This is a genomic window from Curtobacterium phyllosphaerae, from assembly GCF_049341865.1.
Classification (GTDB): Bacteria; Actinomycetota; Actinomycetes; order Actinomycetales; family Microbacteriaceae; genus Curtobacterium; species Curtobacterium phyllosphaerae.
Genome location: NZ_JBMPIU010000001.1, coordinates 513,233 through 568,516 on the forward strand (window position 1 = coordinate 513,233; position 55,284 = coordinate 568,516).

Annotated in this window: 56 protein-coding genes, 1 pseudogene and 1 riboswitch (2 of these 58 only partly in view); of the genes and pseudogenes, 33 read left to right on the forward strand and 24 right to left on the reverse strand. The window is 72.1% G+C overall.

Annotated features, from left to right (window positions below; translation table 11 throughout):
- From ACO0E0_RS02335 to ACO0E0_RS02350, 4 genes are all read right to left on the reverse strand, one after another.
- On the reverse strand, positions 1 to 984 hold the 5' portion of the coding sequence (locus ACO0E0_RS02335; protein ID WP_422869788.1) for an FAD-binding protein. The gene continues 360 nt to the left of window position 1, outside the view; only the first 984 of its 1,344 coding nucleotides appear in the window; the start codon lies at positions 982 to 984; its stop codon lies beyond the left edge, outside the window.
- A gap of 124 nt (positions 985 to 1,108) precedes the next feature.
- Entirely contained in the window at positions 1,109 to 2,623 is a 1,515-nt protein-coding gene (locus ACO0E0_RS02340; RefSeq protein WP_422869789.1) for an MDR family MFS transporter, read from the reverse strand.
- 102 nt (positions 2,624 to 2,725) lie between these two features.
- A complete protein-coding gene (locus tag ACO0E0_RS02345; protein ID WP_422869790.1) occupies positions 2,726 to 3,916 on the reverse strand; it encodes an MFS transporter in 1,191 nt (396 codons plus the stop codon).
- Between the two features lie 196 nt (positions 3,917 to 4,112).
- Positions 4,113 to 4,394, reverse strand: a complete 282-nt coding sequence (locus tag ACO0E0_RS02350) for an acylphosphatase (RefSeq protein ID WP_422869791.1) — start codon at positions 4,392 to 4,394, stop codon at positions 4,113 to 4,115.
- A gap of 227 nt (positions 4,395 to 4,621) precedes the next feature.
- Here ACO0E0_RS02350 and ACO0E0_RS02355 point away from each other — a divergent pair, with 227 nt between their 5' ends.
- From ACO0E0_RS02355 to ACO0E0_RS02385, 7 genes are all read left to right on the forward strand, one after another.
- Positions 4,622 to 5,437 (forward strand): NUDIX hydrolase, encoded by an 816-nt coding sequence (locus ACO0E0_RS02355; RefSeq protein ID WP_422869792.1) that lies wholly within the window; start codon positions 4,622 to 4,624, stop codon positions 5,435 to 5,437.
- Between the two features lie 11 nt (positions 5,438 to 5,448).
- Positions 5,449 to 6,756, forward strand: a complete 1,308-nt coding sequence (gene nadA / locus ACO0E0_RS02360) for a quinolinate synthase NadA (protein ID WP_422869939.1) — start codon at positions 5,449 to 5,451, stop codon at positions 6,754 to 6,756.
- The gene (locus tag ACO0E0_RS02365) at positions 6,756 to 8,552 is read left to right on the forward strand and encodes an L-aspartate oxidase (RefSeq protein WP_422869793.1); all 1,797 of its coding nucleotides are present in this window, start codon (positions 6,756 to 6,758) and stop codon (positions 8,550 to 8,552) included. The genes nadA and ACO0E0_RS02365 overlap by 1 nt, the downstream gene beginning before the upstream one ends.
- Positions 8,549 to 9,451: a carboxylating nicotinate-nucleotide diphosphorylase gene (gene nadC, locus ACO0E0_RS02370; protein ID WP_422869794.1), complete on the forward strand. Its 903-nt coding sequence runs from the start codon at positions 8,549 to 8,551 to the stop codon at positions 9,449 to 9,451. Before ACO0E0_RS02365 ends, nadC begins: the two co-directional genes overlap by 4 nt.
- Before the next feature lie 7 nt (positions 9,452 to 9,458).
- Positions 9,459 to 10,637 carry a cysteine desulfurase family protein gene (locus ACO0E0_RS02375; protein WP_422869795.1) on the forward strand — a complete coding sequence of 393 codons (1,179 nt, stop codon included), beginning with the start codon at positions 9,459 to 9,461 and terminating at the stop codon, positions 10,635 to 10,637.
- Between the two features lie 160 nt (positions 10,638 to 10,797).
- On the forward strand, positions 10,798 to 11,019 hold the full coding sequence (locus tag ACO0E0_RS02380; protein WP_422869796.1) for a hypothetical protein: 222 nt from the start codon (positions 10,798 to 10,800) through the stop codon (positions 11,017 to 11,019).
- Positions 11,020 to 11,267: 248 nt separating this feature from the next.
- Entirely contained in the window at positions 11,268 to 11,558 is a 291-nt protein-coding gene (locus ACO0E0_RS02385; protein WP_422869797.1) for a hypothetical protein, read from the forward strand.
- A gap of 8 nt (positions 11,559 to 11,566) precedes the next feature.
- Here the strand turns inward: ACO0E0_RS02385 and ACO0E0_RS02390 are convergent, their stop codons facing one another.
- Positions 11,567 to 12,367: an alpha/beta hydrolase gene (locus ACO0E0_RS02390; protein WP_422869798.1), complete on the reverse strand. Its 801-nt coding sequence runs from the start codon at positions 12,365 to 12,367 to the stop codon at positions 11,567 to 11,569.
- A 9-nt stretch (positions 12,368 to 12,376) separates the two neighbouring features.
- Positions 12,377 to 12,847, reverse strand: a complete 471-nt coding sequence (locus ACO0E0_RS02395; protein WP_422869799.1) for an MSMEG_6728 family protein — start codon at positions 12,845 to 12,847, stop codon at positions 12,377 to 12,379.
- A gap of 159 nt (positions 12,848 to 13,006) precedes the next feature.
- On the opposite strand from ACO0E0_RS02395, the gene ACO0E0_RS02400 reads away from it, so the two are divergent.
- Complete coding sequence (locus ACO0E0_RS02400) at positions 13,007 to 13,633, forward strand: NAD(P)H-dependent oxidoreductase (RefSeq protein WP_422869800.1); 627 nt, start codon at positions 13,007 to 13,009, stop codon at positions 13,631 to 13,633.
- Positions 13,634 to 13,706: 73 nt separating this feature from the next.
- Here the strand turns inward: ACO0E0_RS02400 and aroQ are convergent, their stop codons facing one another.
- On the reverse strand, positions 13,707 to 14,150 hold the full coding sequence (aroQ, locus tag ACO0E0_RS02405) for a type II 3-dehydroquinate dehydratase (protein ID WP_422869801.1): 444 nt from the start codon (positions 14,148 to 14,150) through the stop codon (positions 13,707 to 13,709).
- A gap of 249 nt (positions 14,151 to 14,399) precedes the next feature.
- Between aroQ and ACO0E0_RS02410 the strand changes: the two genes are divergently transcribed.
- Complete coding sequence (locus tag ACO0E0_RS02410; protein WP_422869802.1) at positions 14,400 to 15,023, forward strand: DNA-3-methyladenine glycosylase I; 624 nt, start codon at positions 14,400 to 14,402, stop codon at positions 15,021 to 15,023.
- A 569-nt stretch (positions 15,024 to 15,592) separates the two neighbouring features.
- On the opposite strand, the gene ACO0E0_RS02415 is transcribed toward ACO0E0_RS02410, so the two are convergent.
- Complete coding sequence (locus ACO0E0_RS02415; RefSeq protein WP_422869803.1) at positions 15,593 to 16,390, reverse strand: LysR family transcriptional regulator substrate-binding protein; 798 nt, start codon at positions 16,388 to 16,390, stop codon at positions 15,593 to 15,595.
- Positions 16,391 to 16,453: 63 nt separating this feature from the next.
- On the opposite strand from ACO0E0_RS02415, the gene ACO0E0_RS02420 reads away from it, so the two are divergent.
- Together ACO0E0_RS02420 and ACO0E0_RS02425 are read left to right on the forward strand one after the other, a co-directional pair.
- Positions 16,454 to 16,837, forward strand: coding sequence for a DUF5997 family protein (locus ACO0E0_RS02420; protein WP_422869804.1), 384 nt, complete (start codon positions 16,454 to 16,456; stop codon positions 16,835 to 16,837).
- 12 nt (positions 16,838 to 16,849) lie between these two features.
- Entirely contained in the window at positions 16,850 to 17,374 is a 525-nt protein-coding gene (locus tag ACO0E0_RS02425; RefSeq protein ID WP_422869805.1) for a hypothetical protein, read from the forward strand.
- A gap of 50 nt (positions 17,375 to 17,424) precedes the next feature.
- On the opposite strand, the gene ACO0E0_RS02430 is transcribed toward ACO0E0_RS02425, so the two are convergent.
- Positions 17,425 to 17,961 (reverse strand): Lrp/AsnC family transcriptional regulator, encoded by a 537-nt coding sequence (locus tag ACO0E0_RS02430; RefSeq protein ID WP_422869806.1) that lies wholly within the window; start codon positions 17,959 to 17,961, stop codon positions 17,425 to 17,427.
- Positions 17,962 to 18,028: 67 nt separating this feature from the next.
- On the reverse strand, positions 18,029 to 18,460 hold the full coding sequence (locus ACO0E0_RS02435) for a GNAT family N-acetyltransferase (protein WP_422869807.1): 432 nt from the start codon (positions 18,458 to 18,460) through the stop codon (positions 18,029 to 18,031).
- Positions 18,461 to 18,887: 427 nt separating this feature from the next.
- Here ACO0E0_RS02435 and ACO0E0_RS02440 point away from each other — a divergent pair, with 427 nt between their 5' ends.
- The 5 genes and pseudogenes from ACO0E0_RS02440 (at position 18,888) to ribH (ending at position 24,943) form a co-directional block, all read left to right on the forward strand.
- Positions 18,888 to 20,237, forward strand: coding sequence for an alpha/beta hydrolase (locus ACO0E0_RS02440; RefSeq protein WP_422869808.1), 1,350 nt, complete (start codon positions 18,888 to 18,890; stop codon positions 20,235 to 20,237).
- The gene (locus ACO0E0_RS02445; protein WP_422869809.1) at positions 20,234 to 22,741 is read left to right on the forward strand and encodes a bifunctional lysylphosphatidylglycerol flippase/synthetase MprF; all 2,508 of its coding nucleotides are present in this window, start codon (positions 20,234 to 20,236) and stop codon (positions 22,739 to 22,741) included. The genes ACO0E0_RS02440 and ACO0E0_RS02445 overlap by 4 nt, the downstream gene beginning before the upstream one ends.
- 49 nt (positions 22,742 to 22,790) lie before the next feature.
- Positions 22,791 to 22,924: riboswitch (FMN riboswitch) on the forward strand.
- Between the two features lie 89 nt (positions 22,925 to 23,013).
- Positions 23,014 to 23,739: a riboflavin synthase gene (locus tag ACO0E0_RS02450; protein ID WP_422869810.1), complete on the forward strand. Its 726-nt coding sequence runs from the start codon at positions 23,014 to 23,016 to the stop codon at positions 23,737 to 23,739.
- 62 nt (positions 23,740 to 23,801) lie between these two features.
- Positions 23,802 to 24,443: pseudogene (gene ribB, locus ACO0E0_RS02455) on the forward strand (3,4-dihydroxy-2-butanone-4-phosphate synthase); the annotation flags it as partial.
- A gap of 20 nt (positions 24,444 to 24,463) precedes the next feature.
- On the forward strand, positions 24,464 to 24,943 hold the full coding sequence (ribH, locus tag ACO0E0_RS02460; protein WP_422869811.1) for a 6,7-dimethyl-8-ribityllumazine synthase: 480 nt from the start codon (positions 24,464 to 24,466) through the stop codon (positions 24,941 to 24,943).
- Between the two features lie 944 nt (positions 24,944 to 25,887).
- Here ribH and ACO0E0_RS02465 read toward each other — a convergent pair.
- Complete coding sequence (locus ACO0E0_RS02465) at positions 25,888 to 26,061, reverse strand: hypothetical protein (protein WP_422869812.1); 174 nt, start codon at positions 26,059 to 26,061, stop codon at positions 25,888 to 25,890.
- A 121-nt stretch (positions 26,062 to 26,182) separates the two neighbouring features.
- Positions 26,183 to 26,743: a TetR/AcrR family transcriptional regulator gene (locus ACO0E0_RS02470; RefSeq protein WP_422869813.1), complete on the reverse strand. Its 561-nt coding sequence runs from the start codon at positions 26,741 to 26,743 to the stop codon at positions 26,183 to 26,185.
- A 140-nt stretch (positions 26,744 to 26,883) separates the two neighbouring features.
- Here ACO0E0_RS02470 and ACO0E0_RS02475 point away from each other — a divergent pair, with 140 nt between their 5' ends.
- The 3 genes from ACO0E0_RS02475 (at position 26,884) to ACO0E0_RS02485 (ending at position 29,892) form a co-directional block, all read left to right on the forward strand.
- Positions 26,884 to 28,410, forward strand: coding sequence for an MFS transporter (locus ACO0E0_RS02475; RefSeq protein WP_422869814.1), 1,527 nt, complete (start codon positions 26,884 to 26,886; stop codon positions 28,408 to 28,410).
- 249 nt (positions 28,411 to 28,659) lie between these two features.
- Positions 28,660 to 29,229 (forward strand): flavin reductase family protein, encoded by a 570-nt coding sequence (locus tag ACO0E0_RS02480; protein WP_422869815.1) that lies wholly within the window; start codon positions 28,660 to 28,662, stop codon positions 29,227 to 29,229.
- Positions 29,230 to 29,277: 48 nt separating this feature from the next.
- Positions 29,278 to 29,892, forward strand: a complete 615-nt coding sequence (locus ACO0E0_RS02485) for a superoxide dismutase (RefSeq protein WP_422869816.1) — start codon at positions 29,278 to 29,280, stop codon at positions 29,890 to 29,892.
- A gap of 118 nt (positions 29,893 to 30,010) precedes the next feature.
- On the opposite strand, the gene ACO0E0_RS02490 is transcribed toward ACO0E0_RS02485, so the two are convergent.
- The gene (locus ACO0E0_RS02490; protein ID WP_422869817.1) at positions 30,011 to 30,586 is read right to left on the reverse strand and encodes a TetR/AcrR family transcriptional regulator; all 576 of its coding nucleotides are present in this window, start codon (positions 30,584 to 30,586) and stop codon (positions 30,011 to 30,013) included.
- A 170-nt stretch (positions 30,587 to 30,756) separates the two neighbouring features.
- Here ACO0E0_RS02490 and ACO0E0_RS02495 point away from each other — a divergent pair, with 170 nt between their 5' ends.
- Positions 30,757 to 31,725: a carbohydrate kinase family protein gene (locus tag ACO0E0_RS02495; RefSeq protein ID WP_422869818.1), complete on the forward strand. Its 969-nt coding sequence runs from the start codon at positions 30,757 to 30,759 to the stop codon at positions 31,723 to 31,725.
- A gap of 84 nt (positions 31,726 to 31,809) precedes the next feature.
- On the opposite strand, the gene ACO0E0_RS02500 is transcribed toward ACO0E0_RS02495, so the two are convergent.
- The 5 genes from ACO0E0_RS02500 to upp form a co-directional block, all read right to left on the reverse strand.
- Positions 31,810 to 33,273, reverse strand: a complete 1,464-nt coding sequence (locus tag ACO0E0_RS02500) for a serine hydrolase domain-containing protein (protein ID WP_422869819.1) — start codon at positions 33,271 to 33,273, stop codon at positions 31,810 to 31,812.
- Complete coding sequence (locus ACO0E0_RS02505) at positions 33,270 to 34,625, reverse strand: cryptochrome/photolyase family protein (RefSeq protein WP_422869940.1); 1,356 nt, start codon at positions 34,623 to 34,625, stop codon at positions 33,270 to 33,272. Before ACO0E0_RS02505 ends, ACO0E0_RS02500 begins: the two co-directional genes overlap by 4 nt.
- Complete coding sequence (locus ACO0E0_RS02510; protein ID WP_422869820.1) at positions 34,619 to 35,158, reverse strand: MarR family winged helix-turn-helix transcriptional regulator; 540 nt, start codon at positions 35,156 to 35,158, stop codon at positions 34,619 to 34,621. The genes ACO0E0_RS02505 and ACO0E0_RS02510 overlap by 7 nt, the downstream gene beginning before the upstream one ends.
- 399 nt (positions 35,159 to 35,557) lie before the next feature.
- A complete protein-coding gene (locus ACO0E0_RS02515; protein ID WP_422869821.1) occupies positions 35,558 to 36,391 on the reverse strand; it encodes a winged helix-turn-helix domain-containing protein in 834 nt (277 codons plus the stop codon).
- Between the two features lie 553 nt (positions 36,392 to 36,944).
- Positions 36,945 to 37,580, reverse strand: coding sequence for a uracil phosphoribosyltransferase (gene upp, locus ACO0E0_RS02520; RefSeq protein ID WP_422869822.1), 636 nt, complete (start codon positions 37,578 to 37,580; stop codon positions 36,945 to 36,947).
- Between the two features lie 259 nt (positions 37,581 to 37,839).
- Between upp and ACO0E0_RS02525 the strand changes: the two genes are divergently transcribed.
- Complete coding sequence (locus ACO0E0_RS02525) at positions 37,840 to 38,274, forward strand: nucleoside deaminase (RefSeq protein WP_422869941.1); 435 nt, start codon at positions 37,840 to 37,842, stop codon at positions 38,272 to 38,274.
- A gap of 986 nt (positions 38,275 to 39,260) precedes the next feature.
- Here ACO0E0_RS02525 and ACO0E0_RS02530 read toward each other — a convergent pair.
- Positions 39,261 to 40,217, reverse strand: a complete 957-nt coding sequence (locus ACO0E0_RS02530; protein WP_422869823.1) for a cation diffusion facilitator family transporter — start codon at positions 40,215 to 40,217, stop codon at positions 39,261 to 39,263.
- Positions 40,218 to 40,314: 97 nt separating this feature from the next.
- On the opposite strand from ACO0E0_RS02530, the gene proC reads away from it, so the two are divergent.
- Positions 40,315 to 41,145: a pyrroline-5-carboxylate reductase gene (proC, locus tag ACO0E0_RS02535; protein ID WP_422869824.1), complete on the forward strand. Its 831-nt coding sequence runs from the start codon at positions 40,315 to 40,317 to the stop codon at positions 41,143 to 41,145.
- A gap of 1,125 nt (positions 41,146 to 42,270) precedes the next feature.
- Here the strand turns inward: proC and ACO0E0_RS02540 are convergent.
- Positions 42,271 to 42,972, reverse strand: coding sequence for a potassium channel family protein (locus ACO0E0_RS02540; RefSeq protein ID WP_422869825.1), 702 nt, complete (start codon positions 42,970 to 42,972; stop codon positions 42,271 to 42,273).
- Entirely contained in the window at positions 42,965 to 44,419 is a 1,455-nt protein-coding gene (locus ACO0E0_RS02545; protein WP_422869826.1) for a TrkH family potassium uptake protein, read from the reverse strand. Before ACO0E0_RS02545 ends, ACO0E0_RS02540 begins: the two co-directional genes overlap by 8 nt.
- Before the next feature lie 83 nt (positions 44,420 to 44,502).
- Here ACO0E0_RS02545 and ACO0E0_RS02550 point away from each other — a divergent pair, with 83 nt between their 5' ends.
- From ACO0E0_RS02550 to ACO0E0_RS02570, 5 genes are all read left to right on the forward strand, one after another.
- Positions 44,503 to 45,024 carry an ArsR/SmtB family transcription factor gene (locus ACO0E0_RS02550; RefSeq protein ID WP_422869827.1) on the forward strand — a complete coding sequence of 174 codons (522 nt, stop codon included), beginning with the start codon at positions 44,503 to 44,505 and terminating at the stop codon, positions 45,022 to 45,024.
- A gap of 165 nt (positions 45,025 to 45,189) precedes the next feature.
- A complete protein-coding gene (locus ACO0E0_RS02555; protein ID WP_422869828.1) occupies positions 45,190 to 45,384 on the forward strand; it encodes a helix-turn-helix domain-containing protein in 195 nt (64 codons plus the stop codon).
- Positions 45,385 to 45,494: 110 nt separating this feature from the next.
- Complete coding sequence (locus tag ACO0E0_RS02560) at positions 45,495 to 45,593, forward strand: 30S ribosomal protein bS22 (protein ID WP_003792170.1); 99 nt, start codon at positions 45,495 to 45,497, stop codon at positions 45,591 to 45,593.
- 97 nt (positions 45,594 to 45,690) lie between these two features.
- Positions 45,691 to 45,957 (forward strand): glutaredoxin family protein, encoded by a 267-nt coding sequence (locus ACO0E0_RS02565; RefSeq protein WP_422869829.1) that lies wholly within the window; start codon positions 45,691 to 45,693, stop codon positions 45,955 to 45,957.
- A complete protein-coding gene (locus ACO0E0_RS02570; protein WP_422869830.1) occupies positions 45,954 to 46,247 on the forward strand; it encodes a Dabb family protein in 294 nt (97 codons plus the stop codon). The genes ACO0E0_RS02565 and ACO0E0_RS02570 overlap by 4 nt, the downstream gene beginning before the upstream one ends.
- Before the next feature lie 140 nt (positions 46,248 to 46,387).
- On the opposite strand, the gene aspS is transcribed toward ACO0E0_RS02570, so the two are convergent.
- Together aspS and ACO0E0_RS02580 are read right to left on the reverse strand one after the other, a co-directional pair.
- Positions 46,388 to 47,728, reverse strand: coding sequence for an aspartate--tRNA(Asn) ligase (gene aspS / locus ACO0E0_RS02575; protein ID WP_422869831.1), 1,341 nt, complete (start codon positions 47,726 to 47,728; stop codon positions 46,388 to 46,390).
- Positions 47,729 to 47,844: 116 nt separating this feature from the next.
- Positions 47,845 to 48,342: a MerR family transcriptional regulator gene (locus ACO0E0_RS02580; protein WP_422869832.1), complete on the reverse strand. Its 498-nt coding sequence runs from the start codon at positions 48,340 to 48,342 to the stop codon at positions 47,845 to 47,847.
- 43 nt (positions 48,343 to 48,385) lie between these two features.
- Here ACO0E0_RS02580 and ACO0E0_RS02585 point away from each other — a divergent pair, with 43 nt between their 5' ends.
- From ACO0E0_RS02585 to ccsB, 6 genes are all read left to right on the forward strand, one after another.
- Positions 48,386 to 49,927 carry a SulP family inorganic anion transporter gene (locus tag ACO0E0_RS02585; protein ID WP_422869833.1) on the forward strand — a complete coding sequence of 514 codons (1,542 nt, stop codon included), beginning with the start codon at positions 48,386 to 48,388 and terminating at the stop codon, positions 49,925 to 49,927.
- An 80-nt stretch (positions 49,928 to 50,007) separates the two neighbouring features.
- A complete protein-coding gene (locus ACO0E0_RS02590; RefSeq protein WP_422869834.1) occupies positions 50,008 to 50,652 on the forward strand; it encodes a histidine phosphatase family protein in 645 nt (214 codons plus the stop codon).
- Positions 50,649 to 51,281, forward strand: a complete 633-nt coding sequence (locus ACO0E0_RS02595; protein WP_422869835.1) for a TlpA family protein disulfide reductase — start codon at positions 50,649 to 50,651, stop codon at positions 51,279 to 51,281. The genes ACO0E0_RS02590 and ACO0E0_RS02595 overlap by 4 nt, the downstream gene beginning before the upstream one ends.
- A gap of 47 nt (positions 51,282 to 51,328) precedes the next feature.
- Positions 51,329 to 52,027 (forward strand): cytochrome c biogenesis CcdA family protein, encoded by a 699-nt coding sequence (locus tag ACO0E0_RS02600; protein WP_422869942.1) that lies wholly within the window; start codon positions 51,329 to 51,331, stop codon positions 52,025 to 52,027.
- A gap of 109 nt (positions 52,028 to 52,136) precedes the next feature.
- Complete coding sequence (gene resB / locus ACO0E0_RS02605) at positions 52,137 to 53,834, forward strand: cytochrome c biogenesis protein ResB (RefSeq protein ID WP_422869943.1); 1,698 nt, start codon at positions 52,137 to 52,139, stop codon at positions 53,832 to 53,834.
- A gap of 5 nt (positions 53,835 to 53,839) precedes the next feature.
- Positions 53,840 to 54,832, forward strand: coding sequence for a c-type cytochrome biogenesis protein CcsB (ccsB, locus tag ACO0E0_RS02610; RefSeq protein ID WP_422869944.1), 993 nt, complete (start codon positions 53,840 to 53,842; stop codon positions 54,830 to 54,832).
- Between the two features lie 51 nt (positions 54,833 to 54,883).
- On the opposite strand, the gene ACO0E0_RS02615 is transcribed toward ccsB, so the two are convergent.
- Positions 54,884 to 55,284, reverse strand: partial view of an o-succinylbenzoate synthase gene (locus ACO0E0_RS02615; protein ID WP_422869945.1) — the 3' end only. 640 nt of this gene lie beyond the right edge of the window; 401 of the gene's 1,041 nt are visible here — the last part of the coding sequence; its start codon lies off the right edge, out of view; the stop codon is at positions 54,884 to 54,886.

Below are 55,284 nucleotides of genomic sequence, written 5' to 3' on the forward strand. Positions count from 1 at the left end.
GGCAGCGTTCCGGAGCGGGACGAAGTGCTCGGACTGCACCTCGGAGCCGACCGACGGGACCGAGTCGATCGTGAAGTGGGGAAGCCGGTCCCACCACGGCCCGGAACTGCCGTCGCGCGCCGTCCGGAGGCCGTCACCCGGGACGGGAGGCAACCGTGGCGCGCCGAACAACTCGTCGGGGATGGACACGTCCTCTGCGTCGTCGGGTATCCGTGACTTCATGAGTACCTCGCGGACTGAGCCGTCCCAGTTCGTGAAACAACAGACGCTCGTGCCGGCGGCGAACACCTCGTCGACGTGCTCGGTGAAGGTCGACCACGGGATCGGCCCGAACGCATCTTGCCGCATCCTGTAGCGCGGTTCGACGTCGAGCGTGACGCGGGTCACGATGCCGAGCAGCCCGAGGTGGAGGACACTGCCGACGAAGTCCGGTTCGCCGCGTTGCACGGTGCGGACCGTCCCGTCCGCGCCGATGAACTCGAGGGCGGAGACCGCCGAGGACAGCGAGCCCGAACGTGTCCCCGATCCGTGCGTCCCGGTCGCGGTGGCTCCCGCGATCGAGATGTGCGGGAGGGACCCCATGTTGTGCAGGGCGAACCCGGCGTCGTCGAGCACCGGGGCGACGTCGCCGTACCGGGTGCCGGCGCCCACGGTGAGCGTCGACCCCCAGCGGGCCAGAGCATCGGTGCGGATCACGGGATCGGACGAGACCGCTGTGAGGTCCACGAGGATGCCGGGTCCGTCGGACGTGGCGGGGCCGTCAGCGACGTCGGAGAACGAGTGCCGGGTTCCGAGTCCACGGACGGCGTCGCCGCGAGCTGCCGCACGGGCGACGATCTCGGCCGCCGCCTCGACCGAGGACGGCCGCTCGACCCGACTCGCACGGTAGGTGTACGTCCCCGCCCAGTTGCTGCCAGCCGGACCGCTCGGGGCCGCGCGGGTCGGTACCGTGCCGGAGGTCTGAGTCGTCGCATCGTCGCGCATGGTCCCGAGCCTGCCACGTCGGCCCCGGGGTCCGTCGAGAAGGGCCACACCGCCCGCGCGCATGCCGCCCACCCGGCCCGCCTGCCAGCGGCCAGCGCGCGCGCCGCCCGCCCCGGGCCTCCCGTCAGTGCGCCGGAACGCCCGCCGGAGCGCCAGCCGGGAGCGCCACCTCAGCCGGCTTCCGGACGAAGCACACCGCGACGATCCCGACGAGCGAGATGACCGCCCCGCAGAGGAAGGCGAGACGGACCCCCGCGGCGGCAGCCCCCTCGGCCCCGAGGCTCGAGGCGTCCGACCCAGATGCAGCCGACGCCGTGCCGATCGCCATCAGGGTCACGAACAACGCCGTACCGGCAGCACCGGCGACCTGCTGCGCCGTGCCGACGATCGCGCTGCCGTGTGAGTACAGGTTCGGCGAGAGGCCACCGAGCGCTGCGGTGAAGAGCGGGGTGAACGTGAGTGCGAGTCCGATGCTCAGGACGACGTGCGCCCCGAGGACGAACCAGATGCTCGTGTCGGTGCCGACCGTGGTGAGCGCCCAGAGCACGGCGCTGACGATGACCGCGCCCGGGATCGCGAGCACCCGCGGTCCGTGCCGGTCGTAGATGCGGCCGACGAACGGCGACAGCACGCCCATCAGGAGGCCCCCCGGGAGCAGCATGAGCCCGACGCTCAGGACGTCGAGACCGAGGACGTTCTCGAGGTAGATCGGCAGCAGGATGAGCGTCCCGAACATCGCCATCATGGACAGCGCCATCGCGATGATCGCGAACGTGAAGGTCGGGAGCCGGAACGTGCGGAGGTCGAGCAGGGCCCGGTCCTCGCGGGCCAGTCGGGACTGGCGCAGGATGAAGACCGCGAGGGCGGCCGCCCCGACCACGAGCGAGACGACCGGGACGGCGACGCCCGTCTGGTCGACCGTCGCGATGCTCGACAGTCCGTAGACGACACCGCCGAACGCGAACGCGGAGAGCACGACGGACACGACGTCGATCGGCAGCCGCCGCGGGGTCGTCACGTTCGGGATCTTGGCCATGCCGATGACGAGTGCCGCGATCGCGATCGGGAGGACGAACCCGAACAGGAACCGCCAGTCGAACACGTTGAGGATCAACCCGGAGATCGTCGGTCCGACTGCGGGTGCGACCGAGATGACGATCGAGATGTTGCCCATCACGCGTCCGCGGTGGTGCGGTGCCACGAGCGTCAGCACCGTCGTCATGAGGAGCGGCATCATGATCGCCGTCCCGCTGGCCTGCACGATCCGGCCGACGAGCAGGACCGGGAACCCCGGGGCGAGCAGCGACACCAGGGTCCCGAGGGAGAACAGGCTCATCGCCCACATGAACACGGGCCGGGTGTTGAAGCGCTGCAGGAGGAACCCGGTGATCGGGATGACGACCGCCATCGTCAACATGAACGCCGTCGTGAGCCACTGGCCCGTGGTGGCGGTGATGTCGAGGTCGCGCATGAGGCGTGGCAGGGCGACACCCATGATCGTCTCGTTCAGGATGACGACGAACGCCGACACGAGCAGCAGGCCGATGACGAGTGTGTTGCTGCCGCCTGCCCGGGCTGGGGCGGCGCCGTCGACGTCCGCATCCGTCCCGGTGGGCGTCTCGAGGATGCGGTCGGTCATGGATTGCTCCCAGTGCGCTCGAGGAGGAAGGACAGGTGGCGGCGACCACATCGTCGCGCGACGAGGGTACCGACACCCTGTGACAACCGACAGGCCCCGAGGCTATTCCGCGAATGCCCGGACGCGCGTCGTCCCCACCAGTGTCATCGCCGCGACCGCCGCCGCGAACACCACCCCGGCCGCGACGAGACCGACCGCGCCGGCCAGTACCCCGGCCGCGATCGCGGGGACCGAGATCGCCAGGTAGGCGGTGATGAAGTAGGAGGTCGTCGCCTCCGTGCGTCGTGCGGGCTCGGTCGCCGCCGTGATCGCGCGCATCCCGGTCATGAACAGCAGCCCCTGCCCGACGCCGGAGCACACGGCGGCCAGGACGAGGACGGCGAGCGAGGCGGTCAGGAGCGCGATGACGAGCGCCGCCATCCCGACGAGGAGGCCGACCGACCCGACGACGACGGCACGCCGATCGGCGAGTCCCTGGAGTGCGATCTGTCCGGCCGCCGAGGCCCCGAACAACAGGAACGTCACGCTCCCGATCGCCGCGGGGGAGTGGACGCCGATCACCGTGCCCATGAAGTTCGGCGCGACGGAGGAGAACAACCCGCACACCGCGAACCCCGTGATCGCACCGATCGCAGCCGCCCAGAAGACCCGCCGGGACTCGGCCGGGATCCGTGGGAGCTGTATCCGGAACGGCGCGCGTTCCTGCGGCGCCGTCTCCCGCATCGTCAGGAGGGCGGCTCCCGCCACGACCAGCAGACCGGCGTGCACGAGGTACGGGGTGTGCAGAGGAGCGGCGGTCCACGCGGCGACGAGACCTGCCATGAGCATGCCGAGCCCGAGCCCGCCGATGTTCGCGGCGGTCGCCAGCGCACCGGCGAGTCGACGTCGGCCGGGGGGCGCGGCCTCGAGCACGGCGACGGTCCCGGTCGAGGTGAACACCCCCGCGGAGAGCCCGGACAGCACTCGCCCGACGGAGAGCATCCACTCGGGTGACCCGATCGCGAACACGACGGCCGACAGCAGGGAGAGCACGAGACCGACGAGCAGCATGGGGCGGCGGCCGATCGTGTCGGACAGCCGCCCGACGAGCACGAGCGCGAGGATGACCCCGCCCGCGTACACCGCGAACAGCACGGTCGTCGTCGTGCTGCCGAACCCGAACACCGACTCGTAGGTGGGGTAGAGCGGAGTCGGGAGGGTGGTCCCCATCATCGCGACGGCGAACACGTACACCGCCGCGGCGAACCCGAGCACGGGAGCGGTCGTCCGGCCGGCGGTTGCAGAATCGGTCACTGCTCGACGGTACGCCGGGAGGGTCGTGGTCGGTTCCGCAGGAGATCGGTGCGGTGGAGGGGTGGTCGGGCCCGGGATCGGTGGAGGTTCCTGCGTTCCCGGCAGCCCTGGCCGACGCCGCGGGCCGACGCCGCGAACCGCGATCGGGGGAGCGGGAGAGCCGACCCCCGATCGCGGAGACCCGGATGCGCGACCCTCAGTGCAGGATGTCGAACTCCAGCGAGTCGTGGTGCGGCGACACCGACCGGATCGACACGTCCGTCACGGTCGCCGACGGTGGGCCGCTCCAGAGCAGCTCCATGAGGGCGTCGACCGCGACCTCGGGCCCTTCCGCCTCGATCTCGACGGTCCCGTCGAACAGGTTCCGGGCGTACCCGGTGAGTTCGAGGCCGTCCGCCTTCCGTGCCGTCCAGTAGCGGAAGCCGACCCCCTGGACCGTCCCGGTCACGACGGCGTGCCTCCTGGTGATCGGTGTCATACCGCCAACATAGGGATGCATCGTTTCCGGGCGGTCACGTGGCCTTTTCGACCAGATCACGTCGTGTTTCCGTCACGTGACAACGAGGTCCGGACGGGTCGTTCGCCACCTCGGGCACCGTGTCGGCCCGCCGAGTTGCGGACGCCCACGTTCGGGTGTTGAATCCTCTTGTTCAGGTCATGCCGACCTTTACACTTCCAGTCATCTCAACCTGAACGGCGACGACCATGCGATCGACTCCCGACGCCGGCATCCGCGTTGCCGTGTCGACCGTCATCCTCGCGCTCCGGCCGCACCCCGACACCGGCGCCCCCGTCCTCTGGACACCGCTCGTCCGACGGATCGCCGCACCGTTCGAAGGCTCATGGGCACTGCCCGGCGGGTGGGTGGGCGCGGACGAGGGGCTCGAGGAGTCCGCCGCCGCCCGCCTCGCCGAGACGACGAAGGTGCAGCCGCGCTACCTCGAGCAGCTGTACGCGTTCGGCGACGTCGACCGGTCCCCGAGCCGCGTCGTGTCGATCGTCTACTGGGCCCTCGTGCACAGCGACGAAGCCGACGCGGTCCCGGACGACTGGAACGTCCGCTGGTTCCTCGTCGACGAGCACCCGCCACTCGCGTTCGATCACGACCGCATCGTCGAGTACGCGTTGTGGCGGCTCCGGAACAAGGTGTCGTACTCCCGCATCGCACAGGCGTTCCTCGGTGACCGGTTCACCCTGGCCGAGCTTCGGGCAGTGCACGAGGCCGTGCTCGGCCGGGTCCTCGACCCGGCGAACTTCCGGCGACAGATCGGCCAGTCGGACGCCATCCTGCCGACGGACGAGCTGTCCTCCGGTGGGCGACACCGCCCGGCACGGCTCTACCGCTCGAACCCCGACCTGGCCTTCGCGGACAACGGCCCCGTCTTCGCGGACAACGGCCCCGTCTCCGCGGACGACGGCCCCGTCTGTGCGGTCGACGGCCCCGTCAGCGCGGTCGACACGACGATCCTCGCCGCGCCGAGCGCGGCCACCCCCACCCCAGCCACGACCGTCACCCGATGAGGAACGACACCATGTCCATCGCGACCACCATCGACCTCATCTCCAACGGGCGAGCTCCCGGCGCGACCTGCACCCCCGACCTCGCCGAGCCGACGTGGACGTTCGACCAGGTCCCCGGGTACGGCCCCGGGTCGAGCATGTCCGACGTCATCCCGACGAGCGCGCCCCGGCAGGGCATCATCCCGGACGAGTACCGCACCGCCCCCGTCGAGGAGCTGCACGCCAGGATCGAGGCGGCGAAGGCGACCCTCGGGGACCGCGTCGTCGTCCTCGGGCACTTCTACCAGCGGGACGAGGTCGTTCGGCACGCGGACTTCCTCGGCGACTCGTTCCAGCTCGCGAACGCCGCGCTGACGAAGCCCGATGCCGAGGCGATCGTGTTCTGCGGCGTGCACTTCATGGCGGAGACCGCGGACATCCTCGCCCGGCCGGAGCAGCACGTCATCCTCCCGAACCTCGCGGCCGGGTGCTCGATGGCGGACATGGCGGACATCGACAGCGTCGAGGCGGCCTGGGCGGACCTCGAGAGCGTCTACGGCACCGAGCCGGACGCCGACGGCCGCGTCCCGGTCATCCCCGTCACCTACATGAACTCCGCGGCCGACCTCAAGGCGTTCTGCGGGCGGCACGGCGGGATCGTGTGCACGTCGTCGAACGCGGCGACCGTCCTCGAGTGGGCGTTCGAACGGGGGCAGCGCGTGCTGTTCTTCCCGGACCAGCACCTCGGCCGGAACACCGCGAAGGCGATGGGGATCCCCACCGACCTGATGCCGATGTGGAACCCGCGGCAGCCTCTCGGCGGCAACACCCCCGAGACCCTGACGGAGGCGAAGGTCGTGCTCTGGCACGGGTTCTGCTCCGTGCACCGCCGGTTCACCGTCGCCCAGATCGACCAGGCCCGCGCGGAGCACCCCGGTGTCCGGGTGATCGTCCACCCGGAGTGTCCGATGGAGGTCGTCGACGCCGCGGACCACGCCGGCAGCACGGACCTCATCCAGAAGGCCGTCGCTGCTGCCACCGAGCCGACGACGTTCGCGATCGGCACCGAGATCAACATGGTGAACCGGTTGCAGGCGCAGTACCCTCAGCACACGATCTCCTGTCTCGACCCGGTCGTCTGCCCCTGCTCGACGATGTACCGGATCCACCCGGGGTACCTCGCCTGGGTGCTCGAAGCGCTCGTCCGCGGCGAGGTCCTCAACGAGATCCGGGTGCCCGACGCGATCCAGGCCGACGCCAGGGTCGCGCTCGAGCGGATGCTCGCGGCCCGACCCCGTCCGCTCGGCGCGTCGAGTCCCGCCGCCGACACCGCGCGCTGATGCACGTCGTGATCGTCGGGTCCGGCATCGCCGGGCTGACCACCGCGATCCGCGCGAGCGCGGCCCACGACGTCACCCTCGTCTCCAAGGGTGCGCTCGCCGACGCCACGACCACCTCCGCGCAGGGCGGTGTCGCCGTGGCGCTCGGCGCGGACGACACGGTGCTCGCGCACATGACGGACACCGTCGTCGCCGGAGCCGGCGCGACCGCTGCCCGCGCCGTCGAGGTCCTCTGCACCGACGGTCCGGCCCGGGTCCGCGACCTGCTCGCGCTCGGGGTGCCGTTCGACCGGACCGCGGACCCGGCGGACGTCGACGTCCACGGCGACGACCTGGCACGCGGTCGGGAGGCCGCGCACTCCCGCTGGCGCGTCGTCCACGCCGGCGGTGACAGCACCGGCGCCGCGATCGAGACGACCCTCATCGAGGCGCTGCACCGCCGACACGTCACGATCCTCGAGCGGACGTTCCTCACCGACCTCGTGGTCCGTGACGGCGCGGTCGTCGGGGTGGACGTGCTCGACCTCCTCGGCGAGCCGCAGCGCATCGCCGCGGACGTCGTCGTCGTCGCCACGGGCGGCGCCGGGCACCTGCACCGGTCCACCACGAACCCGCTGGTGGCCACCGGGGACGGCATCGCCGCGGCCTGGCGTGCCGGTGCGGTGCTCGCCGACCTCGAGTTCATGCAGTTCCACCCGACCCGGCTCGCGGTCCCGGGCGGCGGCCTCGTCTCCGAGGCCGTCCGCGGCGAGGGTGCCGTCCTCCGCGACGCCGCCGGACACCGGTTCATGGCGGACCTGCACCCAGACGCCGAGCTGGCACCCCGGGACGTCGTCGCCCGGGGGATCGCCGCCGCGATGCGCGCACAGGACGAAGCCCCCGTGCTGCTCGACGCCACCGCGCTCGACGCCGGGTTCCTGACGAGCCGGTTCCCGGGGCTGACCGTCGCCACGAGGGCCGCCGGGTTCGACTGGACCCGGCAGGGAGTCCCGGTCGCGCCGGCCGCGCACTACTTCATGGGCGGGATCGCCACCGACGCGGACGGCCGGACGAGCCTCCCCGGACTCCTCGCCGTCGGCGAGGCCGCGAACACCGGCGTCCACGGCGCGAACCGGCTGGCGTCGAACTCGCTGCTCGAGGGTCTGGTGTTCGGCGTCCGTGCCGCCGACGCGCTCACGTCGGCCCGTCAGGAACACCCGCGACTCCGAGGGGTCGCGGCACTCGAGGTGACCGTCGTACCCGCGGACGCGATCGTGCCGGGGGCAGGCCGCGCCTCCAGTCCGTCGGTGGGCCCGCGATCCGCGGACGCGACCCACCGGACGGGAGGCGCGACCCCGACCCGACTGGACGGCTCCCGTCGGGCGGACGCGCAGGACCGGACGGGAGGCGCGGCCGCAGCCCACGAGGACGGCCTGCGGACCGCGGTCCAGACGGTGATGGCGGCTCGGGTCGGACTGCTCCGCGACGGGGCGGGACTCGCGACCGCACGTCGTGAGCTGGCGGCGCTCGCCGAGGGGGTGTCGGCGGCGACGTCGGTCCGGGAGCACGAGGACCAGAACCTCCTCCAGCTCGCCGGCCTCGTGGCGCTCGCCGCCGCCGCACGGACCGAGTCCCGCGGCGCCCACGCCAGGACCGACCACCCGGACGCCGACCCGGCGCAGGCGCGACCGCTCGCGTGGGTCCGGTCCGTCCCGGCAGGGTCCGCAGCTCGACCGGCCGGCCCCGTGTCGGCAGTTCAGGACTCCGCGCCGGTCCCGGCGTCGGACGACACCGCACACGACAGGGTTCCCGCATGATCGACACCGCCATCCCGCCGCACGTCCTCCGCCGGGTGATCGACACCGCGCTCGAGGAGGACGCGCCGTGGGGCGACGTCACGAGCGACGTCTTCATCCCCGCCGACGCCACCGCGACCGCGACGCTCACCGCCCGCGAGCCGGGCGTGTTCAGCGGCGGCGGGGTGTTCGCCGCCGTGATGGCCGCGGTCGACCCGACCATCAAGGTCGTGCTGGGCGTGCAGGACGGCTGCGCGTTCGCGGCCGGCGACGACCTCGCGACCGTGCACGGGTCCGCCCGTGCCGTGCTCCGTGCCGAGCGCGTCGCCCTGAACCTCGTGCAACGGATGTCCGGCATCGCGACGACCACCGCCCGGTACGTCGCCGCAGTCGCCGGGACGGACGCCCGCGTCGTCGACACCCGGAAGACCACGCCCGGGCTCCGCGCTCTCGAGCGGCACGCCGTCCGATGCGGAGGCGCGCACAACCACCGGACGTCGTTGTCGGACGCGGTGCTCGCGAAGGACAACCACCTGGCGGTCATCGAGGCCCGGGGCATCGGGCTCGGGGACGCCGTCCGGCAGGCGCGGGCCCAGCTCGGACACACCGTGCACCTCGAGGTCGAGGTGGACCGCATCGACCAGATCGAGCCCGTCGTCGCGGCGGGTGTCGACACGGTCATGCTCGACAACTTCACGCCCGCGATGCTCCGCGAGGGGGTCGCGATCGTCGCCGGCCGTGCGCTCGTCGAGGCTTCCGGCGGGGTGGACCTCGGAACCATCGCCGCGATCGCTGCGACCGGGGTCGACGTCATCTCGGTCGGTGCCCTGACGCACTCGGCACGGGCGCTCGACCTCGGGCTCGACGTGGTGGTGGCGGGGTCGGCGCCGGCGCCGGCGTCGGCGTCGGTCGAGGCCTAGGCGCGCCGTGCTCTACCTCGACCGCGCAGCGACGGCACCGGTCCGACGCGAGGTCCTCGAGGCGATGTGGCCCTACCTGACCGGGGTGTTCGGGAACGCGTCGTCGACACACGACGTCGGCGCCCAGGCGGCACGGGGCCTCGCCGATGCCCGGATCGCCGTCGCTCGGGCGCTCGGATGCCGTCCGGGCGAGGTCGTCTTCACGGCCGGCGGCACCGAGGCTGACAACACGGCGGTGAAGGGCATCGCGCTCGGCCACTCCGCCGCGAGCGCGGTGCACCGGGCCCGAGCCGCCGGCCGGCAGCCCCGCGTGGTGACGAGCCCGATCGAGCACGACGCCGTCCTCGGCAGCTGCGACTACCTCGTCCGGCACCACGGGTTCGCGGTCGACCACGTGACGGTCGATCAGGACGGACGCGTCGACCCCGCGTCGCTCGCCCCGCTCCTCGGCCAGGACACCGTCCTCGTCAGCATCGCCCACGCCGACAACGAGATCGGGACCGTGCAGGACATCCCGGCCCTCGCCGCCGTCGCACGTGCAGGCGGGGTGCCCTTCCACACCGACGCGGTCCAGTCCGCGCCGTGGCTCCCGATCGGCCTCGACGTCCTCCGGGTCGATGCCGTCAGCGTGTCCGGGCACAAGCTCGGTGCGCCGAAGGGGACCGGTGCGCTCGCCGTCCGGTCCCGGGTCCGGCTCGAGCCGCTCCTCCACGGCGGCGGCCAGGAGCGGGGGAGCAGGTCGGGCACCGAGGACGTCGCCGGGGCCGTCGGACTCGCCGCCGCGACGGCGCTCCGGGGCGTCGTCCGGGCGCGTGCGGCGGAGGACGCCACGGCGGCCCGGGACGTGCTCGTCGACGGGGTGCTCGGCCGGGTGCCGGGCGCGGTGCTGACCGGGTCGCGCGAGCACCGACTGCCCGGGCACGCGTCGTTCTGCTTCCCGGAGGCCAACGGCGAGACGGTGCTCCTCGAGCTCGAGGCGCGGGGGATCGTCTCGTCGTCCGGGAGTGCCTGCGCGGCGGGGAGCGCCGACGCGTCGCACGTGCTGCTCGCACTCGGTCTGCCGGAGGAGCTCGCGCGGACGGCGGTGCGGTTCACCTTCGACGAGACCCTGACCACGACGGATGCCGCGCAGGTCGTCGACGAGATCGTCGACGCCGTCGGGCGGGTCCGGGCCCTCCGTTCCTGAGTTGCCGACGGTGTCGGGGGCGGCACCGGTGACGGGGGCGGCGCGGGAGACGGGGGCGGCACCGGTGACGGGAGCGGCAGTGGTGGACTAGACGTTCTACTCCATCTCTGGGGGCGTGTCCCCCCTTCTGCGGACACGCCATGTCCGCCAGAGTGGGGACATGGCAAACGCGACCACCTCGACCAGCACGAACGGCGACGCGATCGTCCCGTCGTTCCGGGCGATCCAACTGCTGCCGGCACCCATGACGATCCTCGCCTTGGTGATCGCCGCGGGACACGGTCTGGAGGCGACGCCGCTCGCCGTCATCGCTGCCATCGGCGCACTCGCGACCATCGCGAGCACGCTCCTCCCGACGGTCCAGCCGCGCTCCGGGCGCTGACGACCGTCACCCGGCGCACGACACCGAACACCCTGCGCCGAACCCAGCACCACCACGAGACCGCGCTCCGGACCACACCCTGATCCGGTCCGGAGCGCGCCGGACGACGACCGTCCGGCCGGGACGCACCCCCTGCACTGCGTCCCGTGGAACCCGGAGCCCGCCGTGGGTCCGCCGGACGCCCTCCCTGACGTCCTGCGGAATCCCCTGACCTGCGGCGGGCCCGGGCTTCCGGCTACCGTTGACGGGTGCCCTCCTACCGTGTGACGCTCGTCGTCGGTGCGCTCGCCCCGGCCGTCCGTCCCGAGGCCGTCCTGCCGGCAGCGGCTGCCCTGGCCGCCGAACGCGCCGTCGTCGAGGCCCAGGACGTGCAGCTCGTCCGCGGTGAACCGCGTCTCGTCGTCCGGTACGAGGCGGAGCACGACGGGGTGGCGACGTCGGTGGCGGACCACGTCGTGCGTGGGATGGGGCCGGTGGCCGCGGTACCGTCGCACCACGTCACCCGTCGCGACGGCGGTCGGTGGGTGCCGGTGGCGTAGCCATGCCCCTACCGCAGCGTCGCGACCCAGGCGTCGACCTGTCGGGTGATCGTCCGGTCGACGCTCGCCCGGCTCGCCGTCGCCGTGCCGTCCCCGGGTTGCACCCCGTACGCCCCGAAGCGCGCGTGGTTCGCCCCCGGGATCTCGACCATGTCCGCGGACGCCGGGAGCCGGTTCCGGGCGGCGGCGACCTTGGCGGGGGTCGAGAGTCCGTCGCGTGAACCGGCGAGGCTCAGCACGTCGAGACGCGTGTGGGACAGGTCGTTCGCGCAGTAACTCCCGAGCAACAGGAGCCCGGCCGGCGCCGTGCCCGGACCGGACCCCGCTGCGAGCTGGCAGGCCCGCACCCCGCCGAGCGAATGCCCACCGACAGCCCACGTCCGGATCGACGGCGCCGCCGCCTCGAAGGTCGACAGCGGACGGAGGTCGAAGAACGCCAGGTTCAGGGTCGGCTTCGTGATGACGACCGTGGTGCCGTGCGCGACGACCCCGCGGAACGTCGCCATGTACGCGAAGGGGTCGACCTTCGCGCCCGGCACGAACACGATCCCGACGCCGTTCGCGGCCGTGCCGCCGCCGTCGCCCGTCGGGGTCATCACCACGGCGTCGCCGACGTCCCGCACCGCGACCCGGTCGTCGCGCCAGACCCGGAGTGCCGCGGTGCGGTCGCCGGGCAGCACGGTGTGCGCGTAGACCAGGAACACGACCACGAGGAGCACGAGCACGGTGACGGCGGCGACGACCGTCCTGCGGAGTCGACGGCCGAAGGTGCCGCGCCGGGGAGCGGACGGTGCAGGGGCAGCGGCCATGGCGTCTCGCTACCGATCGACCGGGTCGCGCGGCGGAACCGTCCCGGGCCAGACGTAGTCGAGGTCGTCCGGCACGTCGGGGAACAGCTGCCGGTAGTGCTCGGGCGACTTCTGGACGAGCTTCGACCGGTGCGATCGGTGGACGGCCTCGTCGTCGACCCACGACGGGACCGGGAACGTCCCCGAGCGGTACGCGGCGAGGTCGGCGGGTTCGAGCCCGAGGTCGGCGAGGGTCTTCTCGCGGCACGTGTCGGCGAACCCCCGGGCCGACCATTCGTCGCACGTGGCGTCCTGGTACGCCATCAGCGCCGGCCGGAACCCGCGCCACATCGTCGTCACCGGGTGGTGCTGCCAGCCGTACCCCGGAACGGTCAGCGCCCGCATCACCTGGAGCGTCTCGACCCGCTGCTTGCCGAGACGCCGGTCGTCGAGTGCGGCCACGGACTCGCGGAAGTCCGCGAAGGGCAGGAAGGTCTGCATGTGGGTGCCGTGCCTCCTGTCCGGTTCCGCCGCTGTGTGCCCGACGTACGCCGGACGGCCGACGCTACCCGGGTCACGGACGGTCCGTCCGGGCGCGCCGTGCGACACATCTCGTCACATCCTGACCGACCGCCGGCACGACGTGTGAGCATCGGACGCATGACGGACCGCCACACGGCCAGCACCGGCGTCCGCATCGTCGGGGTCAGCGGCAGCCCGTCGGACCCGTCACGGACCTCGACGCTCGTCGCCGCGACGGTCGCGCGGCTCGCCGCGGAGTTCGACGACGCCGCCACCCGCATCGTCGAGATCGGTCCGCTGCTGCCCGACCTCGGCGGGTCCCCGGTGCGCGAGCAGATGGGCTCCGCCACGACCGAGGCGCTCGAGGCCGTCGAGCAGGCCGACGTGCTCGTCGTCGGGAGTCCGGCGTTCCGCGCCGCGTACTCGGGTGCGTTCAAGCTGTTCTTCGACTGGGTCGGGCAGTACGCACTCGTGGACACGCCCGTGCTGCTGACGGCGACCGGCGGCAGCGACCGGCACGCCCTCCTCGTCGAACACCAGATGCGGCCGCTGTTCGGGTTCTTCCAGTCGACGACACTGCCGGTCGGGGTGTTCGGGAACGAGCGCGACTTCGCACGGCGCGAGGGCGGGTACGACGTGTCGAGTGTCGACCTCGAGCTGCGGATCGACCAGGCCGTCCGGCGTTCACTGCCGATCATCCGGGGCGGGATGGCGGCGGCAGCCCTCAGCGTGGACGCTGTGCAGCGGACGGCCGGGTCCTCGTGACGCGTGCGAGGCCGACGTCCCACCCCGCGGCGCATCGACCTCGAGGCCCGTGGCGCCGGGGACTCGGGCCGCGTCAGCCGAGGAGCGTCACCAGGTGCAGGACGGCGAGTCGGTAGCCGTCCGCCCCTGCCCCGGTGATGACCGCGGTCGCCGCCGTCGCGACGTGGTCGACGTGCCGGAACGGTTCGCGTCTCCAGGTGTTCGAGAGGTGCACCTCGACGACCGGGACGTCGAGCGCCTCGACCGCGTCGTGGAGCGCCACCGAGGTGTGCGCGTACGCGGCCGGGTTGATGACCACTCCGCCGACGTCGTCGAGGGCCTCGTGGAGCCACTCCACGAGTTCCCCCTCGCGGTTGCTCTGCCGGAAGTCGACCTCGAACCGGGCGTCGGCGGCTGCCGCACGGACGATCTCCTCGAGGTCGCCGAGCGTCACGGTGCCGTACTGGGCCGGGTCGCGCCGCCCCAGGATGTCGAGGTTCGGCCCGTTCAGCACGAGGATCCGCCTGCTGTCGCTCATGGCTCGGAGCCTATCGGAGGCCGCCGCCGCTGCCTTTCTCCGTCGCTCCTCCTCGCCGAGAATGCAAGGACGCGGGGTGCGGGATGCCCTGCACCCCACGTTCGTGCGTCCTCGCGAGTCCCGGACTGGAGGCGCGACCGACGCCGGCTGTCCGGCCGGCCTGGGTGGGCCTCCAGTCCGGCTGCGCGCGTCCCCGGCATCGGACCGCAGGCGACGGTCGGTGTCGGAGGGATCCGCCAGGATCGGGGCATGGACCCGAGTCAGCCCGCGTCAGTGCCCGCCGCCGACCTCGTGGTCGGGGAGGACGGCCTCGCGCGACCGGTGTGGGCGTCGAGCGACTCGATGCTCCGCGACTACTACGACACCGAGTGGGGGATGCCCGTGCGGGACGAACGCGGGGTGTTCGAGCGGCTCAGCCTCGAGGCGTTCCAGTCCGGTCTCTCGTGGCGGACCATCCTCGCCAAGCGTCCGGCGTTCCGGCAGGCGTTCGCGGACTTCGACCCCGACGTCGTCGCCGGGTTCGGGGAGACCGACGTCGCCCGGCTGCTGGCCGACGTCGGGATCGTCCGGAACCGGGCCAAGGTCCTCGCGACGATCACGAACGCGAACGCGACGATCGCCCTGCGAGAGGACGGCGGTCTCGCGGAGTTCGTGTGGTCGTTCCGGCCGGCTGCGACACCCGAGCCGACCTCGTCCGCCGAGGTGCCGACGAGGTCGGAGGAGTCGCTCGCGCTCTCGAAGGCCCTCCGGAAGCGCGGGTTCTCCTTCGTCGGTCCGACGACGATGTACGCGCTGATGGAAGCGCTCGGGATCGTCGACACACACCTGACGGGCAGCCATCGGCGGGGGAGTTCCGGGGTGTGGGTGCGCTGACGGGGGTCCGGGGTCCGGGCGTGGGGTCTTGGGCGTCGGGTGTCTCGGCGTCGGGTGTCTCGGGAGAGCATCGTTGGCAATGCAGGAGTTCTCTGCCGGGTGCGGGTCCGCTGGTGGTGTTCCGGAGGCGGTGTCCTGCGTTGTCGACGGGGCCGGGTCGTCGCGGGGTGCGGCGGGTGCGGGGCTGGGGCTGGCGGTCTCGGGCGCGGTGCGAAGCGGTGCGTCGGCAATTCAGGAGTGCTCCGCCGGGTGCGGGTCCGCCGGTGGTGTTCCGGAGGCAGTGTCCTGAGTTGTCGACGGGGCCGGGTCGTCGCGGGGAGCGGTGTCGGGGCGCTGCGGGCGAGGGCTGCTCACGGAGGGTGCGCCGTGCCTCCCGATCGTGCTGCCGGCCACATGGACGGCGGTTCCGCAGGATCCGAGGCGAATCCAGGGGCTCAGCCCACCCGGGACACGCTTCGTTCCTGAATTGCCGACGGCGCGCTATGCCGACGGCGCGCGAACCCGACGGCGCGCGCCACCGACCGCGCCCGGCGACCCCGGCCGCGCCCGGCCCACGCGCCACACCGACGTCAACCGCGCCGCTTCTTGCCCTTCGGGCCGCTGCCGCCGGTGCGCCGCGTGCCGCTCTTGTACTTCGCGTTCGCGAGCTGCGCACCGCGTGAGTTCGGGCCCCCGGGGATCGGCTTCTGTTTCGGGGTGGGCTTCCTCGGCGCCGACGCCGCAGCCGCAGCCGCAGCCCCACCCGAACCCGCGGCTCCACCCGAACCCGCGGCCCCACCCGAACCCGCGGCCCCAGCCGTCGTCCCGTCCGCATCGGCCCGCCCACGGGAGCTGTTCGCCGATCGCCCGCGGACGATGCCGATGAACTCCTGGACCAGGGCGTCGTCCGAGGACTCCGGGCGCCACACGAGGGCGATCCGGGTGCCGGGAGCGTCGACCAGCGGCCGCCCGACGAGGTCGCCCCGGGACGCCGCCCGGAACAGCGACTGCGGGAGGACCGCCACCCCGGCCCCCGCCTCGACGAGGTCGAGCGTCGCGGCGACGTCATCCGGGACGGGCCCGTTCCCGAGCACCGTCACGCCGTCGGCGAGGTCGGCACCCGTGAGTGTCTCGTGCTCGGCGAGCGGGGAGTCCTTCGGCATCGCGACGACCGGCGTCTCGGTCCAGAGCGGGATCGCGGAGAGTCCGTCCGGCACGGGCATCCGGGCGAAGCACATGTCGACGCCGTCCTCGAGCGCATCGGCGACCTCGGCGGCACCGAACGCACGGAGCAGCAGGTCGTCGGACGGGAGCCGCTCGCGCCAGATCCTGACCCACTTGGCGGGGGAGACTCCCGGCACGACGGCGACGGTGAGGCTGGCGGACATGGGACAACCGTACCCGGCGCCTCCCGGACCGCAGCTGCCCGACCGTCCCGTACCCTTGGGGACATGGCGCAGGAACAGATCATGAAGCCCGAGACGGCCGCGAAGAAGCTCGGCATCCTGTTGTCTGCAGCGCCGCAGTCATTCCGGGACGAACCGATCACCCGCACGGCGTTCGACGAGATCCAGGCGGACCCGCCGGAGTGGCTCGCCGAACTCCGACGCACCGGCCCGCACCCGCGCCCCGTGGTCGCTGCCAAGCTCGGGGTGTCGATCTCGGGTCTGGCGCGCGCCGGGGTCGACGACACGATGACCACCGAGGACATCAAGGCGCTCCTCGATACCATGCCGGAGTGGCTCGTCACCGAACGTGCGACCCAGGCGCAGGTCCGTGCGGAGAACGTCCGCGTCAAGGAGCAGCGCGCCGCCAAGGCCGCGAGCGCCGACTGACAACTCCGGACCATGCACGACACCGTGACCGACGCGATGCTCGTCGTGCCGCAGTTCGCCTCGGTGTGCTGCATCGTCGGGGACCGGTACCGTCCGCGCCCCACGGTCGTCGTGCCGGCTGCGGTGATGCTCGTCGCGATGCTCCTGCCGGCGTTCGACGCCCGGCCGGGGTGGACGGTCCTCGCGGCGACGGTGCTGCTGTTCCTCGCGCCCCTGCCGGTGATGCGACGCCGACGGGCCGACGGGCGCCGTGCCGAGCCGATGGACGTGCACCGGGCGCTGTCCTCTGTCGTGATGGCCGGGATGCTGCTGATGGGCGCCGCCGCCCGCGCGTCGACCATCGCCACGGCCGGCACCGACACGATGTCGCACGGCGTCGCGCTCGGGGCCGTGCTCGGGGGCGGGGTGATCGGGTACTGCGCGTTCAGCGGGTGGCTCCTGCGGGAGGAGTGGAACCGCGAGGACCGCAAGGCGGTGCGGAGCGCCGAGGTGTTCGCGATGACCGTCGCCGTCATCGGCATGACGCTGGCGATGTAGACGGCACCGGGGGAGCGCGGGGACGCCGATCGGGAGCCGGACTGGAGGCCCTACGCGCGCCAGCGACGCAGCTCGCCGTACGAGCGTGCCTGGTCCGTCCGGTCCGCCACGAGCCGCTCGAAGACGATGTTCGTCTGCGTGGTCGCCACCGAGGGGTCCCCGCTGAGTTCGTCGGCGACGAAGTCCCGCAACTGCTCGGTCGACGTGCAGGCGATGTGCACGAGGAAGTCCTTGTCGCCGGCGAGGAACGACACGTCGAGCACCACCGGAACGCGCAGCAGCCGCTTGGCGAACTCGCGGAGCTCCCGGCGGGCCGCGGCGTGGACGCGCACCGACACCATGGCCTCGATCGAGAACCCCAGCCGGGACGCATCGATCGACGCCGCGTAGCCCCGGATCACGCCGGCCTCCTCGAGGGCGCGCACCCGCATGAGACAGGTCGAGGGCGCGACGCCGACCATGGCCGCGAGTCGGTTGTTCGGGATGCGGGCGTCGGACGCGAGGACCCAGAGGATCCGTTCGTCGAGCTCGTCGATGCGGACGGGGCCGGTGTCGGTCTGCGGCGATGTCGGTGAACGGTCGAGCATGGAGACTCCCGGATGCTGCAGGATGTGCGGAGCGACGGGGTCATCCTCGCACGATCCGCGATGGCTGTCAGCGGGTGAGCGTCATCGGCAGGTGTGGGATCCCGTCCTCGAGGAACCCCTCGCCGCTCCGCACGAACCCGAACCGCCCGTACCAGTCCTCGAGGTGCGCCTGGGCATCGAGGGCGATCGAGCCACTCCGGCACGACGCGATCGCCGCGCGCATGAGCTCGCCCGCGAGGCCCGCACCACGAGCTGACGCCGCCGTGGCGACCCGCCCGATCCGCTCGGTGTCGTCCGGCTCCCGGAGGACCCGGAGCGTCGCGTCGACGCCGTCGGAGCCGGCCCAGAACTGCACGGTCGTCGGCTCGACGTCACGGCCGTCGATGTCGGGGTAGGCGCAGCCCTGCTCCACCACGAACACGTCCTGTCGCAGCCGGAGGATCGCGTGGAGCGTCACCGCGTCGAGGTCACGGGTCGGGGCGCTGGAGATCGTCGCCACGGAGGATCCTTCCTGGGGTGGGCCCGGGGGCCTGGGGGTCCGGAGGCCTGGGGGACTGGGGGCTCGGGGGTGCGACTCGGGGTGACCGGCCGCGGTCCGGACGTGCGTCCAGACCTCCGGCCCATTACTCTACGTGGGCGGGCAGACCGACCCGCGGATGCTGCACCCGCCGCGTCCTGACCCACCGGACGGGCGTGCCGGAGCCGGGCCGGGCCTCCAGTCCGACCGGAACCCGGACCGTCGGCCGGCTGGCGGCGCCGCCACGCCGACGACCGGTCCGCCCGCCGGAAGCGCGCACGCTGGACGCTGGCCGATCGCTCCCTGGGAGCGGACGAAGTCCCGTCTGTGAGAAGTGGAAGCGCGGTGGGGCCTCGTTCGCAGCGGTCAGCGACCACGATGGTGCCCGTCCCGTTCGAAAGGCCGCAGCATGCTCCACGATCTCCTCCGCATCCCGATCGTGCACCCCGCGGTCCTCGTCCCGGTCGACGTGATCGCGGCACTCCTCGTGATCGTGACGCTCCTGCCGGACCGGAACCGCCCGGACCGGAACCGCCCGGACCGGAACCGCCGGGGCGGCCAGCTCCGTCGCTTGCTCTGGCGGATCGGCGGCATCGTGGTCGGCGCCGTGGTCGGCGTCGTCCTGACGTGGTGGATCGGCGACGTCCAGGACGCGTTCGGCGTCTCGTTCACCCCCGTGACCCGGATGTGGATCGCGATGCTCTTCGGCGTCGCAGGGCTGCTCGTCGTCGCCCTCGTGCAGGGCCGCAACGGACGCCGGGTCGTCGCGGTCCTGGCGACCGCCGCCGTCGCCCTCGCGACCGGGCTCGGCATCAACGTCGACTTCGGGGCCTACCGGACGATCGAGCAGGCGATCACGACGGACCCGTACCCGGCCGGCTCCCTCGGGCACGAGCAGGGCATCGGCTCGGCGGTGCTCCCCGTCGCGACGACGTCCACCTGGACCGCGCCGGCGGGGATGCCGAAGCACGGGCGGATCATCAGCGTCCGCATCCCCGCGACGGTCTCGCACTTCCACGCCCGTCGGGCCGTCGTGTACCTCCCGCCGGCCGCCCTCACGGCGACGCCGCCGGTGCTCCCGGTGGTGATCAGCCTCTCCGGTCAGCCGGGGCAGCCGAGCGACATGTTCGCGACTGGGAGACTGGGCGACGTGATGAACCAGTACGCCGCCGCCCACCACGGCCTCGCACCGATCGTCGTCGCGCCGGACCAGCTCGGAGCCCCGAACCGGAACCCGATGTGCGTCGACTCCCGCCGCCTCGGACGTTCGGCCACCTACATCATGACGGACACCACGAACTGGATTCGCAGCCACCTCCGTGTCGCGAACGGGTCCGGTGCCTGGGGGATCGTCGGCTTCTCCCAGGGCGCGACCTGCGCGATGCAGTTCTCCACCGAGCACCCCGGCGTGTTCGGCGCCGCCCTCGCGATCTCGAGCGAGCTCGCGCCGGTGACCGGGAACGCGTCCCACAGCATCGCGGTCGCGTTCCACGGGTCGGCCGCCGCCTACCGGGAGGCCGCACCGCTGACGATCATGCACGAGCACGCACCGTACATCGACCACCTCACCGTGTTCGCGTACGGGTCCCAGGACGCCCCGTACCGTGCGTCGACGACCGCCCTCCGCGCGGGGGCGATCGCGGCCGGCATGGACACGCGGTTGATCGTGTCCCCGGGGTCGGCGCACGACTGGAACACGGTCCGGTACGCCATCGTGAACGGCATGCCGATCGTGCTCGACCACCTGGGGCTCCGATGACCGACGTGGACGAGCGACGCCGGTTCCCGTCCGCGGCCCTCGGCAGGGTCTGGGCCATGGTCCGCAGCCGGCCCTTCACCGCAGTGGTCGCCGTGCTGCTGGTGATCGCCAGCGTCGCCGGTGTCGCGCTCCGCGCCTCCGGACTGGAGGCCGGGCGCCCGACCGCCCCGCTGGCTGCGGCCGGGTGGTTCCGGCCGTTCGGCGTCGTCGCGGTGACGAGCAGCGTCCTCGGGTTCATCGTGACGCTCGCGGCGGTCCTCGTGATCATCGGGGGTTCCGAGCGGCTCCTCGGATGGCGCCGGACCTTCGTGGCGTTCGCCGTCACCGCGATCGTCGGCACGGGGCTCGGCGCCGTGCTCCAGTTGCTCGACACGGACCGGGTCGCGACCGGGCAGCGCTGGTCGACGTTCCTGCTCCACGTGAGCAGCTTCGACCCCTGGACCGCGATCGCGGGCACCGTCGTCACCGCCAGCGCGTTCGCGGGTGCCCTGTGGCGTCGCCGCATCCGGGTCACGGCGCTCGCGGTCGCCGCGGCCCTCCTGCTCTACGCGGGACACGCCTCCGACCTGTACGCGATGCTCGCGGTGCTCGTCGGCCTGCCGCTCGGGGCGATCCTCCGGCACGCGCCGCTCCGACGCGGCTGGACCCGCAGCTCCTCGCGAGAGGTCCGGGTGCTGTTGTCGACCGTCGTCGTGGTGTCCGCCGTCGGCCCGGTGATCGCCCTGGTCTCCGGCAGCCGCATCGGACTCCTCGCCCCGCTCGCCGCCGTCGTGGGGACGGGCCCGGTCGCCGCCGCACCGCACTGCGCGGTGACGACGGTCACCGACACCTGCGTCCACGGGCTCGCCTCGGTCCACCCGCACGGCGTGTTCGCGCTCGTGCTCGCGGTGATGCCGTTGGTCGTGCTCGCGGTCGGGGCGCTCGGGCTCGGGCGGGGGAGCCGGTTCGCGCTGTGGCTCGTCGCCGGCGTCGACCTCGTCACCGGTGTCTCGGCCGCGCTGTTCTACGGGGTCGTCCCGCACGTCGGGGGGGCGCGGGCGGACATCGACGGCCGGATCGCCTCGGACCACCTCGCCGTCTCGCTGTCGATCGCGGCGTCGGTGCTGGTGCCGCTGACCACGGCCGTGGCGCTCGTCGTCCGGCGTGCGGACTTCCCGGTCCGGACCACCCATCGTCGCGTCCTCGTGTTCGGCGTCGTGGTGGTCGTCACGGCGGTCGTGCTCGCCGCCGTCGTCGTCGCGGTCGCGGCGGCGTCCGGTCGTACGGTCGGCGACCCGCTCCGACTCGCCCTCACCGTCCTCGGGCCGATCGCTCCGGTCACGTTGCCCGCCCACGTGCGCGAGCACGTCCCGGTGCTCCGCACGGTGATCGGGCTCACCGGACCGCTGCTCTGGCTCGTCGTGGCGCTCGCCGCGATCCGGCCGACCGGCGCGGCATCCGCGAACGCCGACCTCGCGGGGACCCGGCACGCCCGGGCGGACGCTCGGGCGCTCCTGCTCGCCGGCGGCGGGGACACCTTCGGGTGGATGACGACCTGGACCGGCAACGAGTACTGGTTCGCCGGGCCTCCCGCGACCGCGCGTGCCGCCGTCGCGTTCCGCAGGACCGGCGGGGTCGCGGTCACGGTCGGCGGTCCCTTCGGCCACGAGGACGCGCGGATCGCCGCGCTCGAGGGGTTCGCCCGTCACTGCGACGACAACGGCTGGACCCCGGTCTTCTACGGCATCGACGCGGAACAGGCCGCGGCACTCCAGGACCTCGGATGGTCGACGCTGCCGGTGGCCGAGGACGCCGACCTCGACCCGCGGACGTGGACCACCGCGGGCAAACGCAAACAGGACGTCCGCACCGCGGTGAACAAGGCCCGCCGCGAGGACATCACCGCCCTCTGGTCCGACTGGGCAGGGCTCCCCGCGTCGGTCGCGCGTCAGGTCGAAGCGATCTCCGAGGAATGGGTCTCCGGCCGCGAGCTGCCGGAGATGGGGTTCACGCTCGGCGGTGTCGACGAGATGCGCGACCCGGCGGTCCGGACCCTCGCCGCGGTCGCCGCCGACGGCACGGTGCTCGCCGTGACGAGCTGGCTGCCGTCGTTCCGGGACGGCGTGGTCGTCGGCTGGACACTCGACGTGATGCGACGGCGCGGGGACGCCCCGAACGGCGTGATGGAGTTCCTCGTCGCGAGTGCGGCCGAGCGGATGGGCGCGGACGGTGCCGAACGGTTGAGCCTGTCGGCGGCACCGCTCGCGTCGTCGGTGGACCGCTCGCCCGAGGACCGCGGTGGCGTCGAGACCGTCCTCGACCTCGTCGGCGGTGCCCTCGAGCCGGTCTACGGGTTCCGGTCGCTCCTCCGGTTCAAGGCGAAGTTCGGGCCGGACCTCCACCCCCTCGTGATGGCGTTCCCCGACCCGGTGGCGCTGCCGGCGATCGGGGTCGCGATCGTGCGGACCTACCTGCCGGGCCTGTCCCTGCGGCAGGCGGTCTCGATCGTCCGGGACGCCGGGTGACGCGGGCCACGGGGTCGCCGACGGGCGTGGAGTAGTCTCGAGGCACGCACAGCGCTCCGGGGTCGGTGCAATTCCGAACCGGTGGTGACAGTCCACGAACTGCGTCCATGCCTCGGCACGGACTCGGTTGACACGGTGAAACCCCGTGACCGACGGTGAGAGTCCGGATGGGAGGAAGCGCTCGGCGGTCCGGTTCGTGGACCGCCGACACGGCCGACCCGTGGAGTCCGACGAGGACTCCGCGCCCCGGAGTCCGATCAGACAGGACTCCAGTGTTCACCGGCATCATCGAGGAACTCGGTCGCATCGACCGCATCGACGACCGCGGCGACTCGATCGCCATGACGGTCCGCGGTCCGCTCGCCGTCAGTGGCGTCCGGCACGGCGACTCCATCGCGGTGAGCGGTGTCTGCCTCACCGTGGTCGAGTCCGACGCGGAGTCCTTCACCGCCTTCGTGATGCGTCAGACGCTCGACATGAGCATCCACGGCACGCTGCGCGAGGGCGACGGCGTGAACCTGGAACGAGCGGCACTCGTCGGCGACCGCCTCGGCGGCCACATCGTCCAGGGGCACGTCGACGGCACCGCGCGGGTGCTCGCCACCGAGGACGGCGACGGCTGGCGGCGGATCCGGTTCTCGCTGCGTCCCGACCTCAGCCCGCTCGTCGTCGACAAGGGCTCGATCGCACTCTCCGGTGTCAGCCTCACCGTGAGCGCGGTGTCCGACGAGTCAGTCGACCCGGCATCGGCGTGGTTCGAGGTCTCGCTCATCCCCGAGACCCTCGCCGCGACGACGCTCGGGCGGCTCGTCCCCGGGGACGACGTCAACGTCGAGACGGACGTCCTGGCGCGCCAGGTCCGGCGGATGCTCCGGTTGGAGGCCGCCGCCGCGCTCGGCGAGGCCGCTGGTGCTGGTGCCGGTGCTCGTGCCGGTGTCGGTGCTGGTGCCGGTGTCGGTGCCGGTGCCGGTGCGTCCGTCGGGCCGGAGGCGCGGTGATGGTCGCCGACACCACTCCCGTCGCGCGGCCGGTCACCCCGGTCCCGGTCTCCGCGGTGCCGATGCCCGCCACGCCCGGCCTGTCCTCCATCGAGGACGCCCTCGCCGCGATCGCTGCCGGACGTCCGGTCATCGTCGCGGACGACGAGTCGCGTGAGAACGAGGGCGACGTCGTCCTCGCCGCTGCGCTCGCCTCGCCGGAGTGGATCGCGTGGACCGTCGCGCATTCCTCCGGCTTCATCTGCGCCCCGGTGAGTGCCGACATCGCCGACCGACTCGACCTGCCTCCGATGGTCGCCCACAACGAGGACGTCCGGGGGACCGCCTACACGGTCACCGTCGATGCTGCCGTCGGTGTGACCACCGGCATCAGTGCGCACGACCGTGCCCGCACGCTCCGGGTCCTCGCCGACCCGGCGTCCGTCCGCGACGACCTGCACCGGCCGGGCCACGTCGTCCCGCTTCGCGCGCGGCCCGGAGGAGTCCGCGAGCGTGCAGGGCACACCGAGGCGGCGATCGACCTCGTGACGGCGGCCGGGCTCGTCCCGGCGGCGGCCATCTGCGAGATCGTCGACGAGGACGGCGGCATGATGCGACTGCCCCGGCTCGTCGAACTCGGGGCTCGGGAGTCCGTGCCCGTCATCACGATCGCAGCGTTGGCCGACTGGCTCGATGCACGCGACACGAACGAGGCGGCGCCGGGCGTCGCAGGAGGAGCACACTCATGAGCGGAGCAGGCGCGGCGGATCGCGACCTCGTCGACGGGACGGGCATCCGGGTGGCGATCGTCGCCGGTCGGTGGCACGACGTCATCGCCGGCGGACTGCTGGCAGGTGCCCAGCGGGAGATCGAGCGACTCGGGGCGTCGGCGGTCGTCATCCCGGTGCCCGGGAGCTTCGAGTTGCCGGTCGTCGCGAAGGCCGCCCTCGAGGCCGGGTACGACGCCGCCGTCGCACTCGGGGTGATCATCCGCGGTGGGACCCCGCATTTCGAGTACGTCTCGGACGCCGCGACCAGCGGTCTCACCCGGGTCGCGCTCGACACCGGCAAGCCCGTCGGGTTCGGGGTGCTGACCCTCGACGACGAGCAGCAGGGCATCGACCGCGCCGGGCTCCCCGGGTCGTCGGAGGACAAGGGCGCCGAGGCGGTGCACGCGGCCGTCTCGACCGCCGTGACCCTCGCCGGGTTGCGGCAGCCGGCCTGACCGTCTTGGGCGGGAGGTGACCGGGGGTCAGCGGGGAGAGGCTGGGCGAGACGGGGCGTCAGCGGAGGGGGGAGACGGGGCGTGGGCGGGGCCCCTGTCCCGGGTGCGTGGTCCCCGTCCCTCGGCTCGGTCGGCCAGGCTGCCGGTCCGCTGTCCGGTCCGCCGGTCCGGCGGTCCGGCCGACCCCGTGGTCGGCAATTCAGGAGGATGGGCCGTTGCGCGGACCGGTCGGCCCGGAACAGCCGCAGGTTCCTGAGTTGCCGCATGGGCGGGGGTTTGGCGGGGACAGGGGGGACTGGAGGCGTGCGGCGGCCGGGACTCGTCCCTCCCGTCCCGCATGTGGTCGGGAACTCAGGATGGGTGCGCGGGTGCGTGGGTCGGTCGGCCCGGAACAGCCGCAGGTTCCTGCGTTGCCGACTCGGTGGGCGCTGGGCGGGGAGAGGACGGACTGGAGGCGCGGAGCTGACGCGACTCGGTCCTCCCGTCTGTCCCGTGGTCGGCAACGCAGGAGGCTGGGTCGGCTGCGTGGGTCCGTTGGCCCGGGAAAGCAACACGTTCCTGAGTTGCCGCCTCGGCGGGGCGGGGGCGGGGGCGGGGGCGGGGGCGTGAGTTGCGCGAGGCCGGGGCGGACTGGAGGCGCGGGGCGGACAGGACTCGTCCCTTCCCTCCGTCCGGTGGTCAGGACCTCAGGAAGGCGGCCGGCTGCGCGGGTCGGTCGGCACGGAACGGCTGCAGGTTCCTGAATTGCCGCATGGGCGGGGACAGGGCGGGGGCGGGGAATGCGCGGCGACGGGGCGGACTGGAGGCGTGCGGCGGCCGGGACTCGGCCCTCCCGTCCATCCCGTGTGCGCGACGAGGCTCGCCGCCGAGGCCATCCGCCCGCCCGCGCACACCGACGACGAAGGCCCCGCACCGGTCGGTACGGGGCCTGCCTCGGAGAGCGGCTAGCGCTTCGAGAAGACGTGGATGGGGAGCGCGAACGACAGGCACATCAGGATGATGCCGCCGAAGAACACCCAGGCCTGCGTGCCGGCAGCGGCCTGGAACGCGAGGCCGAAGAGGTAGATCGAGACGACGAGCAGGACGATCGAGAAGACTGCTGCGATGACGCGACCCACGTGGTACCTCCGGTGACGAACTGGTGTTGCCTCAGTCTATCCCGAGCCGACCGCGGGTCGCGTCACGCACGGGCACCAGGCTCACGCACGGGCACCAGAGCTCACGCACAGCGACCGGAGCTCACGCGCCGGGGCGGGAGTCGACGAGCCGGTCGACGACGACGAGCAGCTCGTCCATCACCACCCCCTCCGGGCGGTCCGCCGAGGACGGACGCCCACCCGCCGTGATGCCGAGCGCCGCCGCGTGGTAGAGGCCGTCACCCATCAGCTTGACGGCCTGCGCGGTCGGGACGTCCCCGAGGTGGTCGATGAGGGTCCGGAGCCACGCATCCTCGGTCGCTTCGATGGTCCGCGCGGCCTCCTCGTACCCAGCCTGCTGGAGCCGTGCCGCCGCGAGGAGTGACAGGTCGAGCTCGCTGCCGACGAACTGGCAGTTCCGGACGAAGTACCGTGCCGCCCCGTCCGCGGCCTCGTGCATCTGCTCGACGTCGATCCCGGCGAGGTCGGTGAGCCGCTCGCACAGCCCGGTCACGAGGGCCGCCTTGGAGCCGAAGTGGTACAGCAGCCCGCCCTTGGAGACACCGGCGCGGGCGGCGACGGCATCGAGCGTCGCGACCCGCTCCCCGTCGTCGCAGACGATGCCGACGAAGCTGTCGAGGATCCGGTCGCGCGCGCTTGCCATGGCGCAATCGTAGCCAGTCGGCTGCCGCTGCCGAGTTGCCGCACAACCGTCCAGACGGTACAGTAGATCCTGTTCATCTCGCCGCGACGTGATCGCACCGTCGCCTGCGCAGCACCACCGCCGTTCCCCGGAGCACCACCATGTCCGTCCTGTTCGCCCCTGCCCCCGCACGCGCCACCTCGAGCCGTCCCCGCCGGTTCGCCGCGCTCGCCGTCCTCATGCTCCCCGTGCTGCTCATCGCCGTGGACAACACGGTCCTGAGCTTCGCCCTCCCGGCGATCTCGCGCGACCTCGACCCCGATGCCACGACGCTGCTCTGGATGGTCGATGCGTACCCGCTCGTGCTGGCCGGTCTCCTCGTCGTCATGGGGTCGCTCGGCGACCGGTTCGGCCGTCGACGCCTGCTGTACATCGGTGCGACCGGCTTCGCCGCGTGCTCGGCCGCTGCGGCATTCGCCACGGACTCGTGGATGCTCGTCGCCGCCCGGGTCGCGATGGGGGTGTTCGGCGCGATGCTCATGCCGTCGACGCTGTCGCTCATCCGCAACGTCTTCGAGGACCGCACCGAGCGCCGGGTCGCCCTCGCCGTCTGGTCGTGCACGTTCTCCGCCGGTGGTGCGATCGGCCCGCTCGTCGGCGGCGTCCTGCTTGCGCACTTCCACTGGGGGAGCGTGTTCCTGCTCGCCGTCCCGATCCTCGTCCTGCTGCTCGTCGCCGCGCCGCTGCTCGTCCCCGAGTCACGGGACCCGAACCCGGGACCGGTCGACCTGGTGAGCATGTTCCTCTCGCTCGGCGCCCTGGCCCCGACCGCGTGGGCGATCAAGTCGATGGTCCACCCGGACGAGCGCGGTGCGGCGATCGCCGCCGTCGCGGTGGGCGTCGTCTGCGGGATCGCGTTCGTCCGTCGCCAGCTGCGCTCCCGGACGCCGATGCTCGACGTCCGCCTGTTCCGGAGCGTGCCGTTCACCGGCAGCGTGGTGATGAACATGACGGCGCTGTTCTCCCTGACGGGGTTCCTGTTCTTCATCTCGCAGCACCTGCAGCTCGTCGCCGGCCTCGACCCGTTCGCCGCCGGGCTCGTGCTCCTGCCCGGGGCGGTGCTGTCCATCGTCGCGGGACTCGCCGTCGTGCCGGTCGTCGCCCGCGTGGCACCCCGATGGGTCGTCGGGGTCTCCCTGCTGTTCTCCGCCGTCGCCTACACGGTGGTCGCGGTCCTCGGGCACGGTGCGTCGATCGCGGCGCTGGCGATCGCGTTCGTGCTGCTCGGCATCGGGATCGGCGCGTCCGAGACGGTGACGAACGACCTCATCGTCTCGACGGTCCCCGCGGCGAAGTCGGGCGCAGCGTCGGCGATCTCGGAGACGGCGTACGAGATCGGCGCGGTGCTCGGCACGGCGGTGCTCGGCACCATCCTCAGCGTCGCCTACCGTTCCCACGTCGTGGTGCCCGACGGCCTGCCCTCGAGCGCGCACGCGGCGGCGTCCCAGACGCTCGGCGGCGCGGTGTCGGCTGCGGACGACCTCGGGGGGCGCGCGGGAGCGGCCCTGCTCGACTCGGCCCGCGCGGCGTTCGACTCCGGGGTCACCGTGACGTCCGGCGTCGCGGCCGCGCTCATGCTCGTCGCCGCTGTCGGCGCCTGGTTCTCGCTCCGGCACGTCGAGCGCTGACACGTCGAGCGCAGCCATGTCGAGCGCGGCCACGACCGGGCTGCCACGGCCGGGGCCGGCCCCCTCCCGGACTGGAGGCGCGGTGCCAGCGGGCCGCGCGCCTCCCGTCCGGCCGCTGGACCGTTCATGCATGCACGCCGAAGGCGCGCGGAACCTGTGAATCGTCGACCGCGATGCAGGTGGAGGTCCTACGTTGGGAGGTGGTCCAGAACGGACCGACCCCCACACGACGAGGACGAGCACCGAACGATGACCAACGCCGACGCCCCGCAGGCTCCCGCCGCGGAGACCCCCGCCGCGCAGGTCCCCGAGGAAGGCGACCCACGCGACCTCGCGGACGCCTACAAGGCGGCGTTCCGCGGACACCCCGCCGGCGTCGCCGTGATCACCGCGGACACCGAGCACGGACCGACCGGGCTGACCGCGTCGTCGGTCGCCTCGGTGGCCGTCGACCCGCCGGTCCTGGTGTTCTCGCTGTCGACGAACTCCGGTTCTGCCGGCGCGATCCTCGGGGCACCGGTGTTCGTCGTCCACCTGATGCGCACCGGTGGTGTCGCGCTCGCCCGGCGGTTCGCCTCCACCGGCAGCCCCTCGGTCGACGAGCCGGGCGTGTGGGAGCGCCTGCCCTCGGGCGACTGGTACCTCCCGGCCGCCGCGACCGCGCTCCGTGCCCGACCGCTCTCCACGACGCCGATCGGCAGCTCCACCGTCGTCGTCGCCGAGGTCCTCGACATCGTCGTGGGACTCGACGACGGCGAGCCGCTCGTCTACCACAACCGAGAGTTCCACTCCCTCACCGACCGCTCCCGCCTGGTCTAGACCGGCGCGCGGACGACACCGAACCACCCCCAATCGAAAGGACACCCGATGGCCGAGTACACCCTCCCGGAACTGCCGTACGACTACGCAGCGCTCGAACCCCACATCAGCGGCAAGATCATGCAGCTGCACCACGACAAGCACCACCAGGCCTACGTGACCGGCGCCAACACGGCGCTGCAGCAGCTGGGTGAGGCGCGCGAGTCCGGCAACTTCGGTGCCATCAACAAGCTCGAGAAGGACCTCGCCTTCCACCTCGGTGGTCACGTGAACCACTCGATCTTCTGGACCAACCTCGGCCCGGACACGAAGGTCCCGGAGGGCGAGCTCGCCGCGGCCATCACCGAGTTCTTCGGTTCGTTCGAGAGCTTCCAGGCGCAGTTCGCTGCGGTTGCCAACGGCATCCAGGGGTCGGGCTGGGCCGTGCTGGCGTGGGACGTCGTCGGCGAGAAGCTCAGTACCTTCCAGCTGTTCGACCAGCAGGGGAACATCCCGTTCGGGCTCGTCCCGATCTTCATGCTCGACATGTGGGAGCACGCGTTCTACCTCGACTACCTGAACGTCAAGGCGGACTACGTCAAGGCCGTGTGGAACATCGTCGACTGGGACAACGTCGCCGCGCGGTTCGCGAACGCGCAGTCGCAGCGCTTCGTCACGCTCTAGCGACGACCGGAGGCCGCCCTGGGGAACCGGGGCGGCCTCCGTCGTGCGTGAGGGACCGGGCGGCCTCCGTCATGCGTGGGAGACCGGGGTCGCGTCCGTCATGCGTGGGGGACCGAGGTCAGCGGGCGACGAACCCCGCCGCCTCGATGAGACGGTGCGCGATCCGTGTCAGCGCCCGGGCCGCGGCGTCGGCGTCGTGGTCGAGGAGACCGCCCCACTGCACACCCCTGGCGGCGAGGACGACGTCGTTCGCAGCGCGCGCGGCGTCGGCGGGGGACATGCCGTGTGCGGTCGCCCAGGCTGCGACGACGTCGACCTGCCGCCGATGCAGTCGGCGGTGCCGTTCGTGGCCGCCGAGCGATTCGACGGATCCCAGTTCGAACGCCAAGCGGGCGGCCAGGGAGCGGGACGGGTCGTCGAGGCCGCCGAACACCGCGAGCACCCAGGACTCGAGGACCGCCGCATCGGCGTCGGGCTCGAGCGTGACGGCGTCGCACCGCGATGCGAGGTCGTCGACGACGGCGTCGAGGAGGGCTTCGCGCGAACCGAAGTGGTAGACGATCGGGTACGCGCTCGTGCCGAGCACGCGGCCCAGCCCACGGACCGAGACGTCCTCGACCGGCGTGGTCCACAGGTGCTGGACGACCTTCTCGACGATGGCCGGTCTGAGCGTCGGGTCTGACTTGCGGGGCATGGAGCTCCTCGGGCGGTCGCTGGGGTGCTGGGCGCAGCCGGCACTCGAGCCGATCGGCTCACTCGTATGTTACCGCATGGACACGAGAATACGACTGGGAGTTCGAGCGCCGCGTTCTGGGGGCAGGACGACCGGCGTCCGGGGCGGACCGGCCCAGTACCGTGGAGGCGATGTCCGAGCACGCCGACCCCCGACCCGGATCGCATGCGTCCCGGCGGTCGACGGGCCTCGGCCGCCGACGTCGCGGGTCCGGCAAGCGGTTCCTGGTCGTCGGGGACGTCCTCGACGCCGTCATCGTCGTCGCCGACGACCCGCGCATCGACGTCGAGCCGGAGCTCGACGCGACGATCCGGCACCGGCCGGACGGCTCCGGAGCGAACACCGCCGCGTGGCTCGGGTGGCTCGGTGTCACTGTCGACTTCGTCGGGCGGACCGGGGTCGACGACGTCCACCGGCACGAGCAGGCGCTCCGCAACGCCGGGGTCACCCCGCACATCGCCTACGACGCCGGGTCCGCGACCGGGGTCGTCGTGTCCGTGCAGACCCTCCGCCGACGGGTCGTGCTCTCCGACGCGGCGGCCGGGGGGACGACGGCGCCGATCGACGTCGACCCCCTGCTCCTCCGGGACGCCGACATCGTGCACCTCACCGGGACGGCCATGTTCGGCTCCGCCGGCCCGGAGCAGCTCCAGGACCTGGTCCACCGAGCCAAGACCGACGGCGCACGTGTCTCGATCGATCCCTCGTCGGCGCTGCGGGTCAGCGCGATGGGACCGGAACGGTTCCTCGCGGCGATCGCCGAGGCCGATCTGATCCTCCCGGACCTCGCCGAGGGACGTGCCCTGACAGGACTCGTCGACCCGGAGGCGGTCTGCGCCGCGCTCGTCGACCACGTCCCGCTCGTCGTGCTCACGCTCGGTGCGGACGGCGTCCTCGTCGGCCGTCGGGGACGTCGCCCTGAGCGGCTGGCGGCCGCCGACGTCAGCGTGCTCGACCGGCTCGGGGTCGGTGACGCGTTCGCGGCCGGGTTCCTCTGCGCCTGGGCGACGGACCCGGTCCGGGTCGTCGCCGCCGCCCGCGAGGGTGTGCGCATCGCCGCCCGGGGTCTCACCGTCATCGGCGCCCGCCCGCCCGTCTGATCCGCCCGCCCGAGGCACCCGCCCGCCCGTCTGACCCGCCCGCCCGAGGCACCCGTCGGTGTGCGGATCGTCGACGCACCGGGGTCAATCGGCGGAGGGCTCCGCGCGCACGACGAGCGTCTGGACGAGTCCGACCCGGAGTGGAGCGAGCCGGATCTCGACGCGGAGCACACCCCGCGTCCCGGCGATGCGCCAGCCGAGGTGGGTCGGCGACTCGGACCAGGTCGTGTCCGGCGGGTCCGTCACGACCGCGCCCGCGACGTCGACGGCGACGCGCACGGCTGCACGACGACGGTCGAGGGGCACGTCCATCGCCACGTTCGGCGCGAGCACCGCGGATGCGGCGCCGTCGGTCGCCGGGTCGCCGGGCGCATCGTCACGACACCACTCGGCCAGGAAGCGCGTCACGGCACCCTGCGCCGCCAGGGTCACCGGGAGCGTCGCCTCCGGCACCTCGGGCGACGCCGATCCGGCGAGCAGCAGGTCATGCGCCTCGGTCGCGGCGAGGGCCACCCGCGCGGCCGTCGCGTTCTCGAATGCGACGACGCCGAGACCGGTCGACGTCGACCACCGCATGTGCGCCGAGAATCCGGGGTACCCGCCGCTGTGCGACACGATCGGCCCCACGCGGGGATCCTCCTCGACGAACAGGCCGAACCCGTACCCCATGGGCCGCGGACCCGGCCCGGGGATGATCCGCATCGCCTGCTGCATCTGTCGACGCCCCTGCGTCGTGACGGGTCCTCCGGAGGAGGGTGCGCCTCCCGTCGGTGTGGCGTCCGGCGTGACGAACGCCGCGGACAGGTGGCGCGCCCACCGCGACAGGTCGGTGACCGTCGAGAACAGGCCGCCGATGCTCGAGAACGCGCCGGGGCCGGTCAGCGGCAGCGGCTCCCAGCCGGCGTCGTGCGGGCGGACGCCGCGGACCACGAAGCCGGGGGAGTCCGCGGCGGAGAACGTCGTCGCCGGGAGGCCGACCGCCTCCAGGACCTCGGTGCGGGCGACGTCGACGTACGGGCGGCCGGACACCACGGCGACCACCCGTCCGAGGAGCGCGTACCCGAGGTTCGAGTACGCGAACCGGGTCCCCGGGACGGCGTCGAACAGGATCCCGGCGCGGAGGACGGCGTCGAACGCGTCGTCGGAGAGGGATTCCTGACGGTCCGCCCACGGGTCGTCGGTCGGGAACCCGCCGGACATCGTCAGCAGCATCCGCACCGTCGGGACCGGCGCGTCCGGCGTCGGCAGACGGACTGCCCGGAACGCCGGCACGAAGTCGGTGATCGGGGCGTCGAGGTCGAGCTGTCCACGTTCGACGAGGAGCATGACCGCCGCTGCCGTGACGCTCTTCGTGCACGATGCGATCCGGTAGACCGTGTCGGCGTCCGGCGGGGAGCCGTCCCCGCGATCACCGTGCCCGCCCGAGGCGACGAGGCCGCCGTGATCGAAGACGCCCCACACCGAACTCGGGGCGATGCCCGCGGACACACGGTCCCGGAACAGCGCGTCGACCCGGGCGAGGAGCTCCGGCGACACGGGCTCGGTCACGCCCGGCGCATCTCGTCGTAGGCGTCGAGGGCTCGGCGGCGGGATTCCTTGAGGTCGACCATCGGCTCCGGACGCAGCTCGTCGTCCGGGATCCACTGCCGGATGTACTGACGGTGCTTGTCGAACTTGTCCGCCTGCAGATCCGGGTTGAACACGCGGAAGTACGGGGCGGCGTCGAACCCCGAGCCCGCGACCCACTGCCAGTTCGCCGGGTTGTTCGCGGCGTCGGCGTCGACCAACGTGTCCCAGAACCACTGCTCCCCGACCCGCCAGTCGACGAGCAGGTTCTTCACCAGGAAGCTCGCTGTGACGAGCCGCAGGCGGTTGTGCATGGCGCCCGTGTGCCACAGTTCCCGCATGCCGGCGTCGACGAGGTCGATGCCGGTGTTCCCGTGCCGCCAGGCGTCGAGTTCGTCCTCCGACGCGTCGCGCCACGGGAACGCATCGAACTCGCGGCGGACGTTCGTGGTCTCGAGCGGCTCGTTGTGGAACAGCTCGTTCCAGTTGAACTCCCGCCACGCGAGCTGCCGGAGGAACGCCGGAGCCTGCCGCCGCTGCTCCGGTTCGAGGTCGCCGTGCATGCGGTGCCACACCTGGAACGGGCTGATCTCACCCCACCGGAGATGCGGGCTGAGCCCACTCGCCGCGTCCATGGCCGGCTCGTCGCGGTGGTCGTAGTCCTCGAGACCGTTCGCGATGAAGTGGCGGAGGCGCTCGGCGGCACCGGCCTCGCCCGGCGTCCACGTGTCGCGGAGTCCGCCGGCCCAGTCCGGACGGGTCGGGAGCAGCTGCCAGTCGTCGAGGTCGTCGCTCGCCGTGCCCCGGTGCGGGCTCGGCAGGTCCCGGGGCTTCGGCATCGGGTGTCGCGGCTCGGGCAGCGCCTGGCACGCACGCCAGAACGGGGTGAACACCTTGTACGGCTCGCCCTGCCCGGTGCGGACCGTCCACGGCTCCCACAGGAGGTTCGCCCCGAAGCTGTGGGCCTCGACACCGCGGTCGTGCAGCGACTCCTTGATGCCGGCGTCGATGTCGCGTTCGGCGTGCGAGTACCGGCGGTTCCAGTAGACCGCCTCGGCACCGGTGTCGGCGACGAGGGCGTCGACCACCCGCGCCGCAGCTCCCCGGCGGAACGTCAGGTGCGAACCGCGGTCGCGCAGTTCGGCGTCGAGCGCGGAGAGCGACTGATGGACCCACCACCGGGCGGCGGCGCCGAGGGGACGGACCTGATCGGACTCGTCGTCGAGGATCCAGACGACCGTCAGCGGGCCGCCGTGGTCGATGCCGGCGCGGAGCGCAGGGTTGTCGGCGAGCCGGAGGTCGTCCCGGAGCCAGACGATGGCGCCGGTCACGATCGTCCGACCCCGGTCATGGACCCGTCCGTGGCGCTCGGCCCGAGGTCGCCGGCGCCGGCGGGATCGGCGATGGCGGTCACGCGACCCGTGGTGGTCGCTGCACTCGCGAGCCGGACCTTGGTGCAGAGGTCCGTGAGGGTCTCGAGCTCGGCGTCCTCGAGACCGGCGCCCATCTGCTCGGCGATGGTCGCCGCGTGCTGCACGGCGACCGACCGGTAGAGGTCGAACCCGTGCGGCGTCAGCGCCACGATGACCCCCCGGGCGTCCGAGGGGTCCGGCTGCTTCTCGACGATCCCACGGGCGGCCAGACGTTCGACGAGCCGGCTGATGCTCGGTTGCGTGAGGAGCAGGTGCCCGGTCAGATCGCGCATCCGGATGCGGCGGCCGGGCTGGGTGGAGAGGTTGAAGCAGACGTCGTACTCGTTGAACGAGATGTCCGACGTCGGGAAGTCGGCGTTGAGGTTCCGCATCACCGTGACCTGGGCTCGGAACAAGGACTCCCAGGCGGCGACCGCGGTGGCCTTGTCACTCATGGTGCGACCTCGTGTGGGGCATCCTCCAACCCTACCGATGCGCGTGCCTGGGCGTCGGGGCGTGCATGGGCGGGCGTGCATGGGCGCTGTGCCGGGACAGGACAAGGGCCGGGTCGCGAGAGGCGTCGCGGCCCGGCCCTTTCCCTTGCACCAAGAGTGTCCTGCAATCACATTCCGCGGAGTCAGCCACAGCAAACCTCGTCCGCATCACAAGAATATAACGAGACGGTAACGCAGCGATAGTGACCGATCGGGGATTTTTCTGGGAACTCCCCATGAACGGCGGGAGCGTCGGCCGCACGCAGCGTCGATGCCGGCGTGCGGCTGCAGCTCGCCCCACGGACGGCCGTCTCGCGCCGACGCGAGGCCGCCCCACGCCGATGCGAGGCCGCCCGTGTCTCAGAACAGGTCGGGCGACGGCGTCGACGCGTACCGCACCGCGACGTCCGCGTGCCGGTCGAACCGGTAGCCGACTCCGCGCACCGTCCGGACGATCTCCTCGAACGCACCGAGCTTCGACCGGAGCCGTCGCACGTGCACATCGATGGTCCGCTCGTTCGGGATCTCGTCCTCGCCGTCGGACCACAGCCCCTCGATGATCGCCGCGCGGTCAACGGTCCGGCCCTCGCGGAGGACGAGGAACTGCAGCAGCTCGAACTCCTTGTACGTGAGCGGGGCCGGCTCGCCGTCGAGGACTACCCGCTTCCGCGAGATGTCGATGACGACACCGGTCTCCTCCGGCTCCGCGGCGATCGACTGCTTGCGGGCGGCGACTGCGGAGCGGTCCTGGAGGGCGAGCCGGACGACGTCGACGTCCCGGCCGCCGGACCCCTCGGCGGCAACTGCGACTGCTGCGTACGTCTCGGCGGCGGGCACGAGCTGCGCCGTCAGGGCCTTGAGCTGCTCCACCACGGCGGCGAGCGATGTCCCGGCGGCAGCGGCGGCGGCTTCGTCGAGCCCGACGTAGAGCGCGAAGCCCCGCGCCTCGGTGCCTTCGGGGAGCGCACGGTTCCGGACCGGCGCCACGACTGGGCTCGTCGGGACGCCGTCGGTGGACGGTGCGGGCGACACGGCGGTGCGGCGCGTGCTCGCGGGCGCCGTCGCGGTGCCGAGACCGGCCCGGACCGCGGCGGTCGCGGTCCCCGGAGCGGCTGCTGCTCCCAGGGCGGATGCTGCGGTCGGGGCGGCGGTGGTGGTCGAGGTGGTGCGCGGGCGATCGATGGTGATCGACATGGGGAGTCCTTCTCGGTGTGGCGCAGTGCGCCGGTGCGTCGAATGCGTCGTCCTCGGGGTCGACGGGTGCGCGGATGCCCGGCGGTCAGCGTGACCGGGGCTCGTGCGCACGACCTGTCGGCCGAGGGGAACGGGGACGGCTCGCGACGATGGTGCTCGTCAGCGGCGTCCGCCGGGGATCACGCTCGCTCGGCGGGGTGCTGCCGTGGCGGGATCGGGCTGGAACGGGTGCCGGTCAGGCACACATTCGACAACACATGACCGTCCGAGCCGGCATCATCATGCCGGGAGTCCCCTGGACCTCGATGAGGACGCGGGTGGACAGGGATTCGGTCATGCACCGAGTATCGGCGGTATACCAACGCGATGTCAACCGTCCGCGCGGTGCAGTCCGCGAGCCGCACGCGTCCCGGACGGGACGCCGGACGGGAGGCCCGGCACACGTGCGCCGATCTGCTCGCCGGAGCCGCGCCTCCCGTCCGGCACCGCGCCACCGGCGTCGTCCCGGCGGTGGGACCGCGCGCGCCCTCCGCCGGAGCGCAGGGGTACGGGTCTACTCGGCCAGGCCGTACAGCCGGTCGCCGGCGTCCCCGAGGCCCGGGACGATGTAGCCGTTCTCGTCGAGCTTCTCGTCGAGCGCGCCGAGCACGACCGTGACGTTCTTGCCTGCGGTGGCCGCCTCGACCGCGGCGACACCTTCGGGCGCGGCCAGGATGCACACGGCCGTGACGTCGTCGGCGCCCCGGTCGAACAGGAACTGGATCGCCGCGTTCAACGACCCACCGGTCGCGAGCATCGGGTCGAGGACGAAGCACTGTCTCCCGGAGAGGTCCTCCGGCAGGCGCTCGGCGTAGGTCTGCGGCTGGAGGGTCTCCTCGTTGCGGGCCATGCCGAGGAACCCGACCTCGGCCGTCGGGACGAGCTTGACCATGCCCTCGAGCATCCCGAGGCCGGCACGGAGGATCGGCACGACGAGTGGGCGGGGCTTCGCGATGGAGACACCCATCGTGTGGGCGACCGGCGTGTCGATCGGCGTCGCGGTGACGCGGACGTTGCGGGTGGCCTCGTACGCGAGGAGGGTGACGAGCTCCTCGGTCAGTGCGCGGAAGGTGGGGGACGGGGTCGTCTTGTCGCGGAGCACCGACAGCTTGTGGGTGATGAGCGGGTGGTCGGCAACGTGGACTCGCATGCGGCAAGGCTACCGGTGCGGGGGTCGGTGCAGGGGTCGGTGCAGGCCCGGGGTGCGCGGACCTGTGGGATGCGGGGGTGTGCTGCGCGGGCCCGGTGCTGGGCGGGCGCTGCGCGGTGGTGTGCTGCGCCGTGCCTGTGCTGGGCTGCGCGGTGGTGTGCTGCGCGCTGGTCGTCCGCCCGCTTATGCTCGGCGTACCGTCCAGCAGGCCTCAGGAGTCATCGTGGAACATCCGGCTTCGCGCCCGTGGCTGTCGGCGATGGACTCGGCGCTCGTCGAGGCCCGGGCCTGCTTCGCGAGCGGGGACGTCCCGGTCGGCGCCGTCGTCCTCGATGCTGCGGGCGAGGTCGTGGCCGTCGGGCGCAACGAACGCGAGGCCCTGCAGGACCCCACCGCACACGCCGAGGTGCTCGCGCTTCGGGCGGCTGCGGCGGCGGCGGGGGACTGGCATCTCGAGTCACACACCCTCGTCGTGACGCTCGAGCCGTGCCCGATGTGCGCCGGTGCCGTGCTCGCGGCGAGGATCCCGCGCCTCGTCTTCGGCGCCTGGGATCCGAAGGCCGGAGCAACGGGGAGCGTCTACGACATCGCCCGTGATCGCCGGCTGCCGCATCGGACCGAGGTCGTCGGCGGGGTTCGGGAGGCCGAGTGCGCAGCGTTGCTCGACGCCTTCTTCGCGGAGCGGCGGCGCTAGGCGGGCGGTGGCGCTGGGCGCGCGGTGGCGGGATGCGCGTTGCGGCGAGCGGGCGGGGTACTTCTGGCTCGTGCGGGGTGCTGGCGGGGAGCGGGGTGCCTCCGGCGGGGGCGGGGCGGGGAAGCGGTGCCGCGGGTGAGGGTGATGGCGCAGAGGGTCGAGCGCGTTCGGACAATTCAGGAGGCTGCGCCCGTGCACGACGTCGAGGCCGCCCCCGGGCGCCGGTACCTGAGTTGCCGACGGGGGGAGGGGCGTTTCTGGGCCGACCCGTGCCTCCCGTCCGGTGCCGTCGCGCGCAGCTCAGGACGCTCCTGTGGGGAAGGGACCACCACCCGTAGCCGGGCGCTGACCTCCTGAGTAGCCGACGGACTGGAGGGGCGAGGCGGGGCCGACCCGGGCCTCCGGTCTGGCGCTCGGGGCGTTTCAGGACGACGTCGTCGCGGAGCGGGGAAACATCCGCCATTGTGCGACGGCTTCCTGAGTCATCGACGGACTGGAGGCGCGGTGCTGGGACGACCCGGACCTCCTGTCCGCTGCGAGCTATTCAGGACGCTGCCGTTGCGCCGAGGGTCCCCAGCCGCCGTCGGGCGCGGTTTCCTGAGTCGCCGACCCCGGGGGGGGGGGGGGGCAGCGGTACGAGGTCGATCCGTGCTCCGGACCGGCGCGGCCGGCGTTGCAGGACGCTGCCGTTGGGAACGGCGCACCAGCAGCCGCCGGGCGTCGGTTTCCTGAGTTGCCGACGGACTGGAGGGGCGGTGCGGGGCCGACCCGGACCTCCCGTCCGCCTCCGCCAGCGGTGAGTCAGGACGCTCCTGAGGGGAGCGGGGCACCATCTGCCGACAGGCGACCGTTTCCTGATTTGCCGACGGACTGGAGGGGCGGTGCTGGGCCGACCCGCACCTCCCGCCCGGCGCTCCTGCAGACGGTGCAGGGAGAGCCCGGCAGGGAGCTGGCGCAGCGCCGACGGGGCGACCGCGCGGCGGGGCTCAGTCGGCAGCGCGGATGATGATGGCCTCGGTCGGCGGGCGCGGCACGTCCCGGCGGACGTCCGGCTCGATGTAGATCACCCGGGCGATCGGGACCGCGCTCCGCACCCGCGCTTCGACCGTGTCGATCCCGGCGGCGACGTCCCCGACTCGACGTTCGCCGTCGACGGCCACCTTGGCCGCGACGAGCAGCTCGTCCGGCCCGAGGTAGAGCGTCTTCATGTGGATGATCGAGTCGATTTCAGGGCCGTCCAGCAGCGCCCGCTTGATGGCGCTGACGTCGGCCGCGCTGGCGCCCTCGCCGACCAGGAGGCTCTTCGTCTCGATGCCGAGGACGACCGCCACGGCGATGAGGAGCGCCGCGATCAGGATGGTTCCGATCGCATCGAACAGCCCGTTGCCCGTGATGGCCGTCAGGCCGACTCCGAACAGCGCGAACACCAGACCGAGGAGGGCGGCGGTGTCCTCCAGCATGACGACCGGGAGTTCCGGGGCCTTGGCGCGCCGGATGAACTGGACCCACGACAGCGAGCCCTTGCTCGGACGGGCTTCGCGCAGCGCGGTCCGGAGCGAGAACCCTTCCAGCGCGATGGAGATGACCAGGACCGCGATCGGCAACCACCAGTTCTCCAGGGGATGCGGGTGCTGCAGTTTCTCGATGCCTTCGTAGAGCGAGAACACGCCGCCGATGGAGAACAGGATGATGGACACGACGAAGGCGTAGACGTAGCGCTCACGCCCGTACCCGAACGGGTGCTCGTCGTCAGCCACCCGCCTGGCTTTGCGGCCGCCGAGGAGCAGCAGTACCTGGTTCACCGAGTCGGCGAGCGAGTGCACGCCTTCGGCCAGCATCGACGCCGACCCGCTGATGGCCGCGGCGATGAACTTGACGACCGCGATGCCCACGTTCGCGCCGAGCGCCGCGAAGATCGCCTTGTTCCCACCGGATGCGCTCATGCTTCCCGAGTCTAGGGTCACCGACGGCCCGTCGGAGGTTGTCCACAGGGGCGTCGTCGGTCGCATGCGATCACGGAGGCTTCCCTACGATGGGGGCATGTCACACGACCTGCCTCGCACCGCCCTGCTCGGCGTCGGCTCCATGTCCGGGAGCATCCTCGACGGCCTGCTCGCAGCCGGCGTCCCGGCCGAGCGGTTCTCGGTCACGACCAAGTCCTCTGAGTCGGCCGCCACCCATCGCGAGCACGGCCTGGAAGCGCTCGCTCTCGACGACGACGCAGATGCGAACCGTCGTGCCGTCCGTGGTGCAGCCGTCGTCGTGATCGGCGTGAAGCCGTTCATGGTCGCCGACCTGCTCCGCGAGATCGTCGATGACCTGGAACCGGACGCGCTCGTCGTGAGCGTGGCGGTCGGGGTCACGAGTGCCACCATGGAAGCCCTCCTGCCCGAGACCGTCGCCGTCGTCCGGGCCCTGCCGAACACGCCCGTCGGAGTCGGACACGGCGTCACCGGCATCTCCGCAGGGAGTCGGTCCGACGACGACGCAGTGGCACTCGCCTCCTCGCTGTTCTCGGTCTCCGGAGAAGTCGTGGCGATCCCCGAGTCGCAGCTCGACGCGCTCTCCGCCGTGTCGGGGTCCGGCCCGGCCTACGTCTTCCTGCTCGTCGAAGCGTGGCAACGGGCCGCGGAGTCCCTCGGGTTCACGTCCGCGCAGGCCGAGATCATGGTCCAGGGCACGATCCGGGGGGCGGTCGCGCTCCTCGACGCGTCGGACAAGGATCCTGCTGCGTTGCGGAAGGCCGTCACGAGTCCCAAGGGCACGACCGAGAAGGCTGTCGAGGTGCTGCAGGCGGCAGACCTCGAGGGGACGTTCCGCCGCGCTGCCGATGCTGCGATCGCTCGTGCGGAGGAGCTCTCGAGGCTGTAGCCGGTGCGTGCAGCTCGGTGCCCCTGCCTGGTGTCGGTGCTCGTCGCAGCTTCTTGAGGCTCGACATGCCGGGGTCGACAGCCGTCCCCGATGGTTGCTGCGGATCGCGAGGGCCGAGCGTTGGTTCGCGTTCCGTGCCTCCGTCGGCGGTTCAGGAACGCGCTGCGATGACGGCGCTGCGGAGGTGCGGCGCGCGGCAGGTTCCTGAGTTTCTCCGTGTCGAGCGGACGGACGACAGACAGACGGAAGGTGCGCGGCGGGGTCGCGCCGTTCCTCCCGTCCGGAGGTGGCCGCGTCGGTCGGTCTGCGTCGGTAGTTCAGGAGCGGGGCGAGGTCCTCGAGCTGCGGGTGCCCAGCGCGCGGCGAGGTCCTGAGTTCCCGGCGCGCGCAGACGGGAGGTGCGGCGCGGGGGTGCGCCCTTCCTCCCGTCCGGAGGTGGCCGCGTCGGTCGGTCTGCGTCGGCAGTTCAGGAGCGGGGCGAGGTCCTCGAGCTGCGGGTGCCCAGCGCGCGGCGAGGTCCTGAGTTCCCGGCGGAGGCAAACGGGAGGTGCGGGGCGGGGGTGCGCCGTTCCTCCCGTCCGGGGGTGGCCGCGTCGGTCGGTCTGCGTCGGTAGTTCAGGAGCGGGGCGAGGTCCCAGAGCCGCGGACCCGCGGCACGCGGCAGATTCCTGATCTCCAGCGCAACGGGTAGGCAGACGGGAGGCGCGGGACGGGGTCGCGGCGTCCCTCCCGCCCGGCGGTGGCTGCGTCAGTCAGCGCGGCGGTGGTTCAGGAACGAGGGGAGGTCGGGGAGGTGCGGACGAGCTGCGCATGGCGGATTCCTGATTGCCCGCATGGCGGGCGGGCGGTGGACGGGAGGTGCGGGCAGGGTCGCGCCGGTCCTCCTGTCCAGAGGTGGCCGCGTCGGTCGGCGTGCGTCGGAGGTTCAGGAACGGGGCACGGCGTGGGAGCTGCGGACGTTCCGCATGCGCAGCTGGCCTGAATTTCCGACGTCTCCGCTCGCCCGGCCCGCCGCAACCCCACGCCCGCCGCCCGGCCCGCGCCCGCCAGCCCAAACGCCCGCAGAACCCGCCCCACCCCGCCCCACAACGGCACCCCGCCCCACAACGGCACACCGCCCCCGACTCACTCCAGCGCAGCGAACCGTTCGATGTCGCTCGTCGCCCCGGACACGATGATGAGGTCGTCCTCGCGCACCATCGTCTCCGGGGTGGCCGGGACGAACGCCGCACCCGGGGACTTCACCCCGAGCACGGTGAGCCCGAACCGACTGCGGATGACGGACGTGCCCAGGTCCTTGCCACGGACCGGCCGCGGCGGGAACATCTTGACGACGGCGAAGTCCTCGTCGAACTCGATGAAGTCGAGCATCCGACCCGAGACCAGGTGTGCGGTGCGTTCGCCGGCCTCGCGCTCGGGGTAGACCACGTGGTTCGCGCCGATCCGGGACAGGATCGTGCCATGCGACCTGCTGATCGCCTTCGACCAGATCTGCGGGATGCCGAGGTCGACCAGGTTCGCGGTGATGAGCACGCTCGACTCCAGGTGCGAGCCGACCCCGACGACGGCGATCGCGAAGTCCTGCGCGCCGATCTGCCGCAGCGCGTCGATGTCGGTGGCGTCCGCCTGCACCGCGTGGGTCACCCGGTCGGACCACTTCTGGACGAGGTTCGCATCGGTGTCGACGACGAGCACCTCGCGGTCCTGTCGCTCCAGCTGCCCGGCGGTCGCGGCGCCGAACCGGCCGAGGCCGATCACCAGCACCGGGGCGTCGTGCGAGACCTGCCCGTCCTTCGTGAGACTCGTGCCACGGTTCCTGTCAGCCAACGATCGGCCTCTCCTCGGGTCGGGTGAACAGCTGCCTGCTCTGGCTCGCGGCGAGGGCCGCCGCGATCGTCACGGTACCGACGCGGCCGAGGAACATCGTCGCCGCGAGCACCAGCTTGCCGGCCTCGGGTGCCGATGCCGACACGCCCGTGGACAGGCCGGACGTCGCGAACGCGGAGATCACCTCGAACAGCACGTGGTCGAGCGAGTCGTGGGTGATCTGCAGGAGGGTGACGGTCGACACGGCGATGATCGTCGCGCCCCACAGCACCACGGCGACCGCGAGTCGCAGGACGTCGCTCGGGATCCGCCGTCCGAACGCCTCCATGCTCCGGCGGCCGCGGGCCTCGGCGACCGCGGCGAGGAACAGGACGGCGAGGGTCGTCACCTTGATGCCGCCGGCGGTCGACGCCGAGCCCCCGCCGATGAACATGAGCATGTCGGTGACGAGCAGACTCGACCCGTGCAGCTGGTCGACGTCGATCGTGGCGAATCCGCCGGAGCGGGTCATCGTCGACAGGAACAGCGACTGGAACACCGTGTCCCCGGCGCCGAGCCGCCCGAAGGTGGCGTGGTTCGCGGACTCGAGGGCGATGTACGCCGCGGCACCGGCGCCGAGCAGGATCCCACTCGTCGCGAGGGTGAGCTTCACGTGGATCGACCACCGTCGCGGCGAGCGCCACTGCGTGGTGAGCGTCCGGATCACCGGGAAGCCGATCGACCCGGCGACGACGCCGACCATGAGGAGCGAGAGGAACCAGTAGTCGTGCGCGAACGGCGCCAGACCCTCGGGGTTCGGGGAGAACCCGGTGTTCGTGAAGGCCATGGCGGCGTAGTAGAACGAGTCGCCGACGGCCGGCCAGAATTCGGTGCCGGTGATGAGGACGGACGGCAGGAGGAGGAACCCGAGCGCGACCTCGATGGTCAGGGTGCTGATGGCGACGGTGAGGAGCAGTGTGCCGACCTCGCCGAGTCGCACCGCCTGGCCTTCCGGCACCGCACCGGCGTGGCTCCGGAGCGGGTTGGAGTCACCGGCGGCGATGAGCTTGGCACGGAGGCCGAGACGCCGGGTCACGACGAGTCCGAGGATCGACGCGAGCGTCAGGACCCCGAGGGCGCCGATCTGCGTCCCGACGACGACGAGCACGTTGCCGAGCACCGACCAGTGCGTGGCCATGTCCACCGTCGCGAGCCCGGTGACGCACACCACGGACGCCGCGGTGAAGAGTGCGTCGCCGAACGGTGTGCCCCGGCCGTCGGCCGCGCTCACCGGCAGCATGAACAGCAGCGTGAACAGCAGGATGAGCGCGGTGAAGACGAGGATCGCGAGCCGCGACGGCGAGTGCCGGATCGCATCGGAGAACCGTTCGCGGAGCCGCGTCGCCGACCCGACCGTCCGTCGGACCGACGGCGGCTCGCCGGGGGGCGCGGACGGACGAGCGGACATCGTATGCCTCCGAGGACATGGGCGGGACGGCACGTGATCGGTTCGCCATGGTACATCCGCGGCGCGCCGGTTAGCCTTGCCGCATGGCCGACATCTTCAGCGTGATCGCCGATCCCACCCGGCGGCAGCTGCTCGGCGCACTCCTGTCCGCCTACGGGTCGGACACCACGGCGGGGGAGCTGAGCGTCGGACAGCTGGTCACGCGGCTCGGGATCGCGCAGCCGACCGTCTCCAAGCACCTCCGCGTGCTCCGCGACACCGGACTCGTCACGACCCGGGAGGAAGGGCAGCACCGCTACTACCGCCTCGACCCGGAACCGCTCCTCACGGTCGAGGACTGGGTGCTCTCCTTCACCGGCGCGGTCGATCCGGACGGCACGCCCGCGACCACGTCGTGGACCCCGGACGGGCAGCCGGTGTCGTTCCGTCGGCCGGTGGGCACGGGGCGCGCGACGGTCGACGTCGGAACCGAGCTCGGCCGCGTGATGGCCGAGGCGTCGTTCCGCGCGACCTCGGCGTTGAGCGGCGCGCAGTCGGGGTGGGGGCGTGTCGTCGAGCCCGTGCGTCGGCGGCTCACGAAGCGTCAAGAGGACGCCGCGGACTAGCGGCGGACAGGGCCCCGTTCGCGGGGAGGGCGAGGGCTGGACAGCGCGCCACACGCGCCCCTACAGTTGCCAGGGACCACGCAGGTCACACCGATGCTCCGCACCAGTCGCGACCGTTCACCATCGCTCGCACCGCGGACGGAGCCCACCCGAAGGCAGCAGCGCATGACCGGCAGTTTCGACGACGTGCAGTTCCTCACCGTCGCTGAGGTCGCGGAGATGATGCGGGTCTCGAAGATGACCGTCTACCGCATGGTGCACGCCGGGGAGCTGCCCGCGATCCGGTTCGGGCGGTCGTTCCGGGTGCCGGAGTCCGCGGTGGCGGAGATGCTTCGGGGTGGCGTCGCCGACGTCGGCTGACGGAGCACTCCCGCCGGTTCGACTTGCCCGCCGCACTACGGTAGGCTCGCCCGAGGCAAATTTCCGCGGTCTTCGACCCGGTGTCCACATCAGTCGTCAGTGAGGTCCGTATGGGTTCTGTCATCAAGAAGCGTCGCAAGCGCATGGCGAAGAAGAAGCACCGCAAGCTGCTTCGCAAGACCCGCCACCAGCGTCGCAACAAGAAGTAAGTCCCGCCAGGACTGCTTCACGCAGGAAAGCCTCGACCACCCGGTCGGGGCTTTTTGCGTCCGGCCGTCCGACGCACGACCGCAGTACGCTGGACCTGTGCCGACCGTGACGCTCCTCACCAAGCCCGGATGCCATCTCTGCGACGATGCCCGCCCGATCGTGCACCGCGTCGTCGCCGACCACCCCGGCGTCGTGTTCTCGGAACAGTCGATCCTCGACGACGACGAGCTGCGCGCGGAGTACGCGGAGGACATCCCCGTCGTGCTCGTCGACGGCCGGGTGCACAGCAACTGGCACGTCGACGCCGAGCGCCTCGGTGCTGCCATCGACCGTGCGACGGCCGCGTTGGAGGCCCGCGCATGATCACTCACGTCGTCGCCTGGACGCTCCGTGCGGACCTCGACCGCGCGGAGTCGATCGCGCAGATCCGAGCGCTGCTCGAGGGGCTCGTCGGCACCGTCCGGTCGATCCGGTCGATCCGTGTCGTCGAGAACGTCGCGGACCCCGGCCGGAACGCCGACGTCGCCGTCGTCGCGCAGTTCGACGACCTCGCCGGGCTCGACGAGTACCAGGTGCACCCCGAGCACCAGGCGGCCGCGGCCGAGATCCGTGGACTGGTCACGGGGCGGACGGCCATCGACTGGGAGTCGTGAGCCGCGCCTCCCGGCCGTTCCGGGCATCCCGGACCGTCTGACGGCAGGGACGACGCATGGCCCGCCGGAGTCCAGCGGGCCATGCGTCGGTGGTGCGGCGCGTCGTGGAACGATGCGTCGCCGGTGGTGTCGCGGGAGCCCTACGGCTGCAGGCGGGTGGGGCCGCGGAAGAGGTAGGTGACCTCGCGGATCGACGACTCGCCGAGCATGAGCATGAGCACGCGTGCGAGACCCATCCCGAACCCGCCGTGGGGCGGGACGCCGTAGCGGAAGAAGTCGAGGTACCAGTCGATCTCAGCGGGGTCCATCCCCTTGTCGACCGCCTGCTGCGTGAGGACGTCGACGCGGTGCTCGCGCTGGGCACCGGTCGAGATCTCCGCACCGTTGTAGATGAGGTCGTAGCTCTTGGTGAGGGTCGGGTCGTCGTCATGGCGCATGTGGTAGTACGGCCGGATCGAGGCGTCGTAGTCCGTCACGAACACGAAGTCCGAGCCGAGGTGCTCCTTGACGTGAGCCGCGATGCGGCGCTCGCCTTCCGGGTCGAGGTCGCCGTCGGCACGGGGGATCTCGTACCCGCCGTCGGCGATGATCTGCCGTGCCTCGGCCAGGGGGATCCGCGGGAACGGCACGGCCGGGATCTGCAGCTCGAAGCCGAAGACGTCCTGGATGGCGTCGCCGTGCTTCGCCTGCACAGCGGTGATCCCGGCGACGAGCAGCTCCTCGTGCATCGCCATGACGTCCTCGTGGGACTCGACCCAGGAGAACTCGGCGTCGACGCTCGTGAACTCGGTGGCGTGCCGGCTCGTGAACGAGGGGTCCGCGCGGAACGCGTCGGCGATCTCGAACACCGCACCGAACCCGGCCGGCTGCGCCATCTGCTTGAAGTTCTGCGGGCTCTGCGCGAGGTACGCCGTGGTCTCGAAGTACGGCAGCTCGAAGAGCTCGGCGCGGGACTCGGACGCCGACGCCATGAGCTTCGGTGTGTGGATCTCGATGAAGTCGCGGTCGATCCAGTACTGGCGGAACGCGTGCTCGAGCGTCGTCTGGATGCGGAAGATCAGGTTCTGCTTGCGGTTCCGGAGGTCGAGGAAGCGCCAGTCGAGCCGCTTGTCGAGCGAGGAGTCGTCGGCGATCGGCGTCTCCGGGATCGCTGCGGAGACGACCGTCAGGGCGTCGATCTTGACCTCGAGCCCGCCGAGCTTCACGCGCTCGTCGTGCTTGAGCGCGCCGGAGACGTGGATGAACGTGCCGTGGGCCAGCCCGGAGATGTCCTCGGTGGTCGCGACCTTGCCGGCGGAGTCGGCGTCGCCGTCGACGGCCTCGCGCGTCGCGGGGTTGACCAGCTGGACGGCGCCGGTCTCGTCCCGGAGGACGACGAACTGGACCTTCTTCTGGTCGCGGACGGTCTCGACCCAGCCGGCCACGGAAACGGGGCCGTCGGGCAGCGCGGCAAGGTCGGCGATGCGGATGCGTTCGATCACGGAGAGCGAGTCTACCGGGACCGGGGAACGAGGACGGTGGACCGAGGGACGGGGGCGGAAGACCGAGGGACGAGGACGGTGGACCGAGGGACGAGGCGGTCAGGGGGCCGATGCGGTCAGGGGGCCGATGCGCGGAGGGCCTGCAGGGTGCGGACGAACTCCTCCGCCATGGACGCCCGCTCGACGAGTCCGGCATGCCGGGCGATCGCGTCGTCGATGAACTCGTCGAGCCGCATGGTCAGCGCATCGCGGTCGGCCGGTGCCCCGGGGGCTGCGGGGTCCGCGGGGGCTGCAGGGTCAGCGCGCGCTCCGGGATCTGCCGGGTCCGCGCGCTCGGCGGGGGCGTGCGCCGCCCGGGTGGCCTGGGCCGTCCGGAGCCCGTCGACGACCGTCAGCAGCTCGGCCATCTCCTCCAGGGTGAACCCGAGTGGCTTCATGCGGCGTATGACCAGCAGTCGGTCGAGGTGGTGGGCCGTGTAGACGCGGAACCCGCCCGCGGTCCGGCCGCTCGGGACGAGCAGGCCGACCTCGTCGTAGTGCCGGATCGTGCGGAGCGACATCTCGGCGCGTTCCGCGAGTTCGCCGATGTGCATCGTCGCGTCGTTGGATCCCATGGTGGGACAACTCTACCCTCCCGAGAGGGTAGAGTCGCTCCCGATGACCTCCGCCTCCGTCCCCGTCGCGACCCCTGCCATCCCGACCGTGCTCGGGGCCCTCCGCTCCCCGAAGCTCCTGACCCGCGAGGTCCTCGCCGGCATCGTGACCGCCCTCGCCCTCATCCCGGAGGCGATCTCGTTCTCCGTCGTCGCCGGCGTCGACCCGGCCGTCGGCCTGTTCTCGTCGTTCGTGGTCGCGGTCGTGATCGCGTTCGTCGGCGGCCGCCCGGCGATGGTGTCGGCCGCCGCCGGGTCCGTCGCCCTCGTCATCGCCCCGATGGTCCGCGACCACGGCATCGACTACCTCGTCCCGACGATCGTCCTCGGCGGCGTGTTCCAGCTCGTGCTCGGGTTCCTCGGCGTCAGCCGGCTCATGCGGTTCATCCCGCGGAGCGTCAACGTCGCGTTCGTGAACGCCCTCGCGATCCTCATCTTCACCGCGCAGCTGCCGAACCTGTTCGGGCACGACGTCCCGGCGATCGTGTGGCCCCTCACCGCGCTCGGCATCGCGATCATCGTCTTCTTCCCGTTCCTGACGACGGCCGTGCCCGCGCCGCTCATCGCGGTCGTCGTCGTCACCGCGATCACCCTCGTCGCCGGGATCGACGTCCCGACGGTCGGCGACGAGGGGTCGCTGCCGGACTCCCTCCCGGGGTTCAACCCGGTCGCGGTGCCGATCGACCTCGACACACTGCGGATCATCGCGCCGTACGCGTTCGGCATGGCGATCGTCGGCCTCATCGAGACGCTCCTCACGGCGCAGCTCGTCGACGCCATCACGGACACCGGGTCGAGCAAGTGGCGCGAGTCGTGGGGTCAGGGCATCGCGAACGTCGTCAGTGCGTTCTTCGGCGGGACGGGCGGCTGCGCGATGATCGGGCAGACGGTCATCAACGTGAAGACCGCTGGCGCCCGCACGCGCATCTCGACCTTCGCGGCGGGTGTGTCGGTGCTGGTGCTGACGGTGAGCCTGCACGGCATCGTCGCGCAGATCCCGATGGCGGCCCTCACCGCGGTGATGGTCATGGTCTGCGTCGCGACGTTCGACTGGCACAGCATCCAGCCGAACACCCTCCGTCGGATGCCCCTCGGCGAGACGGCGATCATGGTGATCACGGTCGTGGTGGTGGTGTTCACGGACAACCTCGCAACGGGTGTGCTGATCGGCGTCGTGCTCGCGGCACTGGTGTTCGCCCGACGGGTGTCGCACGTCGTCGCGGTCGACCGGACGGTCAGCGCAGGCACGGGCGACGCCGCCGGCCCGGTCGTCCGCTACCGGGTCCGCGGCGCCCTCTTCTTCGCCTCCTCCAACGACCTCGTCACGCGGTTCTCCTACCCCGAGGACCGTGCGCTCGGGACGCCCGGAGCGCCGGCACGCGTCGAGATCGACATGACGGAGGCGCACGTCTGGGACGCCTCCACGGTCGCCGCGCTCGACGCCGTCGAGCAGCGCTACCGGCAGCACGACACCCGGGTCGAGGTCCTGAACCTGAACACCGGCTCGGTCCGCCTGCACCGGCGACTGTCCGGGCACCTCGGCTGACCACCGGACCTGAGCCCATCCACACCCGGTCGGGACCCCTGGGTGAGGCGCGGTCGGTGGGCCCACCTACACTGGAAGTCATGCCCGCGACCCGAATCCACCTCGTGCGCCACGGCGAGGTGCACAACCCGGACGGCGTCCTCTACGGCCGCCTCCCCGGGTTCCGGTTGAGCGAGCTCGGCACCCGGATGGCCGCGGCGTCGTCGTCCGCGTGGAAGGACTCCGGGGCGGACGTCCGTCGGGTCGTCGCGTCGCCGTTGCAGCGCACGCAGGAGTCTGCCGCGCCGTGGTCCGCGGCGTTCGGACTGGATGTCGACACCGACGAACGCCTCATCGAACCGACGAATAGGTACGAAGGCCAGCCCCCGGGGTTCACGACGCGCTCGCTCCGCCGTCCGGCCGAGTGGCCGTGGATCGCGAACCCGCTCCGCCCGAGCTGGGGCGAACCCTACGAGGCGATCGCGAACCGGATGCTCGCGGCGGTCGACACGGCCTGGCGGAGCATCGACGACGGCGACGTCGTCCTGGTGAGTCATCAGCTCCCGATCTGGATGGTCCACCGCCGTCTCGCCGGGGAGCACCTCTGGCACGACCCACGCCAACGCCGATGCGCACTGTCGAGCATCACCACCCTCGAACGCCGCGGGGGCCGATTCGTCGAGACCGGCTACGCCGACCCCGCCGAACCCCTCCGCGAGCACGCCATCGACCTGGGAGCAGTGTGAGCACCACCAAGCAGGACCCGAACCGTCGCACCCGCGTCGCGCTCGTGCTGACCGCCGGCGTGGTCGCGGCGCTCGCGCTCGCCGGGTGCTCGTCCGGCGGCAACGACTCGCTCGCGAACCAGTACGGCAAGGGCACGACCCAGAACTACATCTCGGGCGACGGCGCGGTGACGGAGGTCGCCGCCGGGAAACGCGGCGCTCCGGTCGACTTCCGCGCGACCACGATCGACGGCGACACCGTGTCGAGCGCCGGCCTCGAGGGCAAGGTCGTCGTCCTGAACTTCTGGTACGCCGGCTGCCCGCCGTGCCGCGCCGAGGCCGGGAACCTGAACAAGGTGTACACGTCGCACATCGGCGACGACGTCCAGTTCATCGGGGTGAACGTCCGCGACCAGAAGGCATCCGCCGAAGCCTTCGAACGCACGTTCAAGGTGCGGTACCCGACGGTGCTCGACGCCGACGACGGCACCATGCAGCTCGCGCTCTCCGGCACCATCGCGCCGAACTCGGTGCCGACGACGATCGTCCTCGACAAGCAGGGCCGGGTCGCCGCGCGCATCCTCGGGGCCGTGGACTCACCGAGCATCCTCGACACCCTCGTCAGCGACGAGCTCTCCGGGAGCGCCTGATCCCCGTGGCCGGGAACCCGTTCTCCGACGCGATCCTCAGCGGCCAGATGGCCGTCGCGCTCCCCGTGGCGATGCTCGCGGGGCTCGTGTCGTTCCTCTCGCCCTGCGTGCTGCCCCTCGTCCCCGGGTACCTCGGGTACGTCGGCGGGGTCGCGGAGAGCGGGCGGAAGCGTGGCCGGGTCGTCCTCGGGGTGCTGCTCTTCGTGCTCGGCTTCACGGTGGTCTTCGTCGCCTACACCACCGTGTTCGGGGCGCTCGGGTTCTGGCTGGTGCGCTGGCGCGACCTCATCACGCAGGTCCTCGGCGTCGTCGTCATCCTGATGGGTCTGGTCTTCGTCGGACGGTTCACGTTCCTGCAGCGGACCGTCAAGCCCGCCTGGACACCGGCGACGGGGCTCGTCGGCGCGCCGCTCCTCGGCATCGTCTTCGGACTCGGCTGGACGCCGTGCCTCGGTCCGACGCTCGCCGCGATCAACCTGCTGAGCGTGCAGTCCGGGAGCGCCTGGCAGGGGATGTGGCTCGGTGTCGCGTACTGCGTCGGCCTCGGCATCCCGTTCCTCCTGGTGGCGTTCGGCGCCGGCTGGGCAGCCACCGCGATCCGGGCCGTCAAGCGGCACATGCGTGTCGTCAACATCATCGGAGGAGCGATCCTGATCGTCATCGGTCTGCTCATGGTCACCGGCGTCTGGTCGGCCGTCATGTCGAGTGTCGGGGCGGTGATCCAGAGCTATGTCCCGCTCGTCTGAGGGCCAGGCTCGCGACGACCGGGAGGCTCGTCCCACGCCCGCGGGCACGGCACCGTCCGACCCCACCCAGGACCCGACCGACGACGGCGCGAGCGCCGTCGGCGACCCGATGCGCCCGTCCGACCACATGGACAGCGCCGCCCCGCCGGCGCGGACCACGACCGACGACGTCAACCAGCCGGCCCTCGGTCTCGTCGGCTCCGTCCGGTTCTTCTGGCGACAGCTGACGAGCATGCGCACCGCACTGTTCCTCCTCATGCTGCTCGCCCTCGCCGCGATCCCCGGCTCGCTCGTGCCGCAGCGCACCGCCGACCCGAACGGCGTCACCCAGTACCAGGCCGATCACCCGCAGCTGTTCCCCGTGCTCGACAAGCTCCAGGTGTTCGACACGTACACCTCGGTCTGGTTCTCGGCGATCTACCTGCTGCTGTTCGTGTCGCTCATCGGCTGCATCATCCCGCGCACGAAGCACCACTGGCAGGCCCTCCGCACGAAGCCGCCGCGGACTCCGGCTCGACTCGGTCGGCTCGCGGGCCACCAGCGGATCACGGTCGGACCGGACGTGCTCGCGGACGGCACCACGGGCCTCCCGTCCGTGGAGACGGCCGTGACCAGCGCGATGACGCTCCTGAAGCGCTCCGGCTACCGCGTCCAGCGGTTCGGCGACTCGGTGAGCGCGGAGCGCGGCTACCTGCGCGAGACCGGGAACCTGGTGTTCCACACCGCACTCGTCGGCGTCCTCATCGCGGTCGGGGTCGGCGGCGGCTTCAGCTACACCGGCCAGCGACTCCTGGTCGAGGGGCAGACGTTCTCGAACGTGCTCGGGTCCTACGACTCGTTCAACCCCGGGCGCTGGTTCAGCCAGTCGCAGCTCCACGGCTACAACCTGACGCTCGACCGGTTCACGACGACGTACGAGCAGAAGAACCTCAACGCCCTCGGGCAGGCGACGAACTACAAGGCCGTCGTCACCGCCCGCACCAAGGGCGGCACCGCGACGAAGGACACCATCCAGGTGAACGACCCGCTGTCGATCGGCGGGACGAACGTCTACCTGCTCGGCAACGGCTACGCGATGCACGTCACCGTCCGGGACGGTCAGGGGAACGTGGCGTTCGAGGACGACGTCCCCTTCCTCCCGCAGGACACCGACTACACCTCGCTCGGGGTCATCAAGGTGCCGGACGCCGTGCCGGACCAGCTCGGCATGGTGGGGTTCTTCTACCCGTCGGCGGTCAAGCAGAGCACCGGCGCGTACGCGTCGAACTACCCCGACGACGTCAACCCGCTCCTCAGCCTGCAGGTCTACACGGGCGACCTCGGTCTCGACGACGGTGTCCCGCGGAGCGTCTACCAGCTGTCGACGAAGGGGCTGACCCAGATCGCCGGGCGGACCGCGGCGCACGCGTCGATCGAGCTGAAGCCCGGGCAGACGAAGACCCTGCCGGAGGGCGCCGGGTCGATCACCTTCGACGGCGTGAAGCGGTACGTGTCGCTCGACATCCACCACGACGGCTCCCAGCTGTACGTCGCCGGCTTCGCGGTGCTCGCCGTCCTCGGGCTGCTGACGTCGCTCTTCGTGCCCCGGCGCCGCGTCTGGGTCAAGGTCGTCCCCACCAGCGGCACCGGCGCGGCCGGTCCCGACGGCGACGGCGGCCCCGACGGGTCAGACGGGTCCGACGGGTCCGGTGGGTACGACCTCGAGTACGCCGGGCTCGCCCGCGGCGAGGACCCCAACCTCGAGCGGGCCGTCGAGGACATCGCGAAGCGCCACGTGTCGGTGCTCGGAGTTAGGATCACACAGTGAACGACATGACCTCGAACCTCGCGCAGTACTCGGTGGTCCTCGTGTACTCGGCGATGGCCATCTACCTCATCGCGTTCATCTGCTTCGTGCTCGACGTCGCCAAGCGGTCCGGCGACGTCCACGCCGAACAGGCCGGCACGGCCGCGGCGACCCGGACCCAGACCGCCACCAAGACGGTCGCCACGGTCCAGGGTGGGACCGTCGTCCTCGAGAAGATCACGGTGCCACCGGTCAAGGCCGGCCGGAGCAGCAGCCGCTTCGAGCGGGTCGCGATGGTCATGATGGTCTTCGCGCTCGTGCTGCACGTCGGCGCGATCGTGCTCCGCGGCGTCGCCGCCCACCGTGTGCCGTGGGCCAACATGTTCGAGTTCTCGCTCACCGGCACGGCGATCATCGTTGCGATCTTCCTCGGCGTGCAGCTGTGGCAGAACCTGAAGTTCCTCGGGACCTTCGTCAGCGGACTCATCCTGATCCTGCTCGGGATCGCCACGGTGAACTTCTACGTGGACGTCGTCCCGCTCCCGCCGGCCCTCCAGTCGTACTGGCTGGTGCTGCACGTCTTCGTCGCGATCTGCGGCACCGGGTTCTTCGCCGTCGGCGCCGGGCTCGCGGTGTCGCAGCTCATCCAGACGTACCGGGTGGGTCGCACCGACGTCAAGGCACTGAAGTTCATGGACACGCTGCCGGACGCGGACCGCCTCGAGACCATGACCTACCGCGTCATCCTCGTCGGGTTCGTGCTCTGGACCTTCACGCTCATCGCCGGCGCGATCTGGGCCGAGCGCGCGTGGGGCCGGTACTGGGGGTGGGACACGAAAGAGGTCTGGACCTTCATCATCTGGGTCATCTACGCCGGGTACATCCACGCTCGGGCGACCCGCGGCTGGCGCGGTGCCCGGAGTTCGTGGTTGGCACTCGTCGGGTTCGCCGCCGTGATGTTCAACTTCTCGGTCGTCAACCTGTTCTTCAAGGGCCTCCACAGCTACTCGGGTCTGTAGGCCCTCCGGGACCGGAGGCGCAGCGCGGGCCCGCCCCGTGCCTCCCGTCCGTCACTCGGTCGCCGCGAGCAGCGCGTGCGTCCGGGCGACGCGTGCGAGCCACCATGCACGACGATCCGCCGTCGCCGCGTACCGGTCCAGCCGGTCGCGGGAGACGTCCACGCGGCGCACAGCGATCCTCCCGTCGACCGGGAGCAACGGGTCCGCGGTGACGTCGCCGTCGAACATCGCCGCCGTCCCGAGGCCGCACGCCATCCCGTCCGTGGCCGACGACGCCGCGAGGAACGCCCCCATCCCGAGGCCGACACTCGTGTCGAGTGCGCTGGAGACGACGCAGGGGAGTCCGGCCTCGGCGACGATCGCAGCGGCCGCGGTGATGCCGCCGAGCGGTTGCGCCTTGACCACGAGCAGGTCCGCGGCTCCCGCGCGGGCGACGGCGAGCGGGTCGGACG

Coding starts and splice junctions, on each gene's coding strand:
- ACO0E0_RS02340 (WP_422869789.1), bottom strand. CDS start 2,623: ATGACCGACCGCATCCTCGAGACGCCCACCGGGACGGATGCGGACGTC.
- ACO0E0_RS02350 (WP_422869791.1), bottom strand. CDS start 4,394: ATGACACCGATCACCAGGAGGCACGCCGTCGTGACCGGGACGGTCCAG.
- ACO0E0_RS02355 (WP_422869792.1), top strand. CDS start 4,622: ATGCGATCGACTCCCGACGCCGGCATCCGCGTTGCCGTGTCGACCGTC.
- nadA (WP_422869939.1), top strand. CDS start 5,449: ATGTCCATCGCGACCACCATCGACCTCATCTCCAACGGGCGAGCTCCC.
- ACO0E0_RS02365 (WP_422869793.1), top strand. CDS start 6,756: ATGCACGTCGTGATCGTCGGGTCCGGCATCGCCGGGCTGACCACCGCG.
- nadC (WP_422869794.1), top strand. CDS start 8,549: ATGATCGACACCGCCATCCCGCCGCACGTCCTCCGCCGGGTGATCGAC.
- ACO0E0_RS02380 (WP_422869796.1), top strand. CDS start 10,798: ATGGCAAACGCGACCACCTCGACCAGCACGAACGGCGACGCGATCGTC.
- ACO0E0_RS02390 (WP_422869798.1), bottom strand. CDS start 12,367: ATGGCCGCTGCCCCTGCACCGTCCGCTCCCCGGCGCGGCACCTTCGGC.
- ACO0E0_RS02395 (WP_422869799.1), bottom strand. CDS start 12,847: ATGCAGACCTTCCTGCCCTTCGCGGACTTCCGCGAGTCCGTGGCCGCA.
- ACO0E0_RS02400 (WP_422869800.1), top strand. CDS start 13,007: ATGACGGACCGCCACACGGCCAGCACCGGCGTCCGCATCGTCGGGGTC.
- aroQ (WP_422869801.1), bottom strand. CDS start 14,150: ATGAGCGACAGCAGGCGGATCCTCGTGCTGAACGGGCCGAACCTCGAC.
- ACO0E0_RS02410 (WP_422869802.1), top strand. CDS start 14,400: ATGGACCCGAGTCAGCCCGCGTCAGTGCCCGCCGCCGACCTCGTGGTC.
- ACO0E0_RS02415 (WP_422869803.1), bottom strand. CDS start 16,390: ATGTCCGCCAGCCTCACCGTCGCCGTCGTGCCGGGAGTCTCCCCCGCC.
- ACO0E0_RS02420 (WP_422869804.1), top strand. CDS start 16,454: ATGGCGCAGGAACAGATCATGAAGCCCGAGACGGCCGCGAAGAAGCTC.
- ACO0E0_RS02425 (WP_422869805.1), top strand. CDS start 16,850: ATGCACGACACCGTGACCGACGCGATGCTCGTCGTGCCGCAGTTCGCC.
- ACO0E0_RS02430 (WP_422869806.1), bottom strand. CDS start 17,961: ATGCTCGACCGTTCACCGACATCGCCGCAGACCGACACCGGCCCCGTC.
- ACO0E0_RS02440 (WP_422869808.1), top strand. CDS start 18,888: ATGCTCCACGATCTCCTCCGCATCCCGATCGTGCACCCCGCGGTCCTC.
- ACO0E0_RS02445 (WP_422869809.1), top strand. CDS start 20,234: ATGACCGACGTGGACGAGCGACGCCGGTTCCCGTCCGCGGCCCTCGGC.
- ribH (WP_422869811.1), top strand. CDS start 24,464: ATGAGCGGAGCAGGCGCGGCGGATCGCGACCTCGTCGACGGGACGGGC.
- ACO0E0_RS02470 (WP_422869813.1), bottom strand. CDS start 26,743: ATGGCAAGCGCGCGCGACCGGATCCTCGACAGCTTCGTCGGCATCGTC.
- ACO0E0_RS02475 (WP_422869814.1), top strand. CDS start 26,884: ATGTCCGTCCTGTTCGCCCCTGCCCCCGCACGCGCCACCTCGAGCCGT.
- ACO0E0_RS02480 (WP_422869815.1), top strand. CDS start 28,660: ATGACCAACGCCGACGCCCCGCAGGCTCCCGCCGCGGAGACCCCCGCC.
- ACO0E0_RS02485 (WP_422869816.1), top strand. CDS start 29,278: ATGGCCGAGTACACCCTCCCGGAACTGCCGTACGACTACGCAGCGCTC.
- ACO0E0_RS02490 (WP_422869817.1), bottom strand. CDS start 30,586: ATGCCCCGCAAGTCAGACCCGACGCTCAGACCGGCCATCGTCGAGAAG.
- ACO0E0_RS02495 (WP_422869818.1), top strand. CDS start 30,757: ATGTCCGAGCACGCCGACCCCCGACCCGGATCGCATGCGTCCCGGCGG.
- ACO0E0_RS02510 (WP_422869820.1), bottom strand. CDS start 35,158: ATGAGTGACAAGGCCACCGCGGTCGCCGCCTGGGAGTCCTTGTTCCGA.
- ACO0E0_RS02515 (WP_422869821.1), bottom strand. CDS start 36,391: ATGTCGATCACCATCGATCGCCCGCGCACCACCTCGACCACCACCGCC.
- upp (WP_422869822.1), bottom strand. CDS start 37,580: ATGCGAGTCCACGTTGCCGACCACCCGCTCATCACCCACAAGCTGTCG.
- ACO0E0_RS02525 (WP_422869941.1), top strand. CDS start 37,840: ATGGACTCGGCGCTCGTCGAGGCCCGGGCCTGCTTCGCGAGCGGGGAC.
- ACO0E0_RS02530 (WP_422869823.1), bottom strand. CDS start 40,217: ATGAGCGCATCCGGTGGGAACAAGGCGATCTTCGCGGCGCTCGGCGCG.
- proC (WP_422869824.1), top strand. CDS start 40,315: ATGTCACACGACCTGCCTCGCACCGCCCTGCTCGGCGTCGGCTCCATG.
- ACO0E0_RS02545 (WP_422869826.1), bottom strand. CDS start 44,419: ATGTCCGCTCGTCCGTCCGCGCCCCCCGGCGAGCCGCCGTCGGTCCGA.
- ACO0E0_RS02550 (WP_422869827.1), top strand. CDS start 44,503: ATGGCCGACATCTTCAGCGTGATCGCCGATCCCACCCGGCGGCAGCTG.
- ACO0E0_RS02555 (WP_422869828.1), top strand. CDS start 45,190: ATGACCGGCAGTTTCGACGACGTGCAGTTCCTCACCGTCGCTGAGGTC.
- ACO0E0_RS02560 (WP_003792170.1), top strand. CDS start 45,495: ATGGGTTCTGTCATCAAGAAGCGTCGCAAGCGCATGGCGAAGAAGAAG.
- ACO0E0_RS02570 (WP_422869830.1), top strand. CDS start 45,954: ATGATCACTCACGTCGTCGCCTGGACGCTCCGTGCGGACCTCGACCGC.
- ACO0E0_RS02580 (WP_422869832.1), bottom strand. CDS start 48,342: ATGGGATCCAACGACGCGACGATGCACATCGGCGAACTCGCGGAACGC.
- ACO0E0_RS02585 (WP_422869833.1), top strand. CDS start 48,386: ATGACCTCCGCCTCCGTCCCCGTCGCGACCCCTGCCATCCCGACCGTG.
- ACO0E0_RS02590 (WP_422869834.1), top strand. CDS start 50,008: ATGCCCGCGACCCGAATCCACCTCGTGCGCCACGGCGAGGTGCACAAC.
- ACO0E0_RS02600 (WP_422869942.1), top strand. CDS start 51,329: ATGGCCGTCGCGCTCCCCGTGGCGATGCTCGCGGGGCTCGTGTCGTTC.
- resB (WP_422869943.1), top strand. CDS start 52,137: ATGCGCCCGTCCGACCACATGGACAGCGCCGCCCCGCCGGCGCGGACC.
- ccsB (WP_422869944.1), top strand. CDS start 53,840: ATGACCTCGAACCTCGCGCAGTACTCGGTGGTCCTCGTGTACTCGGCG.